The 55,024-nt window shown below is 62.1% G+C and carries 58 protein-coding genes and 1 pseudogene; 29 read left to right on the top strand and 30 right to left on the bottom strand.

The window, feature by feature from the left end; all coding sequences use genetic code 11:
* Positions 1–140: 140 nt before the first annotated feature.
* Entirely contained in the window at positions 141–704 is a 564-nt protein-coding gene (locus EFD55_RS22050) for a GNAT family N-acetyltransferase (RefSeq protein ID WP_125847365.1), read from the top strand.
* A gap of 9 nt (positions 705–713) precedes the next feature.
* Here EFD55_RS22050 and EFD55_RS22045 read toward each other — a convergent pair whose 3' ends face one another.
* Genes EFD55_RS22045 through EFD55_RS22025 form a run of 5 tightly spaced genes read right to left on the bottom strand, consistent with a single transcriptional unit; the run spans position 714 to position 7,961 of the window.
* Positions 714–1,130: a GNAT family N-acetyltransferase gene (locus tag EFD55_RS22045; RefSeq protein WP_125847363.1), complete on the bottom strand. Its 417-nt coding sequence runs from the start codon at positions 1,128–1,130 to the stop codon at positions 714–716.
* Positions 1,131–1,135: 5 nt separating this feature from the next.
* A complete protein-coding gene (locus EFD55_RS22040) occupies positions 1,136–3,205 on the bottom strand; it encodes a hypothetical protein (RefSeq protein WP_125847361.1) in 2,070 nt (689 codons plus the stop codon).
* A 1-nt stretch (position 3,206) separates the two neighbouring features.
* Positions 3,207–6,020, bottom strand: coding sequence for a DUF4159 domain-containing protein (locus tag EFD55_RS22035; protein WP_125847359.1), 2,814 nt, complete (start codon positions 6,018–6,020; stop codon positions 3,207–3,209).
* On the bottom strand, positions 6,017–6,937 hold the full coding sequence (locus EFD55_RS22030) for a DUF58 domain-containing protein (RefSeq protein WP_125847357.1): 921 nt from the start codon (positions 6,935–6,937) through the stop codon (positions 6,017–6,019). Before EFD55_RS22030 ends, EFD55_RS22035 begins: the two co-directional genes overlap by 4 nt.
* Positions 6,938–6,950: 13 nt before the next feature.
* Complete coding sequence (locus tag EFD55_RS22025) at positions 6,951–7,961, bottom strand: AAA family ATPase (protein ID WP_125847355.1); 1,011 nt, start codon at positions 7,959–7,961, stop codon at positions 6,951–6,953.
* 158 nt (positions 7,962–8,119) lie between these two features.
* On the opposite strand from EFD55_RS22025, the gene EFD55_RS22020 reads away from it, so the two are divergent.
* Genes EFD55_RS22020 through EFD55_RS22010 form a run of 3 tightly spaced genes read left to right on the top strand, consistent with a single transcriptional unit; the run spans position 8,120 to position 10,640 of the window.
* Positions 8,120–8,743, top strand: coding sequence for a DUF1285 domain-containing protein (locus EFD55_RS22020; protein WP_125847354.1), 624 nt, complete (start codon positions 8,120–8,122; stop codon positions 8,741–8,743).
* Positions 8,740–9,390 carry a CoA pyrophosphatase gene (locus tag EFD55_RS22015; RefSeq protein WP_125847352.1) on the top strand — a complete coding sequence of 217 codons (651 nt, stop codon included), beginning with the start codon at positions 8,740–8,742 and terminating at the stop codon, positions 9,388–9,390. The genes EFD55_RS22020 and EFD55_RS22015 overlap by 4 nt, the downstream gene beginning before the upstream one ends.
* Entirely contained in the window at positions 9,387–10,640 is a 1,254-nt protein-coding gene (locus EFD55_RS22010) for a CCA tRNA nucleotidyltransferase (RefSeq protein ID WP_125847350.1), read from the top strand. Before EFD55_RS22015 ends, EFD55_RS22010 begins: the two co-directional genes overlap by 4 nt.
* 73 nt (positions 10,641–10,713) lie before the next feature.
* On the opposite strand, the gene EFD55_RS22005 is transcribed toward EFD55_RS22010, so the two are convergent.
* The 3 genes from EFD55_RS22005 to hemF form a co-directional block, all read right to left on the bottom strand.
* Positions 10,714–10,899: a DUF1059 domain-containing protein gene (locus tag EFD55_RS22005; protein ID WP_010029983.1), complete on the bottom strand. Its 186-nt coding sequence runs from the start codon at positions 10,897–10,899 to the stop codon at positions 10,714–10,716.
* A 112-nt stretch (positions 10,900–11,011) separates the two neighbouring features.
* Complete coding sequence (locus EFD55_RS22000) at positions 11,012–11,275, bottom strand: hypothetical protein (protein ID WP_125847348.1); 264 nt, start codon at positions 11,273–11,275, stop codon at positions 11,012–11,014.
* A gap of 103 nt (positions 11,276–11,378) precedes the next feature.
* Positions 11,379–12,290, bottom strand: a complete 912-nt coding sequence (gene hemF, locus EFD55_RS21995; RefSeq protein ID WP_125847346.1) for an oxygen-dependent coproporphyrinogen oxidase — start codon at positions 12,288–12,290, stop codon at positions 11,379–11,381.
* A gap of 177 nt (positions 12,291–12,467) precedes the next feature.
* Here hemF and EFD55_RS21990 point away from each other — a divergent pair, with 177 nt between their 5' ends.
* Entirely contained in the window at positions 12,468–12,728 is a 261-nt protein-coding gene (locus EFD55_RS21990; RefSeq protein WP_125847344.1) for a hypothetical protein, read from the top strand.
* Between the two features lie 3 nt (positions 12,729–12,731).
* Here EFD55_RS21990 and EFD55_RS21985 read toward each other — a convergent pair whose 3' ends face one another.
* The gene (locus EFD55_RS21985; protein ID WP_125847342.1) at positions 12,732–14,378 is read right to left on the bottom strand and encodes a Na/Pi cotransporter family protein; all 1,647 of its coding nucleotides are present in this window, start codon (positions 14,376–14,378) and stop codon (positions 12,732–12,734) included.
* Positions 14,379–14,564: 186 nt separating this feature from the next.
* Entirely contained in the window at positions 14,565–15,026 is a 462-nt protein-coding gene (locus tag EFD55_RS21980) for a tRNA (cytidine(34)-2'-O)-methyltransferase (protein ID WP_125847340.1), read from the bottom strand.
* 386 nt (positions 15,027–15,412) lie between these two features.
* On the opposite strand from EFD55_RS21980, the gene EFD55_RS21975 reads away from it, so the two are divergent.
* Positions 15,413–17,269 (top strand): ABC transporter ATP-binding protein, encoded by a 1,857-nt coding sequence (locus EFD55_RS21975; RefSeq protein WP_125847338.1) that lies wholly within the window; start codon positions 15,413–15,415, stop codon positions 17,267–17,269.
* 103 nt (positions 17,270–17,372) lie between these two features.
* Here EFD55_RS21975 and EFD55_RS21970 read toward each other — a convergent pair whose 3' ends face one another.
* Entirely contained in the window at positions 17,373–17,603 is a 231-nt protein-coding gene (locus EFD55_RS21970; protein ID WP_125847336.1) for a CopG family ribbon-helix-helix protein, read from the bottom strand.
* A 163-nt stretch (positions 17,604–17,766) separates the two neighbouring features.
* Between EFD55_RS21970 and EFD55_RS21965 the strand changes: the two genes are divergently transcribed.
* Entirely contained in the window at positions 17,767–19,680 is a 1,914-nt protein-coding gene (locus tag EFD55_RS21965) for an ABC transporter ATP-binding protein (protein ID WP_125847334.1), read from the top strand.
* On the opposite strand, the gene EFD55_RS21960 is transcribed toward EFD55_RS21965, so the two are convergent.
* Positions 19,636–20,568: an endonuclease/exonuclease/phosphatase family protein gene (locus tag EFD55_RS21960; protein WP_125847332.1), complete on the bottom strand. Its 933-nt coding sequence runs from the start codon at positions 20,566–20,568 to the stop codon at positions 19,636–19,638. The two genes, EFD55_RS21965 and EFD55_RS21960, sit on opposite strands and share 45 nt — an antisense overlap.
* A gap of 287 nt (positions 20,569–20,855) precedes the next feature.
* Between EFD55_RS21960 and petA the strand changes: the two genes are divergently transcribed.
* The 4 genes from petA (at position 20,856) to EFD55_RS21940 (ending at position 24,389) form a co-directional block, all read left to right on the top strand.
* Entirely contained in the window at positions 20,856–21,434 is a 579-nt protein-coding gene (gene petA, locus EFD55_RS21955; RefSeq protein ID WP_125847330.1) for a ubiquinol-cytochrome c reductase iron-sulfur subunit, read from the top strand.
* Positions 21,435–21,448: 14 nt separating this feature from the next.
* Complete coding sequence (locus EFD55_RS21950; protein WP_125847328.1) at positions 21,449–22,717, top strand: cytochrome b; 1,269 nt, start codon at positions 21,449–21,451, stop codon at positions 22,715–22,717.
* Between the two features lie 25 nt (positions 22,718–22,742).
* A complete protein-coding gene (locus tag EFD55_RS21945; RefSeq protein ID WP_125847326.1) occupies positions 22,743–23,627 on the top strand; it encodes a cytochrome c1 in 885 nt (294 codons plus the stop codon).
* Between the two features lie 219 nt (positions 23,628–23,846).
* Positions 23,847–24,389: an adenine phosphoribosyltransferase gene (locus tag EFD55_RS21940; protein ID WP_125847324.1), complete on the top strand. Its 543-nt coding sequence runs from the start codon at positions 23,847–23,849 to the stop codon at positions 24,387–24,389.
* Between the two features lie 23 nt (positions 24,390–24,412).
* Here EFD55_RS21940 and EFD55_RS21935 read toward each other — a convergent pair whose 3' ends face one another.
* Positions 24,413–24,880 (bottom strand): MaoC family dehydratase, encoded by a 468-nt coding sequence (locus EFD55_RS21935; RefSeq protein WP_125847322.1) that lies wholly within the window; start codon positions 24,878–24,880, stop codon positions 24,413–24,415.
* Complete coding sequence (locus EFD55_RS21930; RefSeq protein ID WP_125847320.1) at positions 24,877–25,347, bottom strand: MaoC family dehydratase; 471 nt, start codon at positions 25,345–25,347, stop codon at positions 24,877–24,879. The genes EFD55_RS21935 and EFD55_RS21930 overlap by 4 nt, the downstream gene beginning before the upstream one ends.
* A gap of 80 nt (positions 25,348–25,427) precedes the next feature.
* On the opposite strand from EFD55_RS21930, the gene EFD55_RS21925 reads away from it, so the two are divergent.
* Positions 25,428–26,501: a hypothetical protein gene (locus EFD55_RS21925; protein WP_125847318.1), complete on the top strand. Its 1,074-nt coding sequence runs from the start codon at positions 25,428–25,430 to the stop codon at positions 26,499–26,501.
* A gap of 74 nt (positions 26,502–26,575) precedes the next feature.
* Here EFD55_RS21925 and ychF read toward each other — a convergent pair whose 3' ends face one another.
* Positions 26,576–27,679 carry a redox-regulated ATPase YchF gene (gene ychF / locus EFD55_RS21920; RefSeq protein ID WP_125847316.1) on the bottom strand — a complete coding sequence of 368 codons (1,104 nt, stop codon included), beginning with the start codon at positions 27,677–27,679 and terminating at the stop codon, positions 26,576–26,578.
* 153 nt (positions 27,680–27,832) lie between these two features.
* Between ychF and EFD55_RS21915 the strand changes: the two genes are divergently transcribed.
* From EFD55_RS21915 to clpS, 3 genes are all read left to right on the top strand, one after another.
* Positions 27,833–28,111, top strand: a complete 279-nt coding sequence (locus EFD55_RS21915) for an AbrB/MazE/SpoVT family DNA-binding domain-containing protein (protein ID WP_125847314.1) — start codon at positions 27,833–27,835, stop codon at positions 28,109–28,111.
* Positions 28,101–28,499 (top strand): type II toxin-antitoxin system VapC family toxin, encoded by a 399-nt coding sequence (locus EFD55_RS21910; RefSeq protein WP_125847312.1) that lies wholly within the window; start codon positions 28,101–28,103, stop codon positions 28,497–28,499. The genes EFD55_RS21915 and EFD55_RS21910 overlap by 11 nt, the downstream gene beginning before the upstream one ends.
* 93 nt (positions 28,500–28,592) lie before the next feature.
* Entirely contained in the window at positions 28,593–28,904 is a 312-nt protein-coding gene (gene clpS / locus EFD55_RS21905; RefSeq protein ID WP_125847310.1) for an ATP-dependent Clp protease adapter ClpS, read from the top strand.
* A gap of 11 nt (positions 28,905–28,915) precedes the next feature.
* Here the strand turns inward: clpS and EFD55_RS21900 are convergent, their stop codons facing one another.
* The 5 genes from EFD55_RS21900 to EFD55_RS21880 all read right to left on the bottom strand — a co-directional run bounded on the left by EFD55_RS21900 (position 28,916) and on the right by EFD55_RS21880 (position 34,200).
* Positions 28,916–29,368, bottom strand: a complete 453-nt coding sequence (locus tag EFD55_RS21900; protein WP_125847308.1) for a GNAT family N-acetyltransferase — start codon at positions 29,366–29,368, stop codon at positions 28,916–28,918.
* Positions 29,369–29,372: 4 nt separating this feature from the next.
* A complete protein-coding gene (pth, locus tag EFD55_RS21895) occupies positions 29,373–30,104 on the bottom strand; it encodes an aminoacyl-tRNA hydrolase (protein WP_125847306.1) in 732 nt (243 codons plus the stop codon).
* Positions 30,105–30,315: 211 nt separating this feature from the next.
* Positions 30,316–31,029, bottom strand: a complete 714-nt coding sequence (locus EFD55_RS21890; protein ID WP_125847531.1) for a substrate-binding periplasmic protein — start codon at positions 31,027–31,029, stop codon at positions 30,316–30,318.
* Positions 31,030–31,053: 24 nt separating this feature from the next.
* Complete coding sequence (locus EFD55_RS21885) at positions 31,054–33,405, bottom strand: EAL domain-containing protein (RefSeq protein WP_125847304.1); 2,352 nt, start codon at positions 33,403–33,405, stop codon at positions 31,054–31,056.
* A 186-nt stretch (positions 33,406–33,591) separates the two neighbouring features.
* Positions 33,592–34,200 (bottom strand): 50S ribosomal protein L25/general stress protein Ctc, encoded by a 609-nt coding sequence (locus tag EFD55_RS21880; RefSeq protein WP_125847302.1) that lies wholly within the window; start codon positions 34,198–34,200, stop codon positions 33,592–33,594.
* A gap of 300 nt (positions 34,201–34,500) precedes the next feature.
* On the opposite strand from EFD55_RS21880, the gene EFD55_RS21875 reads away from it, so the two are divergent.
* Positions 34,501–35,961, top strand: coding sequence for a hypothetical protein (locus EFD55_RS21875; protein ID WP_125847300.1), 1,461 nt, complete (start codon positions 34,501–34,503; stop codon positions 35,959–35,961).
* Positions 35,962–36,074: 113 nt separating this feature from the next.
* Entirely contained in the window at positions 36,075–37,535 is a 1,461-nt protein-coding gene (locus EFD55_RS21870; RefSeq protein WP_125847298.1) for a hypothetical protein, read from the top strand.
* 37 nt (positions 37,536–37,572) lie between these two features.
* Here the strand turns inward: EFD55_RS21870 and EFD55_RS21865 are convergent, their stop codons facing one another.
* Positions 37,573–38,478 (bottom strand): LysR family transcriptional regulator, encoded by a 906-nt coding sequence (locus EFD55_RS21865; protein WP_125847296.1) that lies wholly within the window; start codon positions 38,476–38,478, stop codon positions 37,573–37,575.
* A gap of 117 nt (positions 38,479–38,595) precedes the next feature.
* Between EFD55_RS21865 and EFD55_RS21860 the strand changes: the two genes are divergently transcribed.
* Positions 38,596–39,624 (top strand): aldo/keto reductase, encoded by a 1,029-nt coding sequence (locus tag EFD55_RS21860; RefSeq protein ID WP_125847294.1) that lies wholly within the window; start codon positions 38,596–38,598, stop codon positions 39,622–39,624.
* Between the two features lie 54 nt (positions 39,625–39,678).
* Here EFD55_RS21860 and EFD55_RS21855 read toward each other — a convergent pair whose 3' ends face one another.
* The 6 genes from EFD55_RS21855 to lgt all read right to left on the bottom strand — a co-directional run bounded on the left by EFD55_RS21855 (position 39,679) and on the right by lgt (position 45,660).
* Entirely contained in the window at positions 39,679–40,611 is a 933-nt protein-coding gene (locus tag EFD55_RS21855) for a ribose-phosphate pyrophosphokinase (protein ID WP_125847292.1), read from the bottom strand.
* A gap of 105 nt (positions 40,612–40,716) precedes the next feature.
* The gene (locus EFD55_RS21850; RefSeq protein WP_125847289.1) at positions 40,717–41,526 is read right to left on the bottom strand and encodes a hypothetical protein; all 810 of its coding nucleotides are present in this window, start codon (positions 41,524–41,526) and stop codon (positions 40,717–40,719) included.
* Between the two features lie 102 nt (positions 41,527–41,628).
* A complete protein-coding gene (locus EFD55_RS21845; RefSeq protein ID WP_125847287.1) occupies positions 41,629–42,780 on the bottom strand; it encodes a M24 family metallopeptidase in 1,152 nt (383 codons plus the stop codon).
* Positions 42,781–42,785: 5 nt separating this feature from the next.
* The gene (gene pgeF, locus EFD55_RS21840) at positions 42,786–43,580 is read right to left on the bottom strand and encodes a peptidoglycan editing factor PgeF (protein WP_125847284.1); all 795 of its coding nucleotides are present in this window, start codon (positions 43,578–43,580) and stop codon (positions 42,786–42,788) included.
* Positions 43,581–43,692: 112 nt separating this feature from the next.
* A complete protein-coding gene (locus tag EFD55_RS21835) occupies positions 43,693–44,793 on the bottom strand; it encodes a class I SAM-dependent methyltransferase (protein WP_125847283.1) in 1,101 nt (366 codons plus the stop codon).
* A gap of 18 nt (positions 44,794–44,811) precedes the next feature.
* Positions 44,812–45,660 carry a prolipoprotein diacylglyceryl transferase gene (gene lgt, locus EFD55_RS21830; RefSeq protein WP_125847281.1) on the bottom strand — a complete coding sequence of 283 codons (849 nt, stop codon included), beginning with the start codon at positions 45,658–45,660 and terminating at the stop codon, positions 44,812–44,814.
* 201 nt (positions 45,661–45,861) lie between these two features.
* Here lgt and EFD55_RS21825 point away from each other — a divergent pair, with 201 nt between their 5' ends.
* From EFD55_RS21825 to EFD55_RS21810, 4 genes are all read left to right on the top strand, one after another.
* Positions 45,862–46,122 carry an accessory factor UbiK family protein gene (locus tag EFD55_RS21825; RefSeq protein ID WP_097620283.1) on the top strand — a complete coding sequence of 87 codons (261 nt, stop codon included), beginning with the start codon at positions 45,862–45,864 and terminating at the stop codon, positions 46,120–46,122.
* A gap of 440 nt (positions 46,123–46,562) precedes the next feature.
* A complete protein-coding gene (locus EFD55_RS21820; protein ID WP_125847279.1) occupies positions 46,563–47,063 on the top strand; it encodes a type III secretion system chaperone family protein in 501 nt (166 codons plus the stop codon).
* 1 nt (position 47,064) lies between these two features.
* Positions 47,065–47,892 carry a pyrroline-5-carboxylate reductase gene (gene proC, locus EFD55_RS21815; RefSeq protein WP_125847277.1) on the top strand — a complete coding sequence of 276 codons (828 nt, stop codon included), beginning with the start codon at positions 47,065–47,067 and terminating at the stop codon, positions 47,890–47,892.
* A 53-nt stretch (positions 47,893–47,945) separates the two neighbouring features.
* Positions 47,946–48,287 (top strand): tRNA-binding protein, encoded by a 342-nt coding sequence (locus EFD55_RS21810; RefSeq protein WP_125847274.1) that lies wholly within the window; start codon positions 47,946–47,948, stop codon positions 48,285–48,287.
* Positions 48,288–48,343: 56 nt separating this feature from the next.
* On the opposite strand, the gene EFD55_RS21805 is transcribed toward EFD55_RS21810, so the two are convergent.
* Positions 48,344–48,997 carry an MBL fold metallo-hydrolase gene (locus tag EFD55_RS21805; RefSeq protein WP_125847272.1) on the bottom strand — a complete coding sequence of 218 codons (654 nt, stop codon included), beginning with the start codon at positions 48,995–48,997 and terminating at the stop codon, positions 48,344–48,346.
* On the opposite strand from EFD55_RS21805, the gene EFD55_RS21800 reads away from it, so the two are divergent.
* The 3 genes from EFD55_RS21800 to EFD55_RS21790 all read left to right on the top strand — a co-directional run bounded on the left by EFD55_RS21800 (position 48,972) and on the right by EFD55_RS21790 (position 50,357).
* A complete protein-coding gene (locus EFD55_RS21800) occupies positions 48,972–49,289 on the top strand; it encodes a hypothetical protein (protein WP_125847270.1) in 318 nt (105 codons plus the stop codon). The two genes, EFD55_RS21805 and EFD55_RS21800, sit on opposite strands and share 26 nt — an antisense overlap.
* Positions 49,286–49,903: a DUF1236 domain-containing protein gene (locus tag EFD55_RS21795; protein WP_125847268.1), complete on the top strand. Its 618-nt coding sequence runs from the start codon at positions 49,286–49,288 to the stop codon at positions 49,901–49,903. Before EFD55_RS21800 ends, EFD55_RS21795 begins: the two co-directional genes overlap by 4 nt.
* Positions 49,904–50,087: 184 nt before the next feature.
* Positions 50,088–50,357 (top strand): hypothetical protein, encoded by a 270-nt coding sequence (locus EFD55_RS21790; protein ID WP_125847266.1) that lies wholly within the window; start codon positions 50,088–50,090, stop codon positions 50,355–50,357.
* Between the two features lie 91 nt (positions 50,358–50,448).
* On the opposite strand, the pseudogene EFD55_RS33855 reads toward EFD55_RS21790, so the two are convergent.
* Positions 50,449–50,664, bottom strand: a pseudogene (locus EFD55_RS33855) (aminotransferase class IV); the annotation flags it as partial.
* A gap of 177 nt (positions 50,665–50,841) precedes the next feature.
* Between EFD55_RS33855 and EFD55_RS21780 the strand changes: the two are divergent.
* From EFD55_RS21780 to EFD55_RS21770, 3 genes are all read left to right on the top strand, one after another.
* On the top strand, positions 50,842–51,333 hold the full coding sequence (locus EFD55_RS21780) for a MarR family winged helix-turn-helix transcriptional regulator (RefSeq protein WP_125847262.1): 492 nt from the start codon (positions 50,842–50,844) through the stop codon (positions 51,331–51,333).
* Positions 51,334–52,035 carry a response regulator gene (locus tag EFD55_RS21775; protein ID WP_125847260.1) on the top strand — a complete coding sequence of 234 codons (702 nt, stop codon included), beginning with the start codon at positions 51,334–51,336 and terminating at the stop codon, positions 52,033–52,035.
* Positions 52,036–52,105: 70 nt separating this feature from the next.
* On the top strand, positions 52,106–53,482 hold the full coding sequence (locus tag EFD55_RS21770; protein ID WP_125847258.1) for an ATP-binding protein: 1,377 nt from the start codon (positions 52,106–52,108) through the stop codon (positions 53,480–53,482).
* On the opposite strand, the gene EFD55_RS21765 is transcribed toward EFD55_RS21770, so the two are convergent.
* On the bottom strand, positions 53,479–53,937 hold the full coding sequence (locus tag EFD55_RS21765; protein ID WP_125847256.1) for a winged helix-turn-helix transcriptional regulator: 459 nt from the start codon (positions 53,935–53,937) through the stop codon (positions 53,479–53,481). The genes EFD55_RS21770 and EFD55_RS21765 overlap by 4 nt on opposite strands.
* A 35-nt stretch (positions 53,938–53,972) precedes the next feature.
* Here EFD55_RS21765 and EFD55_RS21760 point away from each other — a divergent pair, with 35 nt between their 5' ends.
* On the top strand, positions 53,973–54,851 hold the full coding sequence (locus EFD55_RS21760) for an oxidoreductase (protein WP_125847253.1): 879 nt from the start codon (positions 53,973–53,975) through the stop codon (positions 54,849–54,851).
* Positions 54,852–55,024 lie beyond the last annotated feature (173 nt).

Genomic DNA, 55,024 nt, shown 5'->3' with positions numbered 1-55,024 from the left:
CGGTAAAGATTGAACAGTGCGTCACGCCTGGCAAAAATGTATTTTGCGTTGGACGGCAGAAATTTTTCCTGCTATCGGCGTTTTCACGATTTGAGAGACCCCGGCCTGATGTTCATTTCCAGAAACCCGCGACGACGCTGATGCTCCCGAACGCCCAAGGCGTGTTCGAGACCCATCAATCTGTCCATCCGGTTTCTGTCATCATGTACAAGCACGATCTCGTCTACCTCACAGAAGACGCGTCTCATGACGCCGCCATCGAACATATCAACGAAGAAGCTTTCGGTCCGGGCCGCTTCACGCGTGCCGCCGCACGCATCCGCGAGCAGGGGCCGCATGATCTTTCGCTCTCCTTCATCTGCACCGACAATGGCGAAACGATCGCGTCGGTGCGCATGACGCCGGTGCTGGCAGGCTCCGTGAAGGGGCATCTGCTTGGCCCGCTCGCCGTCCGCCCCTCGCACAAGAACATCGGCATCGGCCGGGAACTGGTGCGGATCGCGGTGGAGGCGGCAAGACGCAAGGGCTCAGAAGCCGTCATCCTCGTCGGCGATCCGCCCTATTACGGTCCGCTCGGCTTCGAGAAGGTCGCCTACAACGCGCTTTGCTTTCCAGGACCTGTCGATCCCGGCCGCGTGCTCGTCGTTCCGATCGCCGAGGGCGTGCACGAGCGGCTGAAGGGCACGATCGCCTGGCGGGAGTGATTCAGGCTCCTACAGGTTTTTTCTCAGGAAGCTGCGCGTGCGGCCTTCCGGGAAATCCTCGAGTTCGCCGAAGACCTCATAACCTTGGCGCAGATAGGCCCGCAGAGCCTGCGGATTGAACGTGTCGATCCAGGCGCCGCGGCACCCTCGGGCTCTCGCCTCTTCTTCCGCCTTAGCGAGGATATTGCCGGCGAGACCGCTGCCGCGCAGCGTATCGGGAATATAGAGCATCTGGGTGAAGAGCCAGCCCCAGGCGGTGAAGCCCGACAGGCCGCCGGTCACCTTGCCGTCGGTATCGCGGATGAGGACCGCAAGCGGCCGGCGCTCCGAGGGGCCGGCATCGCCGTTGTTGAAGGCCGAGAGCGCATCGGTGATCGCCGCGAGTTCCTCCTGCGAGGGCGAGGTGGTGAGCTCGAATTCCGACATGAAGATTACCTTCCCTCACGCCACCACATGGCGCCAAAGGCGAAGAGCAGGATGCCGACGCCGGCAAAACCGGCAAAGAGCGGCAGCGTGTTGATGCCCTTCAGAACCGTCTCGCTGGTCATGCGGATCATCATGCGATCGTTGTCGGAGACGCGGACCTGGCCGCGCACCGGCAGGATCGGCGGCACGCTGATTTCGCCGTCTGCATCGGCGACACGGGTAACGAGACCCTTGCTCCTGTCGGCGACCGGCTTCAGCACATCCGTCGTCGAGATCATCGCCTTGAATTCCGGCGCGTCGACGGCGCCGATGTGGACGAGGGTCGAGAGCTGGCCGTTGCGGATTTCGAAGAGGCCGATCTCGTCCATCCGCTTTTCGGCCTTGTAAAGGCCGGGTTCGGTCTGGGTGAGCGGCAGGGTTTCGGTCTTGCCGGAGGGATAACGTACGGTGGCGTTGCCTGGATTGTCGCCGATCGTCTGGCGCGTGACTTCAAGAGTGCGGCCGGAGGCGCGCGCCGTCAACGCTTCTTCCTCAAGCGCCGGTTCCTTCATCAGCCAATGGGCGATGCGGCGATAGAGCGAGACATTCGGACCGCCGCCTTCGAAGCCGCGCGCCCAAAGCCAGCCCTGATCGGACAGCAGCATGGCGACGCGGCCCTGGCCGGCGCGGTTCAGCACCAGCAGCGGATGGTTGTCGGCGCCGAGCATGATCGTCTCGCCTTCGGGCTTCTCGACGTCGACGCTGCGGAACCAGCGGCCCCAATGCGGCGGGTCTTCGCCCGAGCCGTCCAGGCCGCGGGTGACGGGATGCTTGCGGCCTTCCTCCGAGAGGCGGGGATAGAAGGCTCTCTCGATCATCTGGCCGGTGGGCATTGCCGGCAGAACCGAGGAAAGCGGCGTCATGGCGATGGAATCCGGACCGGCATGCTCGGGGCCGGCGGCGATCAGCAACGCACCGCCGTTTTCGACGTATTGGGCGATGTTGTCGTAGTAGAGCAGCGGCAGAACGCCACGATGCTGGTAGCGGTCGAAGATGATCAGGTCGAAATCCTTGATCTTGTCGACAAAGAGTTCGCGTGTCGGGAAGGCGATCAGCGACAACTCGTTGATCGGCGTACCGTCCTGCTTTTCCGGTGGACGCAGGATGGTGAAGTGGACGAGATCGACCGAGGCGTCGGATTTCAGGAGGTTGCGCCAGGCGCGCTCGCCGGCATGCGGCTCGCCGGAAACGAGCAGGACGCGCAAATTCTGGCGGATGCCGTCGATGACATGGACGGCGCGATTGTTGGCGGCCGTGACTTCGCCGGGAAGCTCGGCGACGGAGAATTCGAGCACATTGCTGCCGCCGCCGGGCACCTTGAAGGAGAAGGGCGTGTCCTGGCCGGGCGTCGCCCGCAGGGTGGCGATCTCATTGCCGTTCATCTTCACGACGACATCGGCAGTGCCGCCGGGGCTCGGGCCGTCGTCGAAAACGCGCAGGATGACCTGCTGCTCTTCGTTGACGATGCCGAAGCGCGGCCCTTTGATGACTTCGATACGGCGATCGAATTCCTTGGGCCTGCCGGTCACGAGGCCATGGATCGGCGCGTCGAAGCCGAGCGCCTGATTGGCGGCAGGGACATCATGGACTTCGCCGTCCGTCAGCATGATGGCGCCGCCGACGCGGGAAGGGGGGACATCGGCGATGTTGGCGGCCAGCGCGTCGAACAGGCGCGTGGAGGGCACGTCGGAATTGACGTCGCCTTCGACATCGATGAAGCGGGGCTCTATCTGGGGAAAGCGGGCGAGCTGTCCCTTCAGGGCGGCAAGCGCGTCGTCTGTCATCTTGACGCGATCGGGCGTCTGCTGGCTCTGGCTTCGGTCGACGATGACGGGGACTATCGTCGAAAGCTGATCCCGGTCCTCCTGCAGCAGCACGGGATTGGCCAGCGCGGCCAGCAGGGCGAGCGCGGCCAGCGTCCTGATCCAGGCGCCGCGCACGCCGCGCCAGATCGCGAAGGCGGCGATAACAGCGCTGACGGCGGCCAGCGTCGCCAGAACCGGCCAGGGCAGGAAGGGCGAAAAATCGAACGTCATATCATTGTCCTAACCGCTCGAGCAGGTCGGGAACATGAACCTGGTCTGTCTTGTAGTTGCCGGTCAGCATGTACATCATGATGTTGACGCCGGAACGGTAGGCATATTCGCGCTGCGTTTCATCCTGGGGCACGGTCGGCAGCATCGGCGTGCCGTTCTCGTCGATCGCCCAGGCTCCCGCGAAATCGTTGCCGGTGATCAGGATCGGTGAAACGCCGTCGGCCGTCGCCGCCGATTTTGCGCTTGGCTCGCGACCGCCCTGCCGCGCCTCGATCCAGAGAGGGCTGCCGGTATAACGGCCGGGAAAGCTCGACAGGAGATAGAAGGATTTCGTCAGCACGTGATCCGACGGCACCGGCTCCAGCGGCGGAATATCGAGGTTGGCGAGGATTTCCTGCAGTCTCTGGCCGTTGGCGCTGACATTGCCGCCATTATCCAATGCGCTGATCTGGTCGCGCGTGTCGAAAAGCACGGTGCCGCCATTGCGCATATAGGCGTCGATGCGGCTGATCGCGGCCGAGGACGGCATCGGTGCCGTCGCCGAGACCGGCCAGTAGATGATCGGATAGAAGGCGAGCTCGTCCTTGGTGAGGTCGAGGCCGACGGGCGGCGCCGGCTCCAGCGTCGTGCGGAAGGTCAGGAACTGGGTGAGGCCTTCCAGGCCACGCTCCGATATATCGTCCACCTCCTGTTCGCCGGTGACGACATAGGCGAGATGGGTATTGTCCAGCCTCTCCAGGATGACGTCGTCGCCGGGCCTGACGTCGTTGGCGTGAAGCGTGCCGGGCTGCATGAGGAAGCCCGCGCCGATTGCCACCGCGATCACGCCCATGGTGCGGGCGGCCGGGCGCAATCGCGAGAACGCGCCGTTCATGAAGAGGACGATCAGGCTATCGGCGAGCAGCAACAGAAAGGCTGCGAGGAACAGCGCCGGCTTTGCCGACCAGCTTTCGCCGCCGATCAGGCCTTCGCGAACGGCATTGGTTCCCGTTATGTCGAGCGGTTTCAGTTCCGCGTCCTCCGGCAGTACGTTCAGGGAGGTGAAACCGTCTTCCGAGCCGTAGAGCCCGGGCGGATTGTCGAAATTCGCCGTCGGTTCGGTTCCGGCCTTGGGAGTGAGCGGGCGCGCCGCGCCCGTCTCGGAGACGAGCATGCCCTTGGCCGTCAGCATCCGGAACGGCGGCAGGGTTTCGGCAACACGCGCATTGCCGCGCGCCTCCGACGTCACGCCGCCTGAGCGCGATATCTGCAGGAGGTGGCGCAGCATGTCGACGAAGGTGCCGGAGATCGGCAGATCGGACCAGGTCGCCTCCGCCGTGACGTGAAACAGGACGATCTGGCCGGATGCGAGTTGCTTCATCGTCACGAGCGGCGTGCCGTCGGCCAAGCTCGCCCAGGTGCGCTCGGCAAGATCGGGCGTCGGTTCGGCAAGCACCTGCCGCTTGACGACGACGTCCGCGGGACGCGCTATGCCGGCGAACGGCCCGAAATTCGGAAATTCGGCCAGCGATTGCGGTTCGCTCCAGGACAATGTACCGCCCAGCGCCCGTTCTCCCTGGCGCAGGATGACGGGGATCAGCGGATCGTCCGCAGGTGCTGCCGCCATGCGCGGGCCGGCAAAACGCAGGAGCATGCCGCCGTTCGATATCCAGCGTGTCAGGGGTTCGTAGGTCTCCTCCGGCAGCCGGCCGATATCGGCCATGATGATGATGGAGGGATTGTTGGCAAGAAGCTTCGGTATGGCGACGGCAAGATCGGAATCGGCGGGTTGGATCAGATCCGCATAAGGCTGCAGCGCCCGCTGGATATAATAGAGCGGCGAGAGCAGCGGCTGGAACTCGTCGCCTCCCGCACCCGACAGCAGAACGACGCGACGGCGCTTGAATGCGTCGTCGAGAAGGTGGACGGCGCCTGCCGTCGCGCCGTTGTCGACGCTGATGCGCGCGAAATCGTTGCGCATCTCGAAGGGAGCGGTGATCGAACTCGTCGCGACGCTCTGGCCGGGGCTGAAATCCACCCGGCCGTTGGCGATCGAGCGCCCCTGGGCATCGACGGCGTTCAGCGCCACGGATGCGGCATGCGCACTGTTGAGCCGCGTGACCTTGACGGTCATGGCATCAGCCGCATTGCTGGCTGCGGTGACCGCGACCGTCTTTGCGGCATCGCCCTCGATCAGGCGGAGATCGGTGGGCTGCAGTTCGGCCAGTTGTCGCACCGTAGCGTCGTCGGCCTTGGCGGCTGCGCCGTCTGTGAGGAAGGCGAGGGTGCCGGGCTTGACGCCGTTCAGGGCGGCGCGCAGCGCCTGGAAGGCACGTTCGCGCTCCGGCACCAGCGGTCGCGGCTCGGCGGCGCGCAGCTTGTCGCGGGCGCTGGCCGCGGTGCCGGGAACGGCGTCGTTGGTCGGATCGGCGGTGAAGGCGATCGACACCGGCGTGCCGGCGGATTCGGCGTCGTCTATCAGCGCGCCTGCGGTCTGGACCCGGCGCTCCCAGTCGGGTGCGGCCGCCCAGCTGTTGTCGACGAAGAGGACGAGCGGGCCGCCTGAGGCCAGCGAACTTGTGCGCGGGTTGAAGACCGGATCGGCGATCGCAAGGATGATGGTGGCGGCGAGCAGCATGCGCAGCAGCGTCAGCCACCAGGGGCTCTGCGCCGGCGTCTCCTCGCGCTTCAGCACGGATGCGAGGATCTTCAGCGGCGGGAAGACCTCGGTCTTCGGGCGCGGCGGCGTCAGACGCAGCAACCACCAGATGACGGGGAGCGCAACGAGGGCGCCGAGAATGGCGGGATAGGCGAAAGCGAAGGGAAGGGCGTTCATAACATCCCTCCATGCGTCGCCTTGGCCGGCATGCCCGAGAGATACATATGTATGGCGACCAGCGCTTCCGAAGCGAGGTGATCTGTGCGGTGGGTCGCAAAGGTCCAGCCGAGATGGCGAAGCGACTGGCCGAGGTTCTCCCGGCGCGCGAGGTAGGCGTTGCGATAGGCGTCGCGGACGTGTTCGGCGCGGCCGGCAATCAGCCTGGCGCCGGTTTCCGGATCGGTGAATTCGGTGCGGCCGCTATAGGGGAACAGCTCCTCGGCGGGATCTGATATCTCGATTACATGGCCGCGCAGGCCGCGGCGGGCAAGCGGGCCGAGGCGCTCCATGATTGCTGGCGCATCGTCGAGGAAATCGCCGATGAGCACGAGGTCGCTCCAGCCGCGGATCATCGCCGTATCAGGCAGGCCGCCGGTCAGCGGCGTATGCATGAGTGCCGCCGCCAGCCGTTCGGCTGCGGTGCGAGTGGAGACGGGATCCATGATGCCCGGGCAGCCGATGCGTTCGCCGGAGCGGGCAAGGATTTCGGCAAGCGCCAGCATGACGACCAGCGCCCGGCTTTCCTTCGAGACGCTGCCGTAGCTCGACTTGTACATCATCGAGGGCGACATGTCGCACCAGAGCCAGATGGTGTGTGCCGCCTCCCATTCGCGCTCGCGCACATAGGTATGGTCGTCGCGGGCAGAGCGGCGCCAATCGATGCGCGACAAGCTTTCGCCTTCGGCATAGGGGCGAAATTGCCAGAAATTCTCGCCGATGCCACGCTTGCGGCGGCCATGCCAGCCGGCGATCACCGTGTTGGCGATGCGCTTGGCTTCCACCAGGCAGTCCGGTATCAGGGCCGCCCGCTGCCTGGCGCGGGAAAGGGCATCGCTGCCTGACGTCGGGTTGACGATCTGTCCGATAGATGCCACGCGTCCGGCTTCCTTATCCCTTTGCCTGCCTGACCAGTCCGGCGATGACATCGCGCACCGACATGCCTTCGGCGCGGGCCGCGAAAGTCAGCGCCATGCGGTGCTGGAGAATGGGTTCGGCGAGCGCGAAGATATCGTCCAGGGACGGGGCGAGACGGCCTTCGTAGAGCGCGCGGGCACGCGCGCAGAGCATCATCGCCTGGCCGGCGCGCGGGCCAGGGCCCCAGGCGACGTTCTTGTCGGTCGAGGCATTGCCCTGTCCGGGACGGGCGGAGCGCACCAGCGAAAGAATGGCGTCGACCACCGTGTCGCTCACCGGCATCTGGCGCACCAGCGTCTGGATCTCGATCAGCCGCTGCGCATCGATGACGGCTTGCGGCCGGGTTTCGCTCAAGCCGGTCGTCTCGAGCAGGATCTGGCGCTCGGCGGCAAGCTCGGGATAGTTGACGTCGACCTGCAGCAGGAAGCGGTCGAGCTGGGCTTCGGGCAGGGGATAGGTGCCTTCCTGCTCCAGCGGGTTCTGGGTGGCAAGCACGTGGAAGGGCGCGGGCAGGTCGTAGCGCTGGCCGGCGATGGTGATGTGATATTCCTGCATGGATTGCAGCAGCGCCGACTGCGTGCGCGGCGAGGCGCGGTTGATTTCGTCGGCCATCAGAAGCTGGGCGAAGACCGGCCCCTTGACGAAGCGGAAGGAGCGGCGGCCGCTATCGTCCTGGTCCATCACCTCGGAGCCGAGAATATCCGAGGGCATCAGGTCGGGCGTGAACTGGATGCGGTTGGCGGCAAGACCGAGCACTTCGCCGAGCGTCGTCACCAGCCGGGTTTTGGCAAGGCCGGGAACGCCGACGAGCAGGGCGTGGCCGCCGGAGAGTACTGCGAGAATCGTGTTCTCGACCACGCCTTCCTGACCGAAGATCACCTTCGAGACTTCCACGCGGATGGCGGCGATATCGGAGAGCGCCCTTTCGGCGGCGGCGACGATCGCCTTTTCATCGAGGCTGGCTTCGGTCTTCATCATACCCACGGGCATCTCCAACGGCTGAAATCATTCGGCAGCGAATCGGCGGACTTATACATCTGCCTCATACTCGATAGAGTTATGGAGATGCGACGGGCTGACAAGTTCGTTGCGAATGACTATCTCGTGACTTTACTTCGTTAAGGACAAACCGGGACGGAAGAATGGCAGCCGAGGAAATCAGCGGACAGGCGGATGCGGCGGGGCTTGCCGCGCTGATTTCGCGCGCGTCCCAGGAAAACGGCGGCAAAAAACCAGGGTTACCGCCGGTGGAGCGGTGGAATCCGCCCTTCTGCGGCGATATCGACATGGAGATCAGGGCCGACGGCACCTGGTTCTACATGGGCACGCCGATCGGCCGGCCGGCGCTGGTGCGGCTGTTTTCGACGGTTTTGAGGAGGGACGAGGACGAGAAGACCTATCTCGTAACTCCTGTGGAAAAGGTTGGCATAAGGGTCGCCGACGCGCCGTTCGTCGCCGTGGAGATGAGCGTGACGGCGCGGGAGGGCTACCAGGTGCTGACATTCCGCACCAATGTCGGTGATGTCGTGGAGGCGGGAGGAGAGCATCGGCTGCGTTTTGCCATTGCCGGCGACAATGCCGAACTGAAACCCTACCTGCATGTGCGCGGGCGGCTGGAGGCGCTGGTGTCGCGTGCGGTGATGTATGAACTGGTCGCGCTCGGCGAGACACTCGATGTCGAGGGGCAGGCGATGTTTGCGGTCCGCTCCGCAGGCGAGGTCTTCCCTGTCATGCCGGCCGAAGAATTGGATGCGCTTTGCCGATGAACGATGCTATTGCCCAACGTTATCCGCTGTTTTCAGCGGCCGAATTCCGCCGTCGCGCGCTCAATCAGAGCGGCGGGCCGGTGGACCATGCCTGGCGCGATCACGGGGACCATATCCTCAACCCCGATATCGTGGCGGAGGTCGCGACCTTCAAGCTGCGCGATGCCGCCGTGCTCGTGCCCGTCGTCGACGACGGCGAGGAGGCGCATGTGATCTTCACCAAGCGCACGGCGACGCTGCGCAAGCATTCCGGGCAGATCGCCTTTCCCGGCGGCTCGATCGATCCCGCCGATGTCTCGCCTGAAATGGCGGCGATCCGCGAGACGGAGGAGGAGATCGGCCTTGCCGGCTCCTACGTCGAAACCGTCGGCCGGCTGCCGAACTATCTCGCCTCGACGGGCTTCCGCATCACGCCGGTGCTCGGCGTCGTCTCGCCGGGCTTCGCGCTGACGCCGAATCCGGCCGAGGTGGACGACGTGTTCGAGGTGCCGCTTTCCTTTTTGATGAACCCGGCCAATCACAGCCGCGACAAGCGCGTCATCGACGGCATCGACCGGCATTTCTACCGGATGCCCTATGAAACCAGGATGATCTGGGGCATTACCGCCGGCATCGTCCGCACGCTTTATGAAAGGCTTTATGCATGACCGGCCTTGCCGACCAAGCATGGTTCCGCGATCCGGCGCTCGGCCAGGTCTTGGCACTTCTCAACGCCGATGGCGGGGAAGGGCGCGTGGTGGGCGGCGCGGTGCGCAACAGCCTGATGGGGTTGCCGGTCAGCGATATCGACATCGCCACGACACTGACGCCCGAGATCGTCATGGAGCGGGCGGCTGCGGCTGGCGTCAAGGCGGTTCCAACGGGTATGCAGCACGGCACCGTGACGCTCGTCATCGATGGCAAGCCCTTTGAGGTGACGACGCTGCGCACCGACGTCGAGACCGACGGACGCCGTGCCAAGGTCGCCTTCAGCACCGACTGGAAGGCCGATGCCGAGCGGCGGGATCTGACGATCAATGCGCTCTATGCCGATGCCGAGGGCGAGGTGATGGATCTCGTCGGCGGGCTTGCCGACATCGAGACGCGCAACATCCGCTTCATAGGCGATCCGGCAACGCGCATCGCCGAGGATCATCTGCGCATCCTGCGTTTCTTCCGCTTCTTTGCTTATTACGGTTCCGGCCGGCCGGATGCCGAGGGGCTGAAGGCCTGTTCGGCGGCGCGCTCGAAACTGAAGGCGTTGTCGGCGGAGCGCGTCTGGTCGGAGCTTAGAAAGCTGCTCAGCGCCGACGATCCCGGCCGGGCGCTGCTCTGGATGCGACAGGTGGCGGTGCTGACGGAAATCCTGCCGGAAACGGAACGATGGGGGATCGATGCGATCCCGTCGCTGGTCGCCACCGAAAAGGCGCTCGGCTGGGCGCCCGATCCGCTGCTGCGCCTTGCGGCGATCGTGCCGCCCGATGCCGCACGGCTGGAGGCGCTTGCGGCCCGGCTGAGACTCTCGAATGCGGAAGCGGCCACCCTCAATGCCTGGGCAATGGCTGCACCGGTCAATGACGAAATCTCGTCGGCCGCCTTTGAGCGGCTGCTTTATCGCAACGGCACAGACGGCATCACGACACGGCTGAAGCTGGCGCTCGCCGTTGCGCGCGGCAAGGCCGAAGGCGATCTTTCCGAAATGGCGCGCACGGCGCGGCTCATCAAGCTGCTTCAACTGGCGGTGAACTGGAAGAAACCGGCATTTCCTGTGAATGGCGGCGACGTCATCTCGGCCGGCATCGCCTCTGGTCCGCGTGTCGGCGAACTGTTGGCGGCGTTGGAAAACCAGTGGGTGGAGGAAAACTTCGCTTCCGATCGGGCGGCATTGCTCGCCCGGTTGCAGGAGCGCGTGCAATAGGCAATGCGGCGTCGCATCCGGTGGATGCGGCGCGGCTCGAGCCTCTGATATCGCTGCTGTCTGCCATCGGCAATCAGGCTGCGGTCGCCTCGTCGCGGATGCGGGCCTTGATGTTGTCGACCATGTTTTCGCGGATGGTCGTTTCGCCGTGGGCGGTCTTCAGGTGCTCGACGGCGCGGCGGACGACTTCCGCGTCATTGTCTGCCCGGGTGTGCCAGGCGCAGCCTGGAACGAGCGTGCCGCATTCGAAAAGTCGCATGGTTTTCTCCTCTGTCTGAAACGCAACGGCCAATGCGTTTTCACGCGATTGATGAATGTACGTGGGAAGAGAAGGTTCCGGCCGGCATCAGGTGTCGACCGGAGAAGGTCTTTCAATCGGGCATTGCCCAGGCTTTGTAGGTATCCGAGAGATGGCGGGGCATGTTGCTGTTGGCTGCCTCTTTCTGCAGTTCTTCCGGCGACTTTCCGCCGGCCAGCTGCAGTTTGACCTGCTCGATGAAGCAGGAGAGAGGCAAATCCGAGCCGCTCTTGGCTCTCAGTTGCTCGGCGATGCGCGTCAGGAATTCCGGCGTGTCGATCACGCGGGGTGTTTCCTGAACATTCGTGGATACAGGCGAGCCGCTTTGTATCGTCATGACAATCCTCCTCCGATTGTTACGCACATGCATATAAAGTTAGGACGCACTGAATTTTTATGAAGGTACCTCACTTCGAATTTATCGACGAGATCTCACAGTTTCACGGCCAGCGGACGACGGGGGGCAGCGAGGAGAGAATGGATTCGACGTTGCCGCCGGTCTTCAGGCCAAAGATCGTGCCGCGATCATACAGCAGATTGAATTCGACGTATCGGCCCCGGCGGATCAATTGTTCGTCACGGTCGGCCTCCGTCCACATCTTATTGAAGTTGGAGCGGACGATCTTCGGGTAGACCATGGCGAAGGCCCGGCCGACATCGCGCGTGAAGGCGAAATCGGCATCCCAGCCGCCGGCTTCCTCGCTCGAATGCAGCCAGTCGTAGAAGATGCCGCCGATGCCGCGCGGCTCGTTGCGGTGCTTCAGGAAGAAATAGTCGTCGCACCAGGCCTTGTAGGCATCGTAATCGGCGATCGCATGGTTGCGGCAGGCGATTTCCATGGCCTTGTGGAAGAGCTGGCTGTCCTCATCCTCCTGCGTGCGGCGGCGCGACAGCACCGGCGTCAGATCGGCCCCGCCGCCGAACCAGCGGCTCGTGGTGACGACCATTCGGGTGTTCATATGCACCGCCGGAACGTTGGGATTGACGGGATGGGCGATCAGGGAGATGCCGGAGGCCCAGAAACGCGGATCCTCCTTGGCGCCGGGGATCTGCGCCCGGAAATCCGGGGAGAACTCGCCATGGACCGTCGAGGTGTGAACGCCGACCTTCTCGAAGACGCGGCCTTCCATCATCGACATCAGGCCGCCGCCGCCCGCGCCGTTTTCGCGCGACCAGTCCTTGGCGACGAAGCGGCCGGGTTCCTGGTCGGAGAGCGGGCCTTCCAACTCGTCTTCGAGGGCCTCGAAGGAGGCGCAGATCGTATCGCGCAGCCCTTCGAACCAGCTGCGGGCAGCCGCCTTCTTCTCTTCGATATCCTCAGGCAAGCCGATCGGCAGTTCCGGTCTTTCCATTTACGCCTCCAGCGGCCGGCATCCATTGCGGACGCGACTCGCTCATTCCTTGTTGTCGGCCACATCTAGCAGGTGGCGCCGCATCTCGCCAAGCCGAGGCGGGCGAGTGTCAGCCTTCGAGATTCGACTCGCAAAGCGAGGAATTCGATACTACTTTTTCCCCAAGAGGTAGGTTTGATGGCAAAAATTCCAGGACCCCCGTCCTTCGACGGCCTGAAGCGCAGAATGGCGAAACACCGGGCGGAAAATCCTGCCCGCAAGAAAGACCATTTCGTGCGTGAGACATATTGCCTCGGCCTGATCGACGCGCGCGCCAAGGCGCGCGAATGGTTCGACGAATATCCGAAAGCGGCTTATTGGACCGAGGTGGAAAGCTGGCGCCAGCTTGATGGCGACCGGATCGAATTCACCATGCGCCGCCTGCCTTCGGCGGACTGACCGTCACTCCGCCGCGCTCCGCACGCGGCTTTCGATCAGCAGGCCGCTTTCATCCATGATCGGATGCGCTACCGAGACGATATGGGCGTTGATCCGCTTCAGGTCGCGCAGCATATCGAGATGCAGGGAACTCGTCTGCAGACTGTCAGCACGGCCGTCACGCAGGCGTTCGAGATGATGCTCGGCCGACTGTTTTTCCATCCGTCGCACCTCGACCTTCACCTCCATCATCTGGCGTGCGAGATTGAAATCGCGGGTAACGAAGATCGTCTGACCGACGCGCAGATTATCGATCGTCAGATCGAACAGCTTTCGTAGTTCCTGGTGGCCGTCTTCGGAAAATTTGAGCCCGAGCGAGATTTTCTTCGACACCTGCTCCGAGAGGCCCTTCTCGATGATGTCGCCCATATGTTCGAGGTTGATCGCGTAATCGATGACGACGATCGAGCGGCGGGCGTTTTCGTCGCTGAGGCCTTCACGGCCGAGCTTGGAGAGATAGACCTTCACGGCCTGCTGCAGCCGGTCGACGCGCTCCTCGAGGGCTGCAATCTCGGAAAGTCTCGACGCGTCGCTATGTTCGAGAGCTTCGGAGACCCGCATCAGCATGCGCTCGATGAGGTCGCCGATGCCGAGCACTTCGCGGGTGGCGCTGGCAAGGGCAATGACGGGCGTCGAAAGTTCATTCGCATCCAGATATTTGGGCGCGTTGTCGGGCTCGGCCTGATCCGGCACAAGTCGGGCCATCAGGGCGGCGAGCGGCCGGGAGACGGGCCAGGCGAATGCGGCGAGCAGAAGGTTGAAGGCAAGATGGGCATCGACCGGCAGCTTGGCAGGCCCGAAGGGCAGCATCTGGATGAGTTCCGCGCCGTAACCTGCGAGCGGCAGCGCGATGATGCATCCGAGCGTGCGGATTGCGAGATTGCCGATGGTGACGCGTCGTGCCGAGGCCGGACCTGATAGTGTCGCGACAACAGGCGGTATGGCGCCGCCGAGATTGGCGCCCAGCACGAGCACGATGACGAGTTCGGCTGAAATGAGCCCGGCCGAGGCGAGCGACAGGATGAGCACCACCACCGCGAGGCTTGATGAAGACACGAAGGCAAGGGCTGCCGAAAAGAGCAGCGCCACGGGCAAGGCACCGTCCAGCAGGCCGATGAAGGCGGCAAGCGCCGGAGAAGCGCGCATCGGCTCCGTCGCAAGGTCAAGGAGATGCAGCGACAACAGCATCAGGCCGATGCCGATCAGCGCGCCGCCGCCGCCCTGACGGGTGCTGGAGCGGCCACGGCAAAGCACGATGCCGGCCAGGATCAGCAGCGGGGAGAGCCATTCGATGCCCGTCGCCACGATCCAGGCGGTGATCGCCGTGCCGACATTGGCGCCGAGCAGGACGATCTGCGCCATGCGCGGCTTGATCAGATCACGCTCGACGAAGGATGCGGTCATCAGCGCCGTTGCCGTCGAGCTTTGCAGGGCGACGGTCGCCACGAGCCCCGACAGGAAGGAACGAAAGCCGCTGCGCGTCCCGGTCGCAAGACCCGTTCTGAGCCGTGCGCCGAAGGCTCTGGACACCCCATCCTTCACCTGCGCAAGGCCGAACAGCAGCAGAGCCACGGCGCCGAACAGGTTGATCATGGTAACGGTGGAATCCATGTCTTGTTTTTATTCTTCTTTCATCTGTCGAAGGGACGCGAACCGACGGACAATCTTCTCAAGCCGTTGAAATTATAGGAGGCAATCGGCATTTTTGATTGCTCGGCTAATAAATATAACGCAGTTCCGCGGCTTGGCAACGTCATTTTGCGAGCTGGGCGGCAATTCCGCTGAAGCCGGTGCCGATCAGATCCAGACGGTCTGGCGCATCGCCTCGCCGACGATCATCGCTGCCGAGACTGCGACATTGATGGACCGCTGGCCCTCGACCATCGGGATCAGGATGCGGGCATCGGCCTTTTCATGCACATGGTCCGGCACGCCGGCGCTTTCGCGGCCGAAAAGCAGGATGTCGTCCGAACGGAAGGCAAAATCGGTATAGCGCTCCGCAGCCTTGGTCGAGGCAAGGATCAGGCGGCGACCGGTTGCGGCGCGCCATGCCTCGAAATGATCCCAGCTGACATGGCGGGTCAGCGCTGCGGCGGCGATATAATCCATGCCAGCGCGTTTCAGGTTGCGGTCGGAAACGTCGAAGCCGGCGGGCTCGATCAGGTCCACGGCGAAACCGAGGCAGGCGGCAAGACGCAGGATCGTGCCGGTATTGCCGGGGATATCCGGCTGGTAGAGTGCCAATCTGAGGTTCGTCATCTATGCGCCGTTTGTTTCGTTCCGACGCGAGAGGCCTAATGCAACTGTGATTTCGGCGCAACAGGGCGCGGTTTGGCCCAGAAACAGTCAATTTGCGCCATCACGGGGCTGGAAGTTTCCCGCTTTTCGCGTTATGGATGCACGTCTTCAATCGCCAGCAGGGAGGGCCACATGAATATTTTGCTCATTATGCGCCTTCCCGCCGTGATGCCGATCAAGGCGACATGGCGCCGCTAGAGCGGGCTTCTTTCTAAAAATCCCCCTTTTGATCCATTGCGCGGCTGTTTAAGCCTCGCCCTTAGAACGTCCGGTTCCCATATTTGCTTGCGTAGCGCTGGGATGGCGCGAAGCCGGGAGCCGGAACGCTGACGTTTCGGAGCAATTTCATGTTTGGCTGGTTCGAACAGAGACTCAATCCCTTTCCGAGCGAGGAGCCTGTCGCCCCTCCGAAGGGTCTCTTTGCCTTTTGCTGGCACTACAGCAAACCGGCAGCGCCTTGGCTCGGGCTGATGGCCGTGCTGACGGCGCTGATTGCCGTCGGTGAAGTGGCGCTCTTCCAGTTCCTCGGCGACATCGTCGACTGGCTGACCAATGCCGACCGCGCCACCTTCCTGCAGGCGCAAGGCCATAAGCTTTTCTGGATGGCGGCGCTGGTGCTCGTCGGCTTGCCGCTGGCGGCCGGTCTCGATTCGCTCATCATGCACCAGATGATGCTCGGCAATTATCCGATGATCGCACGCTGGCAGATGCACCGCTTTCTGCTGCGCCACAGCATGACGTTCTTCGCCAACGAGTTTGCCGGGCGTGTCGCCACCAAAGTGATGCAGACCTCGCTTGCCGTGCGCGAAACGGTGATGAAGATCCTCGACGTCTTCGTCTATGTGGTCACCTACTTCCTGACGATGATCATCGTGATTGCCGCGGCCGACTGGCGGCTGATGATCCCGATCCTCGTCTGGCTCGCCGTCTATATCGGCATCGTTTCCTATTTCGTGCCGCGGCTTCGCAAGATCGCGGCCGCGCAGGCCGATGCGCGCTCGATGATGACGGGGCGCGTGGTCGACAGCTATACCAACATCGCGACCGTCAAGCTGTTCTCGCATGCGGGGCGCGAGGAGGTCTATGCCAAGGAGGGCATGGACGAGTTCCTGCAGACCGTGCACAAGCAGATGCGCAAGGTGACGCTTTTCCACATCAGCGTCTACCTGAACAACTGCGTTGCGCTCTTCGTCGTATCGGGCCTGTCGATCTGGTTCTGGCTGAACGGGGCAATCTCGGTCGGCGCGATTGCCATCGCCATCGGTCTTGCCATGCGCGTCAACGGCATGTCGCAATGGATCATGTGGGAAGTCTCGGCGCTGTTCGAGAATATCGGCACGGTCTATGACGGCATGGAGATGATGAGCAAACAGCACGACATCGTCGACAAGCCGGGCGCACCCACCCTGACGGCTAAGAAGGGTGCGATCCACTACGACCGCATCCGCTTCCACTACGGCAAGAGCAAGGGCGTCATCGACAATCTGTCGCTCGACATCAAGGCGGGCGAGAAGGTGGGGCTGGTCGGCCGCTCCGGCGCCGGCAAGACGACGCTGATGAACCTGCTGCTGCGTTTCTACGACCTGGAAGCCGGCCACATCACCATCGACGGGCAGGATATATCAGGCGTCTCGCAGGAGAGCCTGCGTTCGCTGATCGGCGTGGTGACGCAGGATACCTCGCTGCTGCACCGTTCGATCCGCGACAACATCGCCTACGGCCGGCCGGAGGCGACCGACGCCGAGGTGATCGAGGCGGCCAAGCGCGCCAATGCCTGGGAGTTCATCGAAGGGCTCGTCGACATGCAGGGGCGTGCAGGCCTTGACGCCCAGGTCGGCGAACGCGGCGTCAAACTGTCAGGCGGCCAGCGGCAGCGCATCGCGATCGCCCGCGTCTTCCTGAAGGACGCGCCGATCCTGGTGCTCGACGAGGCGACCTCGGCGCTCGATTCGGAAGTCGAGGCGGCGATCCAGGAGAACCTATTCGCCCTGATGGAGGGCAAGACGGTGATCGCGATCGCCCACCGGCTTTCGACGCTGACGGAGATGGACCGGCTGATCGTGCTCGACAAGGGGCGGATCATCGAGGCCGGTTCGCACAGCGAACTGATCGAGAGCGGCGGCATCTATGCCGACCTCTGGAACCGCCAGTCCGGCGGCTTCCTCTCCGATCACGCCGAGGAGGCGGAAGAGGCGGCGGAATAACGATAGGCCCTCCCCGGGGAAGCGGGGAGGGCCTATCGAATTCTTAGGCTTTGAGCTTACAGGGCGGTTGCTGAAGACCTGAACCGCGCCTGCCTCTTTTCATTCAAAGGCTGTCGGCCCAGTCGATCACCCGGTGATGCTCGACAAGAACGATGGTGTTGGCGGCGGCGATCGTGCGCAGCGCTGTAATGCGGCGGCGCTCCTCGCGGTCGAGCCAGGTGGTGATGGCTTCGGTCACGATCTCGTCGCGCGGCTGCGCCAGGTCGATCGCCATGGCATCGAGCCTTTCTGCAAGCGGAATCGGAATATGCGCATCAAGCATTTTCGTTTCCATCGACCTTCTCTCCGGTGAAGCGCGATCGTATCGTCAGATTGTGACGGGTTCGGGAGCAATCAATGGCGATGCCGCCGATGTTACCGATAATTACGAAAATATAAGGTTGCGTCCGCTTTTCATTCCCTTTGCCGCTCCCCTCAATCCGCCTATATCGTTTTCCATGTTCTTGAGCCCCATCCTTCGCCTGTTCGAAACCTGGATCGATCCTTTCCGTCCGCGCGCCAATCTCCAGCCGCCGCGCTCGACGCTCGGATTCATCCGGTTCTATATCGGCCAGGCGAAGATGCCTTTCATCGCCATGCTCATTCTCGGCGGCGCATCGGCGGCCATCGAGGCCGCGCTCTTCTGGTTCGTCGGCCGGCTGGTCGACATTCTCGCCAGCATCACGCCCGGCGCCGGTTGGAGCGGCCTGCTCGCAGCTCATGGCAGTGAGCTGTTCGGCATGCTCGCCTTGATCGGGATCGTGCGTTTCGTCATTGCCTTCCTGATCGCGCTGGTCGATCAGCAGGTGATCACGCCCGGCTTCTACAATCTAGCACGTTGGCAATCCTATCTCCATGTCTCAAGACAGTCATTGTCGTTCTTTCAGAGCGATTTCTCCGGGCGCATCGTCACCAAGGTCTGGTCGGCCGGGCAGGCAACCGGCGATCTCGTCACGTCGCTGATGGAAAGCGTGTGGTTCGTCGGCATTTATGCGGTAACGACATTGGTGCTCGTCGCCCGGCTGGACCTTTCCCTTGCCGCCGTCGTTCTGTTCTGGCTCGGCGCTTTCAGCCTGCTTGCCCGGCATTTCGTTCCGAGGATCCGCCGTCATTCCCGCGAAACGGCGGAAGCCGGATCGATGCTGAACGGGCGGATGGTCGATTCCTACAGCAACATGCAGACGCTGAAGCTCTTTGCGCGCGACGAAGAGAGCGACCGCTATATGCGGCAGGGCTTCGACATCTATCAGGACACGGTGCTGCGTTTCACACGCTTCATCACCGGTGTCAGGGCCTCCATGGCGCTGCTCTCCGGCCTGATGATCGTGACGATGGCGGGCTTGAGCGTCGATCTCTGGCTGCGCGGCCTGGTCAGCTCCGGCGCGGTGGCATTCTCGCTGGCGCTGGTGCTGCGGCTGAATTTCCTGCTCGGGCGGCTGATGACGCAGTTCAACGGCATCATGCGCAATCTCGGCACCATCCAGAACTCCGCCGAACTGATCTCCCAGCCGCTGGGCCTCGTCGATCGGCCCGGTGCCAAGAGCCTGGTGATCCGGCAGCCCGGCATCCGCTTCGACAATGTTTCCTTCCATTACGGCAAGGATCACCAGCCCGTCGTCGAGAATTTCTCCCTGACCATACGCCCGGGCGAGAAGGTCGGCATCGTCGGCCGGTCGGGCGCGGGAAAATCGACGCTGATGAACCTGCTGCTGCGCCTATATGATATCCAGGGCGGCCGCATCCTCGTCGACGGCCAGGATATATCGGCCGTGACGCAGGAATCGCTCAGGACGCAGATCGGCGTCGTCAGCCAGGACACCTCGCTGCTGCATCGCTCGGTGCGCGACAACATCCTGTTCGGGCGGCCGGATGCCGGCGAGGAGCGGCTGGTCGAGGCGGCCCGGCGCGCCGAGGCGATCGATTTCATTTCCCGCCTGCAGGACCAGCAGGGCCGCAAAGGCTTCGATGCGCATGTCGGCGAGCGCGGTGTCAAACTGTCGGGAGGGCAGCGGCAGCGTATCGCCATTGCCCGCGTCATGCTGAAGGACGCGCCGATCCTCGTGCTCGACGAGGCGACCTCGGCGCTCGATTCGGAAGTGGAAGAGGCGATCCAGTCCAATCTCCATCGGATCATGGAGGGCAAGACGGTGCTGGCGATCGCACACCGCCTGTCGACGATCGCTGCGCTCGACCGGCTGATCGTCGTCGATCTCGGCCGCATCATCGAAGAGGGAAGCCACGACGAATTGCTTTCCCGCGGCGGGCTCTATGCCGAACTCTGGGCGCGCCAGTCCGGCGGCTTCCTCGCGGCGGACGAGGATCAGGGCTCAGGGGTCGACGACGAATTCCGCCAAGAGGCCAAAATGATTTGATCCGAAGCTGTTTTCGATGCGGTGGACCGATTTCAGCCGGAGAGGCGCTTTGCTGAAGACGTGATCGATCGGAATGCCGAAGGGACCGGCGCGGATCGGCCATGTCGCGGGCTCCAGCGATGCCGTGCCAAGGCCCTGGCGGCGCATGAGATACTGCACGTCGGGCGCTAGAATCGACGTGTTGAAATCGCCGGCAAGAACGAGTGGTCCGGGCAGGGAAGGGATGATCTCGTCGAGATCTTCGATCTCAAGGCCGTGGAATTCGTCATAATAGGGTTTGGTCAGGTGCGCGGCGAGGAAATTGACCTTCCGGCCGTCGAAATCGATCGTCGAGACCGTTAGCCGGTTGCGCCAGAGCAGGCCGAGGTTGCGGATGCGGGGTTCGATCAGCGGGCGCTTCGACAGAACGAGCGTATCGCATTGCTCCATGCCGACGCCGCAGCCGATGTAATAGGGATAGGTCTTCAAGAGCCGCGGCAGTTCCGACAGCAGCGGTTCTGCCTCCAGGATGTTGACGACGTCGGCGCCCGAGGCGATGACCATGTCGGCGATGCCAGGGCCGTTTGCGAAATTATCGTTTTCGATATTGAAGGACAGCAGCCGGAAGAGAGCGGGACGGTTCTCGTCGACCGCGGGCTGGACGAATTCGCGCGTCATCACGACGCCGTGGGCGGCAAGGACCAGCGAGACGCCGAGTGTCAGAAAGCCATACCAGTGCCGCTTGACGACAACAGCCGCGATGGACGCGGCCGCCGCAGCTACCGCCAGGTGGAGCTGGAAGCTGTAAAAGAAGGAAAGCAGATAGAAATCTTTGACATAGCGCAGCGAGACGACGGCGAGGACGAGGGTCGTGAGGACGCTGAATACGCAATAAATCGTGTCTCTCATCCGCTCCGGTCCGGCTTGCTGGCGTGATTGCGACAGCGCCTATCACGGCGGCCTTTTTGTTGCAACGCAACATAATAACAAGCGGGTGTTTGCCTTAAAAATTTCATCGGAAATTTCCCGCGACATTGTGCCCTCATCCCCTTGTCAAGGCTGGACATAATTTGCGATCAAGCATAGAACGCGCCGGATTGCCGGGGAATCTATGGCCGAATTGTGTCCAGAGAGATTCGCCGGTAAAGGGGGCGGGGCGGAATTCCGCGACAATTTGCGCAGAGGATGGATAAGCCGTGAGCGAACACGTAACGACAAGCGAGGCTTCAGCAGAGCCCACTCGCCGTGATTTCCTTTATCTCACCACTGGTATGGCGGGTGCTGTCGGCGCCGTTTCGCTCGCATGGCCGTTCATCGACCAGATGCGTCCGGATGCGTCGACCTTGGCGCTCGCTTCCATCGAAGTCGATGTCGCGAGCCTTACGCCCGGCATGTCCCTGACGGTCAAGTGGCGCGGCAAGCCGATCTTCATCCGCAACCGCACGCCGGAAGAAGTCAAAGCCGCAGCCGACGTTGCGCTGTCGGACCTCAAGGATCCGATCGCCCGCAATGCGAACCTTCCGCCCGACGCTCAGGCAACGGGTGTTGACCGTTCGGGCGGCAAGGACAAGGAAAACTGGATCGTCATGGTCGGCACCTGCACCCATCTCGGCTGCGTTCCGCTCGGCCAGGCCGGCGAGTACAATGGTTGGTTCTGTCCCTGCCATGGCTCGGTCTACGATACGGCCGGCCGCATCCGGAAGGGTCCTGCGCCGCAGAACCTGGCGATTCCGACCTTTTCATTTGTGTCCGATACAAAAATCAAGATCGGTTGAGGGGAGACTGATTCATGAGTGGCCATTCCAGCTACGAGCCATCAACCGGCTTGGAAAAATGGGTCGATGCGCGCCTTCCGCTGCCGCGCATGGTCTATGACAGCTTCATTGCGTACCCGGTTCCGCGGAACCTGAACTACGCCTACACCTTCGGCGCCATGCTTGCCGTCATGCTGATCGTGCAGATCCTGACGGGCGTCGTGCTCGCCATGCATTACGCCGCCGACACGTCGATTGCGTTCAACTCCGTTGAAAAGATCATGCGCGACGTCAATCACGGCTGGCTGCTGCGCTATCTGCATGCCAACGGCGCATCCTTCTTCTTCGTCGCCGTCTACCTCCACATCGCCCGTGGTCTCTACTACGGTTCCTACAAGGCGCCGCGCGAAATCCTCTGGATCCTCGGCGTGGTCATCTACCTCCTGATGATGGCGACCGGCTTCATGGGCTACGTTCTGCCCTGGGGTCAGATGTCCTTCTGGGGCGCGACCGTCATCACCGGCTTCTTCTCGGCCTTCCCGATGGTAGGCCAGTGGATCCAGCAGTTCCTGCTCGGCGGCTTTGCCGTGGACCAGCCGACGCTGAACCGCTTCTTCTCGCTGCACTACCTGTTGCCCTTCATGATCGCCGGCGTCGTCGTCCTGCACATCTGGGCGCTGCACGTCACCGGCCAGACGAACCCGACGGGCGTCGAGGTCAAGACGAAGACCGATACGGTGCGCTTCACGCCCTATGCGACGATGAAGGATGCGCTTGGTGTTTCCGTCTTCCTGCTGGTCTACGCCTATTTCGTCTTCTACCTGCCGAACTTCCTCGGCCATGCCGACAACTACATCCCGGCCGACCCGTTGAAGACGCCGGCCCACATCGTTCCGGAATGGTACTTCCTGCCGTTCTACGCGATGCTGCGTTCGATCACCTTCAACATCGGCCCGATCGACTCCAAGCTCGGCGGCGTGCTCGTGATGTTCGGTGCGATCATCGTACTGTTCTTCCTGCCCTGGCTCGATACTTCGAAGGTGCGTTCGGCGGTCTATCGCCCCTGGTACAAGCTGTTCTTCTGGCTGTTCGTGCTCAACGCGATCATCCTCGGCTGGCTGGGTTCGCAGCCTGCGGAAGGCCTGTTCACCACGATCTCGCAGATCTGCACGCTCCTCTACTTCGCCTTCTTCCTGGTCGCGATGCCGGTTCTCGGTCTGGTGGAAACACCGCGCCGCATTCCGAATTCGATCACCGAAGCGGTCCTCGAAAAGCGCAACAAGGTTGCTGCGGCCACGGCCTGAGCGAGCGACGGGAAGGAATAGAAATATGAAAAAGCTTGTTGCAAGCATTCTCTCGCTCGCTGTTGCTGCCGCTCTCGGCAGCGCAGCCCTGGCCGAGGAGGCGACGCCCGCCAAGGGTGCCGCTCCGGCCCATCACGAGGAAGGTGCTACGCCGCACTATCCGCTGAAGGAGCCGAGGGAGCAGGAATGGACTTTTGCCGGTCCGTTCGGCCATTACGACAAGGGCCAGCTCCAGCGCGGCCTCAAGGTCTACACTGAAGTCTGTTCCGCCTGCCATTCGATGAACCTCGTGCCCTTCCGCACGCTCGACGAGCTCGGCTATTCCGAGGCGCAGGTGAAGGCTTTCGCGGCGAATTACGAAGTTCAGGACGGCCCGAACGCCAGCGGCGAGATGTTTACCCGCAAGGCGGTCCCTTCCGATCACTTCCCGTCGCCGTTCCCGAATGCAGAGGCGGCAGCCGCTTCCAACAACGGCGCGGCTCCGCCTGACTTTTCGCTGATCGCCAAGGCTCGCGAAGTCGAGCGCGGCTTCCCGCGGTTCGTCTTTGACATCTTCACGCAGTATCAGGAAAACGGCCCTGATTACATCTACTCGCTGCTGACGGGCTATGAAGAGCCGCCGGCCGGTTTCCAGGTGCCGCAGGGCGCACATTACAATCCGTATTTCCATGCGGCTGCCGCCTTTGCCATGCCGAAGCCGCTTTCCGACGGCCAGGTGACCTATGACGACGGCGCGCCGCAGACCGTCGACCAGTATGCCAAGGACGTCTCCTCCTTCCTGATGTGGGCCGCCGAGCCGCATCTCGAGGAGCGCAAGCGCACCGGCTTCATGGTCATGATCTTCCTGGCGATCTTCACGGTGCTGATCTACCTGACGAAACGCTCGGTCTACGCCAACAAGGACCACTAAGCGTTCTTGACGGAATTCGAAAGGCGGCTTGCGGGCCGCCTTTTTTGTTGGTTCTGCCCTTGGCAATTGATAGGGTGCAGCCAGTTTCATGCCCTAGAGCGCGTGGCGATCTTTCAGATTGGCTTGCCACGCTTTAGGATTTTGGTTTTGCGACATGTCGTGAGCGCAAAACCGCTGCACACATTTGCGCGACATGCTTTAGCAGAATATGGACTTTCCATGGACAATACGACGTCGGAGCTCGCAGCCAGCATTCGCTCCATTCCCGACTACCCCAAGCCCGGGATTATTTTCCGTGACATCACCACGTTGCTCGGCAACCCTCGCGCATTCCGCCGGGCGGTCGACGAACTCGTGCAGCCCTATGCCGGTACGAAGATCGACAAGATCGCCGGCATGGAGGCGCGGGGCTTCATCCTCGGCGGCGCGGTGGCGCACCAGCTTTCCTCGGGCTTCGTGCCGATCCGCAAGAAGGGCAAGCTGCCGCACGACACCGTGCGCATCGCCTACAGCCTGGAATACGGTGTCGACGAGATGGAGATGCACCGCGACGCGGTTCAGCCGGGCGAAAAGGTGATCCTGGTCGACGACCTGATCGCCACCGGCGGCACGGCCGTTGGTGCGACGAAGCTGCTGCGCCAGATGGGCGCCGAGGTGGTCGGCGCCTGCTTCGTCATCGATCTGCCGGATCTCGGCGGCCGCAAGAAGCTGGAAGAACTCGGCGTCGTCGTGCACACGCTGGTCGAATTTTCCGGGCACTGAGCTCCGATCCGATACGGGCGGCGTCAGTCGAATTCGAGGACGCCGCTTTCGAAGCGCATGACGGGATCACCGTTCTGATTGACGCCTTCGCAGAGAATGGTGTTGAGATGCCAACCCGGCCGCGATGCGAGCGGCCGGCTGGAGAGGAAGGCGACGGAATAGGTGATGACGTCGCCCGCGAAGACCGGCCGCAGCCATTGCAGTTTCTGAAAACCGGGCGAGGGGCCGAGATTCGGCGCCGTCAGGCCCTGTTCCGCAAGTGCGACGCGCTGCCTTTCCCAAAAGGCGAGGAAGGTCTGCATCCACGCGGCCGTGGTGTGCCAGCCCGAGGCGCAAAGGCCGCCGAAGAGGGTGTCTTTCGCGGCTTCCTTGTCGACATGAAAACGCTGCGGGTCGTAGCGTTTAGCGAAGCGGATGATATTTTCCTCGGTAAAGGCATAGCTGCCGATCTCGCCCTTCTCGCCGACGGCGTAAAGTTCCGACATCCTCATGCTGACAGCTCCGAGCCGGGACGCATCCGGATCATCACCGAATTCTCCGAGACGCAGACGAGTTCGCCGCGCTGGTTTTCCAGCTCGTGGCGGAACTTGACGATGCCCATGCCGGGGCGAGAGCGCATCGGCCGGGCTTCGAGCACGAGAGACTGACCCTGCAGCCTGTCGCCTGCAAGCACCGGCTTTCGCCATTCCATCACGTCGATGCCCGGCGCGCCTTCACAAAGCGCGTTCACGATATAGCTGTCGGCCATCATGCGCATGAGCATCGCGGAGGTATGCCAGCCCGAGGCGGCAAGTCCGCCAAGGATGCTGGCGCGGCCGGCGGCTTCGTCGATATGCATCGGCTGCGGGTCGAATTCGCTGGCAAACTCGATGATTTCCTCGGCGAGCACCAGCTTGGGGCCGAGGGGAAAGCGGCGGCCGGGTTCGAAATCCTCCAGGGACAGCTTTTCTGCCGACATTCGCTCCTCCGCCATATCAAGCGCACAATGCTTACAATAGCATCCACGCGGGCTCAATGATTCCGGGGAGATAAACCGGCATGACGGAACTGAGGTCGATACTCGACGAGGCGGCGCGCGAAGGGCTGATTTCGCCGGAGGCGGGCGGGCGGCTTCTGCCGTTCCTGATTGCGCGCGGCGTGGCCGTCGCCGGGGTGCAGCCGGCAATGGCGGCCGAGGGGCAAGCCTGGTCGGATACGGAGACGCCGCGTTTCGTGCGCGGGTTCCACGACGTGCTGATTACCATCGGTGTCGTCGTCGCGCTCGCCGGCCTCTGGGGCCTTGCGCCGCTTTACGCCGTGCCGCCGGCTATCCTCGTGCTTTCGGAAATCCTGGTGCGCCGCCAGCGGCTCGCCTTGCCGGCCGTCAGCCTGACGATCGCGCTGCTTTGCTGGACATTTTTACTGATGTCCCGCGTCTTCACGCCGTGGACTTCCGAAATCGGGGCTGATCTGACGCAGTTCGTTGCCGGCTTCCCGATCCTTCTCGGTGTCTACTATGCCCGCTATCGCGTGCCCTTGTCGCTGGCGCTCGCCATCATGTCGACGCTTGCCTTGGTGCTCACCCTGCTTTTGCGCCTGGTGCAATGGCTAAGCGGCAATCCCGCATTTTTCGTCGATCACCTTGCATTGCTAGCATTGATCGCGCTCATCTGCGCGCTCGGTCTCTTCGCGATGGCGCTCTATTTCGATCTCGGCGACCGGCTGCGCCGGACGACGCGCTCGGATATCGCTTTCTGGCTGCATCTCGGCGCGGCACCCGCGCTGCTCTACAGCACCGTTTCCCTGCTGTCTTTCGGAGAAGGCGGTCGTATCTTCGACTTGGCGAACATGTCCGCCCGGACGCCCGTGGTCGTCGCGACCGTGGCAGCGCTGATGCTGATCGGTCTCATCATTGACCGCCGCGCCTTCGTTACCTCGGGGCTGCTGTCGCTCGGCGTTGCGATCTTCAGTGTCTTCCGGCACGGAAGCGCGACTGTTGACACTTACATCTTCACGACGCTGATCGTCGTTGGGGCTATCGTGCTCGTCATCGGAACAGGATGGATGCCGCTTCGGCGGCTGGTGCTCAGGGCACTGCCGCCGGCAATCGCAAACAGGCTGCCGCCCGGTTGAGGCGGCAGCCTGTTCTAGAAAATGGTCAGAGCATGATGTGCCCGAAAACCTCTCACAGTTTTCGGCGTCATGCTCTAGGTGTTGAAGCGGAAGTGAATGACGTCGCCGTCCTGGACGACATATTCCTTGCCTTCGTCGCGCGCCTTGCCGGCATCTTTCGCGCCGACTTCGCCGTTGTATTTGATGTAATCGTCATAGGCGATGGTGTTGGCGCGGATGAAGCCGCGCTCGAAATCCGAATGGATGACGCCGGCTGCCTGCGGTGCCTTGGTGCCGCGCTCGATCGTCCATGCGCGCGTTTCTTTCGGGCCGACGGTGAAGTAGGTGATGAGGTGGAGCAGCTTGTAGCCGGCCCGGATCAGCCGGTCGAGGCCTGCCTCGTCAAGGTCGAGGGCGGAGAGGAATTCCTTGGCTTCCTCTTCGGCAAGCTGGGCGACCTCAGCTTCGATCGCCGCCGAAATGATGACGGTTTCGGCACCCTGTTCCCTCGCCATGACGGCGACGGATTCGGTGAATTCATTGCCGGTCGACGCATCGCCTTCGGCGACGTTGCAGACGTAGAGCACCGGATGCGAGGTCAGCAGGTTGAGGCCCTTGAGGATGGCGATCTCCTCGGCGTCGAGCGTTGACAGCAGCGTGCGCACCGGCTTGCCTTCGTTCAAGAGCTTCAGCGAGGCTTCCATGATCGGAAGCATCGCCATCGAATCCTTGTCCTTGCTGGTGGCGCGCTTGCGCGTCTGCTCGGTGCGCCGCTCCAGGCTTTCGAGGTCGGCAAGCATCAGCTCGGTCTCGATCGTCTCGGCGTCGGCCACAGGATTGATGCGGCCCTCAACATGGGTGATGTCGCTGTCTTCGAAGCAGCGCAGCACATGCACGATGGCATCGACTTCGCGGATATTGGCGAGGAACTGGTTGCCAAGGCCTTCACCCTTCGAGGCGCCGCGCACGAGGCCGGCGATATCGACGAAGGAGATGCGCGTCGGGATCAATTCCTTAGACTTGGCGATGTCGGCAAGTTTGCGCATGCGCGGATCGGGCACGGCAACTTCGCCGGTGTTCGGTTCGATCGTGCAGAAGGGATAGTTCGCCGCCTGCGCGGCCGCCGTCTTGGTGAGCGCGTTGAAGAGGGTCGATTTGCCGACGTTCGGCAGACCGACGATGCCGCATTTGAAGCCCATGGCTTGATCCATATCTATTGGTAACTTTGCCCTGCCTATGCGGGAATGACCGTCCCGGGTCAAGGGTTCGCAACATGAATTGAAAATCCAGCAACGCTTGGCTTGAAAGTAAGGCGATATAACCTTACTTTCAGAGCAAAGGATATCTGGAACATGTCAACTCTCACGGTGACGGCAAAGGGGCAGGTTACCCTGAAAAAGGAGGTGCTTCAGCACCTCGGGGTCAGGCCCGGCGACAAGATCGATGTCGATCTCCTGCCTGGCGGCAAACTCGAGGTCGTCGCCGTGGAAAGGCGGCCGGTCGCAGGTTCGGTGGAAAGCTTCTTCGGAAGTCTGGACAACAAAGAGAATATCCATGCGACTCTCGAGGAGATCGACGAGGCCATAAAGGCGGGTTGGGCGGGCGAGATCGGCATCGGCGATGATCGTTGACACGAATGTGCTCGTGCGCGCGGCCGTGCACGACGATCCTAAACAAACTGAGCGCGCAAGGGTATTCATGCGCGAGGCCGAACGGCTATTCGTTTCCAATCTAACGTTTTGCGAATTCGTCTGGGTCGTAGGCCGGATCTATCGCAAGAGCGCTTCCGAGATATCAGCGGCCATCCGACTGCTGATATCAGATAGGAAGGTTGTCTACGACAGAGTTGCCGTCGAAGCCGGACTATCTTTTCTCGATGCCGGCGGGGACTTCGCCGATGGCATCATCGTCTTCGAAGGTCGCAGGCTCGGCGGCGAAATATTCGCGACCTTCGACAGGAAGGCTGTCGCGATCCTCGAAAAAGCTGGGCGAGATTGCCTCCTGTTGTCCGCAGAGTGAGATCAACGTCATTGAACTGCCGTGCTGACGGTGCAATATAGTCCGGCGGATGTTTCTTCCGCCTTTTCATGTCATCAACGGGTGGATTTTCCGATGAGTGACAATGACGTTGTCCTGAAACCGAAGACCAAGGTGAAGCCGAAGCTGGATAAGCCGAAGCTCTACAAGGTCATCCTCGTCAACGACGATTATACGCCGCGCGAATTCGTCATCGTGATCCTGAAGGTCGTCTTCCGCATGAGCGAGGAGACCGGCTATCGGGTGATGATGACAGCGCACAAGCTCGGTTCCTGCGTGGTCGTGGTCTGCGCCAGGGATATTGCCGAGACCAAGGCCAAGGAGGGCATCGACCTTGCCAAGGAGATGGGCTTCCCGCTGATGTTCACCACCGAGCCCGAGGAATAGAGCCCATGGGCTCAGAGCCGGCGGATCTGGTAGCCGGTCTTGTCCTGGGCAAAGCCGCAATTCTCATAGAAGCGTAGCGTCGCCGGGTTCTTGGAGCCGGTGAGCAGCATCACCTTGTAGCAACCGTTGTTCCAGGCCTCGGTGGCCGCATGGTCGATGACGGCGCGGGCATAACCGCGCTGGCGATGATCGGCATGGGTGACGACGTTTTCGATGAGCGCATAGGGAGCGCCGCCCCGCGTCAGGTTCGGCACGACGACGAGCGTGACGGTGGCCACGGCAAGATCGCCTACAAAGCCGATAAATACGGCCATGCCGGGCTGGGCGAGGATGGCGGAGAAACGTTCCTCGGCCACAGTCCCGTCGAGAATGGGGTCGGTCGGGTTCAGATGATGGTAGAGGACAGTCAGCCCGGGAAGATCGCCGGCAGTGGCGGGGCGGATGGTGAAATCCTGGTCCGGCACCGGCTCAGTCTCCCTTGCCGCCGAACATCTTCTTCAACATGTCGGCCATCGGCCCGGTGGCCGGCAGCTTCGGCTGGTTGTTGTTGCGGGCCTGGCGGATATGCGACTGGCCGGCTGGCTTCTTGTCGCTGTCCTTGCCTTCCTTCCGCGGCTTCTCCTCCTCGGCCTTGCCGCCGAGCGCCAGCGCGATCTTGTTCATCAGCTGCGAATCCTCGTTTCGCACCAGCATGTCGGCATTGTCGGCAAGCGCGTCGAGAAGCGGCTCCAGCCAGACCTTGTCAGCCTTGGCGAAATCGCCGAGCACATGGTTCTGCACCATTTCCTTGACGCCGGGATGGCCGATGCCGAGGCGCAGCCGCCGGTATTCCTTGCCACAATGGGCGTCCAGCGACTTGATGCCGTTATGGCCGCCATGACCGCCGCCGGTCTTCAGCCGCGCCTTGCCCGGGAGCAGGTCGAGTTCGTCGTAGATTGCGACAAGGTCAGCGGGCTGGAGCTTGTAGAAGCGCATGGCCTCGCCAACGGACTCGCCGGAGAGGTTCATGAAGGTCTGCGGCTTGATCAGCAGCACTTTCTCGCCGGCAATCTCGCCTTCGGCAATCTCGGCCCGGAACTTCTTCGACCAGGGCGAGAAGCTGTGACGCCGATGGATGGCATCGACGGCCATGAAGCCGATATTGTGGCGGTTGCCGGCGTATTTGCCGCCGGGATTGCCGAGACCCGCGATGATCAGCATGGCCTGTCTTTCCTCGCTTGAGCATGTCGCGCAAAAGTGTGCAGCGGTTTTGCGATCACGACATGCAAGAAATCAGAGACCTAAAGCGCGGCAAGCGAATCTGAAAGATCGCGGCGCGCCTTGGATCTTTCCTGAGTTCACCACCCGGAAACGAAAGCAAAGTCAAGCGGAAAGGGCAGAGGTCTGCCGGCCAAGGTCACCCAGACAGGGGTCAGTCCGCGAGGTTCATGCCGTATTTCAGGTAGATCTGTTTCTGGTCGCCATCGGCAATGAGCTTGTCGAGGGCGGCCTGCATCTTGGCGCGCAGATCGTCCGGAAAGCTCTTCTCACAGGCGATGCCCATCGGCTGGGCGGACAGCACAGTCACCATCTCCACCGGCTGGTCGGCTTTCAGCTTGTCGAAATAGAGTTCGGAGATCGGCATCATGTCGATGCGGCCGTTCAGCAGCTTGCGCAGCGTGGCGTTGAAGTCGCTGGCGACGTCGAGCTTGGTGAAGCCCTTATCCTTCAGGATCGTCTCGGTGTAATCCTCGCGCTGGGTGCCGATCGTATATTTCTTCGCCTCGTCCAGATTGGCGGCGGTGACCCCCGAGCCCTTGCGAGTGATCAGGATGTTGCGGTCGATGAGCAGCGGCTCGATCCATTTGAACAACGGGTCGCGCGCGCTGTTGTGGGCGGTCGCAAAGACGCAGGTCATCGGCGCCGTACGGGCAAGGCCATAGGCGCGCGCCCAGGGCATGACCTCGAGCGTGTAGTCGACACCGATCGCTGCCATCACCTTTTCGACCTGCTCGACGGTCGCGCCCTTGATTTCCTTGCCTTCCCGATAGTTGAAGGGAGCATAATCCTCGGTGGTGAAAGCCACCGTTTGCGCATGGGCGGCGCATGGCAGCGCCAGGCAGGCGAGAAGCAGGAGTCTTTTCATCATATCATCTCCTTGGGTCTTCGTTCACGAGGCGCGCGCGACGTTGGATTGCGGAGCCACCAATTCCTCGATGAGCTTTGCCGCATGCTGCGGACGATGGAAGAGGTAGCCCTGGCCGTAGTCAAGCCCCATCTGGTGGAGCGTGCGGCATTCCTCTTCGGTCTCGATGCCCTCGGCGATAACGGTGCAATTCATCTTGTGGGAAAGCGTGGTGATGCCTTCGATCAGCATGCGGCTCTTCTGGCGCACGTCGTCGTCGCCGTCGTTGATCGCGCGGGTGAAGGACTGGTCGATCTTGATGATGTCGACGGGGAAACGGTTGAGGTAGCTCAAAGACGAATAGCCGGTGCCGAAGTCGTCGAGAGCAATCCGGCAGCCGAAACGGCGAAGCTCGGTGACGAGCATGCGGATCTGCGGGTTGTCGTGCATCAGCACGGCTTCGGTGATCTCGACGACGATCCGTTCGGGGCGGATGCCATGACGACCGACGATGGCGGCAAGGCGGGCCGGCAGGGTCGCTTCGAACTGCAGCGGTGAGAAGTTGATGGCGAGATAGGTATCCTGCATGCCCGATATGCGGGAAATCTTCGCGAGGTGGCCGACCGCCTTTTCCATGATGACATTGCCGACGCGAACGATCTTTGCCGTCTCCTCGGCGACGCTGATGATTTCGGCCGGCGGCATCAGGCCCTTTTGCGGATGGTTGAGGCGCATCAGCGCCTCGAAGCCGGCAATGCTGCGGCCGTTCAGGTTGACGATCGGCTGCAGGAAGGCCTCGAACCAGTTGTCGACGAGACCGGCTTCGATATTGGCCTCGATCTCGGCGCGGCTGCGGGCGCGGTCGAGCATGACGTTGTCGAAGAGCTGCGCGCCGTTCTTGCCGTCGCGTTTCTTGGCATACATCGCCATGTCGGATTTCTGCAGCAGTTCGGCCGCGGTCGTGGCATGTCTGGGATAGACGGCGATGCCGACAGAAGCGCTGAGATGCATGTCGGGACCGAAGGGCGTTTCGAAGATCGAGGCGATCTGCTCGCACATCATCCTGGCGCGCTTCTCGGCATCCTTGGCCGGCAGCAGGATGGCGAATTCGTCGCCGCCGAGGCGGGCCGCTTCGTCGGAGGGGGCAAGATGCCTCTTCAGGCGCTCGACGAGTTCGATGAGGGCCATGTCGCCGGCGGCGTGGCCCATATTGTCGTTGATCCACTTGAAGCGGTCGAGATCGACGAAGAGGCAGGCAAGTTCCTGGCCTGCGGCATCGGCGGCAGCGATCTTGGTGTCGAGGACGGCTTCGAAGCCCTGGCGATTGAGAAGCCCGGTCAGGTGGTCGGTAATCGCCTGGCGGTGGTTGCGGTCCTCGGAGGCCTTGAGCTCGGTCACATCGGTCATAACAGACAGCGAGAGGCGGTCCTGGGCATCGGCTCCCGCTTCCGATTCCATGATGAGGACGTCCATGATGCGGCCGTCCATGCAGACGAATTTGACGGTGACGGCCATGCCATTCTCCGCCTCGCGGCGCCTGACGAACCTGTCGCGGGTGCTTGATGTGACGAGGTGGGCGAAGTTGCGGCCGATGACGGCGGCGCGATGATAACCCGTGGCCAACAGCCAGTAGTCGCTGACGGCGGTGATGCGGTCTTCCTCGTCGAGCGAGAAGAGCATGGCGGGGGTCAGGTTGTAGATATCGGTGGCGCGGCGATGGGCGACCTTCAGCTCTTTCTCCTCGCTTTCGAGCTTGGTCTGCATCTCGTTGAAGCTGCGGGCAAGCCGGCCCATCTCGTCGTTCGACTGCCAGTCGACATGATGGCGGGAGCCCAACTGGCGGGTCGCCTCGATCGCTGCCGTCAGCCGCATCAGCGGCTGGATGACGAAGATGCGGTTGCCGATCAGCGCCGTGCCGAAAACCGTCAGCACCGCGAAGATGAAGATCGAGATGAAGACAACCTCTTCCTGCTTCAGGCCCGAAAACAGGCCGAGTGCCGGGTAATAGACGCTGATGCTGCCGAGGTTCTTCGGGCCGTCGACGGTGTTGTAGATGATGGCGCGCGACACCTGCACGAGCTTGCCGTCGAAGGAGCGCGGAATGGTGGACTGGCTGACGTCGAGCTGGCCCGACTGGTCGCGTACCTCGACCTTGACGATCGCACCCTGGGAAACGACCGTGGCGCTGATCTGGGTGACGCTGTCCTCGTCGAGGTCCCAGAGAGGTTTGGCCAGCGCCTGGGCATTGGCGACAAGAAGAACGGAAATATGGTCGCGTATTTCCTTGTCGGCCCGTTCGGAAGAGAGAAAGAGGAAGAGAACAAACAGAGGAGCTACAAAGACGAGCAGCGCTCCACATACTATCGCAAAAAATCTGTTCTCAACGGAATTGTTCATGGTTCCGTCTACTCCCCCGGCCGGCCTTATCTGCTGTCATGCGTTGGGCGGGCTTCTTCGCAGCTGACGGAGCATGCTTCCATAAATTTGTTAAATGTTGCTGAAACCGCAACCCTTCCGGGCAGCAAAAAAAGCCCGCTTTCCAGGGGAAAGCGGGCCATATGCTTTACAAATTGGTCGAAGCGATCAGGCTTCGGCTCCGCCTTCTGCAGCGGCCTCATCGATGCCGCCAGCCGGGGCAATGATGGTCGCGATCGTGAAGTCGCGGTCGATGACCGGGGTGACGCCCTTCGGCAGGGTGACTTCCGAAATATGGATGCTGTCGCCGATCTTCTTGCCGTTGAGGTCAACGTTGAAGAATTCCGGAATCGCATCGGCCGGGCAGTGAACTTCGACTTCGTGGCGAACGATGTTCAGAACACCGCCGACCTTGATGCCCGGGGACTTCTCTTCGTTGATGAAGTGAACCGGGATTTCGACGGTCACCTGGGTGTTGCCAGAGACGCGCAGGAAATCGACATGCAGCGTGAAGTCACGGACCGGATCGAGCTGGTAGTCCTTCGGCAGAACCTTGTGCTTCTTGCCGTCGACTTCGATCGTCGCCACGGTGGTCATGAAACCACCGGCATGAATGCGCTTCGTCACCTCATTGGTGTTGAGAGCGATAGAAATTGGGGCCTGCTTGTCACCATAGATGACAGCGGGAATCAAACCGTTGCGGCGAAGTTCACGGGCGGACCCCTTACCAACCCGTTCGCGCGCCTCGGCCTTGAGCTCGTAAGTTTCGTGGCTCATGGCTATTCCTTTCGAGGTTATTTGGAGAGTTCGGCGGCGGCCGGAAAGCCTTGTGCCATCGAACCGGAGGCGGGTTTCCCCATCCTCATCCGCGTTGCCTCCAAGGGTGTCTACGCGGACCGGTGGCCTATATTATAAGTCGCTCGAAAACGCAAGTTGCGGATTCGCGGCGCGCACTTGCCGGGAAACCAGCCGCCGCATGAGCGGCGAGATTGTCATTTCCGCAAAAGCGCAAATTGACACGGAGGCGCTTCCCATCTTTGGATGGCCGCTGTCAACCGGCTGGGGAACATGCGGAATATGCGTTTCAAACTTATCACGGCAACGTGCTTGCTGGCACTTGGTCTTTTCACCACGGCTGACGCCGTCGAGATCAACCAGGACGGCGCCAATGCGGTCAGGGACAATCTGGCGAAGCTGCTTTCGAAGGAACTGGCAAAGAGCGGCCTGGTCACAGTCAATCCGGCCGGCACGCGTTATGAGATCATCTACGATCTGGCGAAGCTGTTTGCCAGGGCCGATCCCGCGACAACTGCGATCAACGGATCGACGTCATTCTCGACGTTTGCGACACCGCTCGAAAACGGACTCTGGGACATCAAGGGTGATGACAGCCTCGACATGTCCGTCCGTTTCATAGGCCCCGACCGGAAGCAGGGGGAGTTCTCCCTTTCCCTCGAGTCGTTCGCTTATGGCGGCGTCTTCGATCCGGCGATCAATTTTCTACGCTCGAGCACATACGCGGCCAAGAAGATCAGCCTTTCCAGCAAGTTCGCCGCCAAGGAAACCAGCTTCAGCTTTGCTGACGCCAATTACAGCTCAAATTTCGCCGACAGCGCCGGCGGCAACGGCCGTGTCGATCTCGTCGGCAACGGTTCGACGTCCGGCTTCTTCGAGCGGATATCAGATCCTGGAATGCCGCCGGTCGAAATTCGCGCCGATTCCATCGATGTCGGCCTTAAGGCGAACGCAGTGCCTTTGGCAAAGCTCATCGACACATACGTCTTCGTCATGGAACATGACGACGAAGAAGAGTACAGCCGCGAAACCCATCACAGGGTGAAAGAACTACTCACGCAAATCATGCCGCTTTTCAGCTCGTTCAATGAAACGGTCGGCCTCGACAACCCGACCGTGACAAGCCAGGCGGGATTGGTCAGAGCCAAGACGTTCGGCTACGATTTGGCCGTCGACGGGTCAGCCGACGCTGTGCGTTTCGGTTTTGGCGTCAATGCGCAGGAGATCAGCCTCGACAGCTCACTCGTGCCGGCAAGCTACTCGGCTCTGCTGCCGACCAGCCTCAATGCGAAGCTTGCCGTTCCCAACATGAATTTTGCGGCTTTCGGCGACCTGTACGTGACACTGGATTTCGACAAGCCCACACCTGAAGGGTTTGGCGAAAAGGGGATGCAGAAGCTTTTTCCCGACGGTGAGGTCACCATCGACGTTCCGAAGGTCAACGTGAGGTCGGACATTTATGACTTCGACATCAGCGGCGAGATCAAAGGACGGGTCGACGGCGCGGAGCAATATTCGATGGAGGCGACGATCCTCGCACGCGATCTCGACAAGACCATTACGGCCTTACAAGGTCTCGCCAAGACGGATCCGGACCTCAGCCAGGTCTCCTTCGGCTTGATGATGGCGAAGGGTTTCGCCAAGACCGATCCGGATGGCCGCTCGCGCTGGGACATCAGCATTGGCCGCGGCGGTTCGGTCGTGGTCAACGGCCAGGTGATCAAGGCGGCGGATCAGCCGTAATCCTTGCTCGCCCGCGCGGCGAAATCGCCATTGCCTGTCGCCACTTGGCTTGACATCGCCGCGCTTCACATCTTTGGATGGCCGCACAAAAGCGGCTGAGGAGAAATCGGACTATGCGCCTTAAACTTGTCACGGCAACGAGCTTGCTGGCACTTTGCCTTGTCACCACGGCGCAAAGCGTCGAGATCAACCAGGACGGCGCCAATGCGGTCAAGGACACCCTGACGAAGCTGCTTCCGGAGGATCTGGCGAAGAGCGGCCTGATCACCGTCAATCCGGCCGGTACGCGCTACGAGATCATTTACGATTTGGTGAAGCTGCTTGGCAAATCCGATCCCGCATCATTCGCGATCAGCGGGCTGACGCCGTTCTCGATGTTCGCCACACCTCTCGACAGCGGGCTCTGGAATATCGAGGGAGACGACAAGTTCAATGTCTCCGGCCATTTCAAAGGCCCGGACCAGAAGCCGACGGATTTCGCCTATTCCATCGCTTCGCTTGTGTATACCGGGGTCTTCGACCCAGCGATCAGCTATCTGCGCTCCGGCACGTTCAATGCCAAGGACATCAAGGTCAGCAGCAAATCCGACACCGAGGAAGTCCATGCCAGCATCGCCGGCATAGACCAGAAGCTGAGCTCGACCGACAGCGCCGGCGGCAATGGGCGCATCGATTTTGCCGGCACCGGCTCGATGACGAACTTCTTTGAACAGGTTTCCAGCCAGCAGACGCCGCCGGTCGAAATCCGCGCCGACTCGATCGATGTCGCGGGCGAGGTGAAGGGCCTGCCGGCCAAGCAGATCCGCGACATGATCTTCTTCGTTCTCGACCACGTCGACGAGAAGGAATTGAGCCCTGAAAACAGCGACAAGATAAAGGGAATACTCAAGCAGGCCTTCCCGGTTCTTGCCTCGTTCAGCGAGACGATCGGGGTTAACAACCTGACCGTCAGCACCGAAGTGGGCAAGGGCGGCGCCAAGGCATTCGGCTATAACGTCGTCATGGACGGGCCGACCGATGCCATGCGTTTCGGCTTCGGCATGAATGCGCAGGACATCAGCGTCGACACGCCGCTGATGCCGGCAAGCTATTCGACCTTCATGCCGACCAGCTTCGATCTGCAGGTTGCTGTTCCGAATCTGGATTTCGCAGGCTTCGGCGACGCCTTCATGGCAATGGATTTCAACGACAAAACGTCCGAAAAGAGCGGCGAGGAGATGGCGAAAAAGCTCTTCCGCGACGGCCGCATCGCCGTCGAGTTTCCGAAGATTAGCGCCAAGTCCGATGTCTACGACATCGACATGACGGGCAAGATCGAGGGGAGGGTCGACGCCGAGAAGGACTATTCGATGGAGGCGACAATCCTTGCCCGCGATCTCGACAAGACGATCGCCGCGGTTCAGGAGCTTGCCAAGACGGATCCCGATCTCAACCAGGTTTCCTTCGGCATCATGATGGTGAAGGGCTTTGCCAAGACCGATGCGGACGGCCGCTCGCGCTGGGACATCAGCATCAGCCGCGACGGTTCGATCTCCGTCAACGGGCAGGTTGTCAAGGAAGCGGATCAGCCGTAATCCGGGCGGACGATCGAGCGCATGCGCCGCCGAGGTGTCACCCTTCGCGGCGCAAGAGCGTCGAGGCCATGTCGAGAAAGGCGCGCAGCTTGGGCTGCGCCTGCGAGCGGGCGGGGAAATAGGCAAACAGGCCGGGCGAGGTCGGAAGAAAAGCCTGTAGCACGCATTCGAGCCGCCCTGCCGCCACCACCTCGCCGACTGATATATCCGGCAGATAGGCAAGGCCGAGCCCGGCTTCGGCGAGTTCGAGCAGCAGCAGGAAATCGTTCACCATCAGGCCGCCAGGCGCATCGACGGAGAAGTCGCGTCCGGCACGCTCGAATTCCCAGCGATAGATGACGCCCGATGTCGGATAGCGGTAGCGGATCGCCTGATGCCGGGTGAGATCCTCCGGCGTCGCTGGTCGGCCATGCCGTGCGAAATAGCCGGGCGAGCCGACAACCGTCCAGGTGATATCCGATGTCAGCCGCATGGCGATCATGTCTTTTTCGATCGCCTCGCCGATGCGGATGCCGGCATCGAAGCCTTGTTCGGTAATGTCGATCGCCGCATCGTCGACCGAAACCTCGACCGATATGTCGGGATAGGCCTGGCGAAATCGCGGCAGCAGCGGTGTTACGATCACGGGTACGGCCATGCGCGGCACGGTGAGGCGCAGATGCCCGAGCGGACGGTCGCGGAAGCCCTCCAGAATGTCAAAGGCATCGGCGATGTCGGCTGCGGCGGGGCGAACCCGCTGGAAAAGGGCTGCACCCGCTTCGGTGAGCGCGACGCGCCGCGTGGTGCGGACGAAGAGCGGCACGCCGAGCCTTTTCTCGAGCGCGCGGATCGCCTGGCTGACTGCCGTCGGCGTGACGCCGAGCGACGCGGCGGCAGCGGTAAAGCTCCTGGCGTCGGCGACGGCCAGGAATTCGGTCAGTCCGGTAAAGGGATCGGGCGCCATGGGTCGATTATGAAGTTGAACTTCATAAGGCTTATCGCCCTAGTGGGTTTTTCGCAATAATGCTTTCAGGCATTGTCCCTCCATCCGATCACAACAATCCAACGGATGGAGACTGACATGCAGTATACCACTCTCGGCAGAACCGGCCTTGCCGTTTCCAGGCTTGCCTTCGGCGCGATGACCTTCACATCGGGCGACCGCAGCATGGGCTCGATCTACAAGACCGAGGCCGATGTCGCCGACGCGCTCGTCGGGCAGGCGCTCGACGCCGGCGTCAACTTCTTCGATACGGCGGATGCCTATGCCTCAGGCCAGTCGGAAGCGATCCTCGGGCAAGTGCTGAAGGCGCGGCGCAGCGAAGTGGTGATCGCCACGAAGGTCGGCTTCCGCACCGGCACGCCGCTCGGCCAGGCCGGGCTCTCCCGCCGCCATATCCTCTGGTCGGTCGAAGAAAGCCTGAAACGGCTCGGAACGGATTGGATCGACGTCTATATCGTTCACAAGGAAGACCCGTTCACGCCGCTGGAGGAGACGCTGTCGGCACTCGACGCCGTCGTGCGCTCGGGCAAGGTCCGTTATATCGGCTTTTCCAACTGGTCGGCCTGGAAGGTCGCGGCAGCGCTGGAAATCCAGAAGGCGAACGGGCTGGCGCCCTTCACACACGGGCAGATGCATTATTCGCTGCTCGGCCGCGATGTCGAGCGCGACATTCTTCCGATGATGCAGCGCTATGGCCTTGGACTCACGGTCTGGAGCCCTCTTGCCTCCGGCTTTCTCTCCGGCAAATACACGCGCGAAACGCTTGGCGATCCCGAAAACCGCTATTCCGGCTTCGATATTCTGCCCTTCGACAAGGAACGGGGTTTCGCGCTGGTCGAGCGCATGCGGGTGATCGCTGCCGCGCACGGGGCGAGCGTCGCCCAGGTGGCGATCGCCTGGCTGCTTGCAAAAAAAGCGGTCTCCAGCGTGCTCCTCGGCGCCTCGAAGCCGCATCAACTGGCCGATAATCTCGGCGCGGCGGGGTTGATGCTGGATGAAGGCGAACTTGCAGCGCTCGATGCGGCGACCGAGCCCGCGCCGGTCTATCCGAACTGGTTTATCGACAATCTCGTCGATCGGCAGCAGAAGACGGCTCTCGATCGCTGAGCGGCGAGCCAAGTGTTTCTCCGCCGTGGCAATTCACGCGGCGGAGCCTGCCTCTCAATCAAAAAGGCTGGAGACGGATTCTTCCTGGGCCGTGCGGCTGATGGCTTCGCCGATCAGCGGTGCGGTCGTCACGATGCGGATATTATGTGCCGAGAGCACGGCCGTGGTCGGCTGGATGGAATCCGTGATGACGAGTTCGCGCAGCTTCGAGGAGGTGACGCGGGTGACCGCGCCGCCGGAGAGAACGCCGTGCGTGATATAGGCGGTGACGCTGGCGGCGCCCTTGGCGAGCATCGCGTCGGCAGCGTTGCAAAGCGTGCCGCCGGAATCGACGATGTCGTCGATCAGCAGGCAGTCCTTGCCGGCGATGTCGCCGATAATGTTCATGACTTCGGATTCACCTGGCCGATCGCGACGCTTGTCGACGATGGCCAAAAGACAGTCCAGCCGTTTGGCAAGCGCGCGGGCGCGAACCACACCGCCGACGTCAGGCGAGACGACCACGACGTTGCTGAGGTCATAGTGGCTCTTGATGTCGCGCGTCAGCACGGGCAGGGCGAAGAGGTTGTCGGTGGGTATATCGAAGAAGCCCTGGATCTGACCGGCGTGGAGATCGAGCGTCATGACGCGGTCGGCGCCGGCTTCGGTAATGAGGTTTGCGACCAGCTTGGCGGAGATCGGCGTGCGGCCGGAGGCACGGCGGTCCTGACGGGCATAACCGAAATAGGGAAGGACGGCCGTGATGCGGCGGGCTGATGAACGACGCATCGCGTCGATCATGATCAGCAATTCCATCAGATGGTCGTTGGCCGGAAAGGCGGTCGGCTGTACGAGGAAAACGTCCTCACCGCGCACATTTTCCTGGATTTCCACGAAGATTTCCTGATCGGCAAACCTTCGGACACTGGCTCTCCCCAAGGGAACATTGAGATAGTTGCAGATCGCTTCGGCAAGTTGCCGGTTCGAATTGCCTGCGAAAACCTTCATTTTGGTCCGCCTGTTATGCGCTGATAGCCGCGCTTATTAGTCAGCTTCCCCGTGAATGCAAGGGCAAACGCGCCACAGAGTTCCATATTTGCAAAAAGTTTGTGACTAACCGCCTTGAGTCTGCCGCCAGGAGGAGAATTCCGCGATGGTCTTCGAGCCGATCTGCTGCATCACCGAAGCCGGAACGCCGGCCCAAGGATCGGCCGCGGCTGCCGGTACGCTTTCCTGCCCCTGGATGCGATGCAGGCGGCCACCGCCGCTGTCGAGAATGTCCCAGACATAGACGACGGTCACCTTGCCGTCGTCGCTGAAGGCGGAGAGATAGCCCTTGAGGATGTAGTCGCTGCTCGCATCGTTCGAGCTCTTGATGGAGAGGCCGTGTGCGCGCGCCTCGGCGCCGAGCTGGCGCGAGAGCGGCGTTACCGCCTGCACCGGCGCGCCGATGATCGGCAGGAAGCGCACGGTATTGCCGCGGGCAGAGGAGGGGCCGGCATTGAGGGCAGCGGTCTGTTGCGGTTGCTGCACTTCGGCCTGCTGCGCAGCCTCGCCGCCAGTGGCCGGCGGCGGCAGCGACTGTCCCTCGATCGGGGCGGAGGCGGCAGGCGAGGAGCCATTCCTCGACAGGACGTCGGCCTGTGCCTGCATCGTCGTCGGAGGCGCGCCGGAACCTTGCCGATAGGCCCGTTGCGACTGATCATAGGCTGGGTGGTAACCGCCCTGCTGCGGGCTTCCGGCGAAGACCTGCTGGCGTGTGCCGGCCAGACGCTCGGCTTCGCTCTGTGTCACCGGGCTCGACGGCGTAGCGTCGGAGGAATCGCCGATATCGACCTGCGGCGTCAGCGCATCGGTGGTATTGCAGGCGGTCAGCAGAGCCGTGACGACCAGGAGCGTGGGCACAATCGCAGCTCGCGTCATCCCTTGTCCGTCCTTCCCACAATCGCGTCAGCCCCGCCCGAATTTATGCGGGCGGGGATGGTCTTCTGTCAATTCCGGATTCTCACCGGTCAATTCCGGCCATTAGAGGCCGATGAAATCGAGAGAGTGGCGCGAAAGAGTCCGCGGCGCATCCGGTGTCGTCAGATAGGTCTGGCCGAGCGTCATCGCCGTGCCCGTATCGGAGTCGGCGATGATCATGTGCACGAAGAGCGACATATTCGGCTCGATCGGCTGCGGGTTGCCGACATGGAACATCTGGTGCTCCATCCAGGAGGGAGAGAAGCGGGCGCCGAGCGAGTAGCCGCAGGCATTCAGCCGGTGGCGGGCAAGGCCGCGGTCGTCCATGATCCGGGCGTGCATGTCGAAGACATCGCCGAAGGTATGGCCAGGCTTCAGCACGGTCTCGATCGCCTCGATCGTCTCGCGGCAGGCGTTGTAGAGCTCGCGGTGGCGCTGCATCGGTTCGCCGATGACGATCGTGCGCATCATGGCGGCATGATAATGCGCGTAAGTGCCGGCCCATTCGAGCGTCAGCTGGTCGTTGGCGTCGAGCTTGCGGCGGCCGGCCTTGTAGCGGCAGAGCAGGGCGTCGGCGCTGGAGCCGATGATCATCTCGTTGGCGGGATAGTCGCCGCCGCCGGAAAAGATCGCGCCCTGCATGGCGGCGAGGATATCGGCCTCGTCGGCGCCGGGCTTGGTCAGCCGGATCGCGGCATCGAGCGCATCGTCGGCGAGAACGGCGGCGCGCTCGACATAGGCGACCTCCGTCGGGCTTTTGACGAGGCGCAGGCGGCTGACGAGATAGGACGCGTCGACGATCTGGCCGAAGGTGGCCAGCTGCGCGTCAAGCAGGCGGGCGACACGGCCGGTCATGCCGTGCGTATCATATTCGACGCCGATGCGGGCGCCGAGCAGGTCCATCTCGACCAGCAGGTTCTTCAGGTCGAGCGTCGGATCGGCATTGACCCTGTCGACCCAGACGTGAATGTCCTCGAGGATCGAGGTGTGCTTGGCCTGGCGAAGATCGGCCGAGCGGGTGAGCAACGCCATGGTGCCGTCGCTCTTGACGATCAGCGTCTGGAAGAAGCAGTAGCCGAAGGTGTCGTAGCCTGTCAGCCAATACATGCTTTCCTGAGCGAAGAGCAGCAGGGCGTCGAGTTTTTCTTCCTTCATCTTTTCGGTGAGGCGCGCAAGCCGGCTTGCGAACTCGGCCTTTTCGAAGTGCAGTGCCATTCTGCTCAATTCTCCCTGATTGATATTGCTGAAATCTGGCGGCCGTAGTCCGCCTCCTTGAGATGTGTCGTCCTGCGATAGGAAAAGAAACGCTCGCTATCCGGATAGGTGCAGAGGCCGAGGCTCTCGGCGCGCACGCCGGCCCGGGTCAGCCGCTCGACGGTCAGCGCCGGCAGATCGAACATGGCGTGGCGGGGCGTTGCGGAAGGCAGGAAGAAGCGCTCGTAATCCGGGTTTTCGGTGATGAAACGATCGACGAATTCCGGGCCGACCTCATAGCTTGCCTGGCTGATCGAGGGGCCGAGGCAAGCGACGATGTTGTCGCGGTCGGCACCCAGGGCTTCCATGGCGGCGACGGTGTTTTCGATGATGCCGGTCAGCGCGCCCTTCCAGCCCGCATGGGCAGCGCCGATGACGCGGTTGTCCGGATCGGCAAAAAGGATCGGCCCGCAATCGGCGGCGAGCACGCCGAGCGCAATGCCGGGCACCGCCGTCACCATTGCATCCGCATCCGGGCGGGCGCCGTCGTAATCGGCGCCGACGGTCACGACATCGGGCGAGTGGACCTGATGTACGGTTGCCAGCCGCTCGAGCGGCAGGCCGAACCAGGCGGCGACGCGGCGGCGGTTTTCGATGATATTTTCACGCTCGTCGCTGGAACTGAGGCCGACATTGAGGCCACGATAGATGCCTTTGGAAACGCCGCCGGCCCGGGTGAAATAACCGTGGCGGATGGCGTTGTCCGTCACTTCGTTCAGCAGCGCGCTTTCGATCGGTGCTGGAGAGGCCGCGTGCTGCATCTGGGATTCCGGAGTTTTCGAAGGGGTTATCATGTTCCCAAGCGCATCGCCCATGCGGCGCGCTTCAAGTTCCTGTTTCGCGCGGGATGTTGGCCCAGCCGCGTGCGCCCTGTCAATCCACCGGACGAAAGGGCATGAGATCGACGGCGGGGTGGGAGACGGCCATGACCTTGAAGAGCTCGCCCATCCGGCCTTCGCCGGCGCCGGCGAGCCTGTCGACCGCGGTCTGGATGACCTGCTGGGTCTGCGGCTCGCGGTCGCGGCCGAGGGCGGCTGCGCGTTCGAGGATGCCAAGGCCGGTCAGGAAGTCGCCCTGATGCAGGGCGCCATTCAGGTGAAGGCCGGCTGCGAGCGCCGTTTCGGCAAGCTGCTGGAAGTCAACATGGCTCGTCAGGTCGGCTTCGCCTGGATGGGCGAGCGGCGGGTCGAATTCATGCATGCGCACGGCCTGCAGCGTATCGCCGAAACCGGTAACGAGATGGCCGTAGTCGATGGCGAGCGCTGTGCCGCCGAAGGCGCGCAGCCGCTCGCAGATCGCGATCATCACCGCCTGGCGGGCGGGCGAGATCTCAAAGAGCGTGCCGAGCGGCAGGTTCTGCACCGGTTCCGGGAGAAGCACGGGATCGAGGCCGGCGACGCCGGCGGCAAAGGTCAGCTCGCCATCGGCATCGAGCCCGACCATGCGCTCGCGAAAGCCCGTCTGCGTGCGGACGAACTGGCGGATCGGGATCGCGTCGAACAGCTCGTTGGCGGCAATCAGCGTGAAGCCTGATGGTATTTCATCGAAACCATTGTGCCAGGCGATCTTGTCGCCGAAAGCCTCAAGCGTCTGGTTCTGGACATCGCGCAGGCGTTCGCTGGTTTCGACGAGATGCACGGTCATGGCGTCGAAAAGCGGCGGGGCGATGCGGGAGATGACGCGCAGCATGTCAGCCATCATGGTCCCGCGGCCCGGACCGATCTCGACGAGGCGCACGCCGTCAGGCGTGCCGTGCCGCTGCCAGGCATGGACGATGAAGACGCCGATCATCTCGCCGAAAATCTGGCTGACCTCCGGCGCGGTGACGAAATCGCCGGCGCGGCCGAAGGGCTCACGGGTGCGGTAATAGCCGTGTTCGGGATCGGCGAGGCAGAGCGAGAAATAATCGGTGACGCTGATCGGGCCGTTGGCCTGGATGATCGCCTTGATCTTTTCGCCTAAAGCAGTGGTCATGTCGCGCGTCCTGCCGTTTCAGAGCTGCAGCGCAGCCTGGCGGCGGGCTCGCAGCATCGCCCAGAGGCCGAGCAGGATCATCGGGGAGGAGAGCACCATGCCCATGGTCAGCCAGTTCGTGCCGAGGAGATAGCCGAGCTGGGCGTCGGGTTCGCGGAAGAATTCGACGAAGATGCGCGACAGCGCATAGCCGCAGACGAAGACGCCGGTGACGAAGCCCGGGCTTTTCAGCGCGCGCATGCCATAGACGAGAGCAGCCAGCACCAGCAGCAGAACGATGCCTTCGAGGCCGGCCTCGTAAAGCTGGCTTGGATGACGGGCGAAGGGCCCGCCGGTCGGGAAGACCACGGCCCAGGACACGTCGGTCAGACGGCCCCAGAGCTCGCCATTGATGAAATTGGCGATGCGGCCGAAGAAGAGGCCGAAGGGAACGACGGCGGCGACGATGTCGAACAGGCTCCAGATCGGAATGGCATTGCGGCGGGCAAAGATGATCATGGCGATCGTCGTGCCGGTCAGGCCGCCATGGAAGGACATACCGCCGTTCCAGATCTCGACCGCGCGGATGGGGTTGTGCAGAACAGCGGAGAGGTCATAGAAGAAAATATAGCCGAGACGGCCGCCGAGGACGACGCCGAGGGCTGCCCAGACGATGAAATCGTCGAGCTGCGTCCTCGATATCGGCGAGGCATTGCCGGGCCAGAGACTGTCATTGGCGGCAATGCGGCGCGCATAGGCCCAGCCGAGCAGGATGCCGGCGACATAAGCCAGACCGTACCAGTGAATCGCCAGCGGACCGATCGAAAAGGCGATCGGATCGATATCCGGAAAAGGCATGATGGCAAGGAGATTGGCTGCTGTCGGCAAGGTTTTCCCACCTGTTTTGTTGCGCGGAACATGCCGCCGCGATCCCGGACGGTCAAGTCCATTGTTCGTGATCGCTCTTTCGCGCCGGTCCCGAAGGCCGATCCAGCGCAAAGCGCTTGCATCCGCAACAGCGAAGCCCTACCTCAACTCTTAAGGCCCCAAAGGGCTTGAATTCACCTCATGCCAAGGGAGAAAAACGCCATGACGACCGGAACGAACCGCATCATGGACGAATTCGCCAAGCTGATGACCGATGCGGCCGGTGCCGCCCAGGGCGTCCGCAAGGAGATTGAGACCGCGTTCAACGCCCAGGCCGAGCGTTGGCTGAATAGCATGGACATCGTCAAGCGCGAGGAGTTCGAAGCCGTGCGCGAGATGGCGATCAAGGCGCGCGACGAAAACGAGGCGCTTGCCGCCCGCATCGCGGCGCTCGAGGCAAAGCTTGCCGGCGAAGGCCACTAAACACGTCGCGTTCGTCAAGCGGCTGCTGATTTTTGCGGGACATGCCTTGAGTCCCGATACGACGCAAGATGCGGCATGGCCTTATTGCCACATGCCGCATCATTCATAAAAAATTCAGGTGAGTTTTTCCACCTGTGGACACTGCCAAAAAAGCCAATTCGCAGAGTCGCTTATTCTCCCTTCTGAATTGAGTTTCGAAGTGCTTTCCACAGAGGGTGGGCCCTATTTTCCGTTCTGGGGGCTGGCAGGTGGGCAGGGGCATTATACACTGATTTTAAATGATGATTCGAAGCGACTTGGTAAGCTCCGGGCAGGTTATCTGCGTTAAAGTCTGGCAGCGGTTCAACGATCATCCGAGTGGTGGTTCCGGTATTTGCGTGTGTCTTTCTTGTGTTTGTATCCCAAGTTAGGTCGCATTCGTCCGGTCAAGAAGGTGCTGCATGAACCTGATGGAATTGGAATTCGAGCGTCAGTCGAACCCGGTCGATATGATCGAGTACGTTGCCTCCAACAACGACTGGTCGTTCGAACGATCCGGCGAGGACGAGATCGCGATGACGGTCGAGGGCCGCTGGGCGGACTATCACGTCTCCTTCTCCTGGATGGAGGAATTCGAGGCGCTGCATCTCGGCTGCGCCTTCGACATCAAGGTTCCCGACATCAGGGTCAACGAGGTGGTCAGGCTGCTTTCGGCGATCAACGGGCAGGTGCTGATGGGGCATTTCGACCTCTGGCGCCAGGAAAATGTCGTCATCTTCCGCCAGTCGCTGCTGCTTGCCGGCGGCGCTGAGCCCACGAACCGCCAGGTGGAGGTGCTGCTTTCCAGCGCGCTTGACACTTGCGAGGCCTATTTCCAGGCATTCCAGTTCGTCGTCTGGTCCGGCATGGACGCGACGAAGGCAATGGAAGCCGTGCTCTTCGAAACGGTCGGCGAGGCATAAGATGCCGGCAAAGGCTTTTTCCTCGGAACATCCCGTCGTCCTGATCGGCGCCGGAAACATGGGCGGGGCTATGCTCTCCGGCTGGCTGAAAAGCGGCGTTCCGGGTTCGTCCGTCATCGTCGTCGATCCCGGCCCGTCGCCGGCGATGCTGGCGACGATCGGCGAGGCGGGCGCGACCCATCTCACCGTCCTTCCCTCGGAATTGAAGGCGAGCGTGCTGTTCCTCGCGGTCAAGCCGCAGGTGATGGAGACGGTGTTGCCGGCGGTTAAAAGCGCCGTCGGGCCGAAAACCGTCGTCGTCTCCGTCGCAGCCGGCAAGACCCTCGGCTTCCTCGAAAAACATCTCGGCAAAGCCGCCATGGTGCGCGCTATGCCGAATACGCCTGCCATGGTCGGACGCGGCGTCACCGGCGCCTTTGCCAATGCCGGCGTGAACGATCAGCAGCGCGAGCGCGTCCATTCCCTTCTGCGCGTCTCAGGCCCCGTGGAATGGGTGCCTGCAGAGGCCGATATCGATGCCGTGACGGCGCTTTCGGGCAGCGGTCCGGCCTATGTGTTTTATCTCGTCGAATGTATGGCAGAAGCAGGCCGTAAACTCGGTCTGCAGGCGGACCTCGCCATGCGTCTTGCGCGGGAAACCGTCGCGGGGGCTGGTGAACTGTTGCACCAGTCCCCCGACGAAGCTTCGCGGCTGCGACAGAATGTGACTTCTCCCGGAGGCACGACGGCGGCAGCGCTCGCCGTGTTGATGGCCGAGGACGGCATGCAGCCTCTGTTCGACGCGGCACTTGCGGCCGCGCGCAAGCGGGCCGAGGAACTGGCCGGCTAGAGCGCCGCGCGTCTACCAAGGACGCCCCAACACTTTAAATTTGCGGAGATCTTATGAGCGAAGAGATCACCTACGCCGATTTCGAGCGCGTCGACATTCGTGTCGGCACGATCATCGAGGCGAGCCCCTTTCCAGAAGCGCGCAAGCCGGCCTTCAAGCTGGTCATCGATTTCGGCCCCGAGATCGGCATGAAGAAATCCTCGGCGCAGATCACCGTGCACTATACGCCGGAAAGCCTGATTGGCCGGCAGGTGCTCGCCGTCGTCAACTTCCCGCCGCGCCAGATCGGGCCGGTCCGCTCGGAAGTGCTGACGCTGGGATTCGAAGACGAGAACGGCGCGATCGTGCTTGCGGCGGTCGAACAGCCGGTGCCGAACGGCAGGAAGATGATGTGAGCGAAAGCTCACATCGTTTTGTCGGGCGGTTCGTTTGATGCGTCCGTGCCGGATGCTTATCGAGGCTTGATTTCCTGCAGAAACGGATTGCTCCGCCGCTCATCGCCGATGCGGCTGCCGGGGCCGTGGCCGCAGATGAAGCCGACGTCGTCGCCGAGCGGCAGCACCTTGTCACGGATCGAATCGAGCAGTTGCTGATGATTGCCGCCGGGCAGGTCGGTGCGGCCGATCGAGCCGTTGAAGAGCACGTCGCCGAGATGGGCGAAATTCTGCGCCCGATTGAAATAGATGACGTGGCCGGGCGCATGGCCGGGCGCGTGATAGACCTCGAATTCGTGGGCGCCGAAGGAGACCTTGTCGCCATCCTTCAGCCAGCGGTCGGGCAGAACGTTGCGCAATCCCGATATTCCGTATTTCTCGGCTTGGGTCTCGATCCGCTGGAGCAGCGGCAGGTCGTCCTGATGTGGACCGACCACGTCGACGCCGAGTGCTTCCTTCAATTCCCTGGCGCCGCCGGCATGGTCGAGATGGCCATGCGTCAGCCAGATTTCCTTGATGGTGAGGCCACTTTTCTCAATCGCCTGAAGGATGAGCGGCACGTCGCCGCCCGGATCGACGACGACACCTTCACTCGTGTCGGGATCGAAGAAGACCGTGCAGTTCTGCTGGAAGGGGGTGACCGGAATGATGCCGGCCTGGAGCATGCCCATAGGTGCCTCGCTTGGTATCTCTGATGCTCAGGATATAGTCCGAAACGGCGGCGAGGGCAGCCGGAATCTTCTGCTTCTCAAGCGTGTTTCACGGCAAAAAGACGGGCTGCAACAAGAATTTATGAAGCCTTCCGCCATCGCCACGGGTCGGAAAATTCAGGTTTTATCTAGCTTCTTCAAACGTTTGCGCAACGCATTCTCGGAGTGCCGTTTCCCCTCGGGCAAGGCAAGGGGAACATCGTGGAACGCCGCGCGTTGTCAGCCCATCGAAACCAAGGAGACGCTCATATGACCTTGAAGAGAAACATCCTGTTGGCTGGAGCCGTGCTCCTGGCGAGCAGCGGTCTGGCGCAGGCGGAGATGATGGCGACAACCGTCAATGATCTCAACGTCCGCTCCGGCCCGGGCCCGCAATATCCGGCCGTCGGTCTTGCCACGCGTGGCTCGACCGCAGTGCTCGACGGCTGCATCGAAGGTAGCCGCTGGTGCCGCGTCGACGTCAACGGCATGCGCGGCTGGGTCTATGCCGATTATCTGCAGGTCGACCGCGGCGGCAGCCCAGTCATCGTCGAACAGCATCGCGCCGAGATCGGCGTTCCCGTCGTGACCTACGAGACGACCGCAAGCGTCGTTCCGGCCGAGCCTCAACCGGCGCCGGGCGACGAATTGCTCGGCCCCGTCGGGTCGGTCGAAACCATCACGCCGCCGGAGACGGTCCGCACCTATATCGAGACCAACCCGGCCGACACGGTGCGGCTTGGCGGCGATGTCGTCGTCGGCGCCGAGGTGCCTGCCGACGTCACCTTCCAGACGATTCCCGACTACGAGTACCGCTACACGAGGATCAACGACCGGCCGGTGCTGGTCGATCCCGGTACGCGCCGGATCGTCTACGTCTATCAATGACGTGATCGGCCGAAACTGAGAGCGAGGCGGACGTCGAGCCGCCTCGTTCCGAGCCAATTCTACCTGCCTTAATCCCGCATCGGTTGATTTTTCTTAACGCTTTCCTCCGAAATATGATAAAATACTAATATGCCGAAGGTTCGGCATGGATCGGCGATCGGGGAGATCGCCACAGGAGGAAATCATGGAAGCGCTACTTCCGCTCGTCATCCAATTGATAGCAGGCGCCATCGGCGGCAACGCCGCAAGCGCCGCCTTGAAGCAGCAGGCGCTAAATATCGTCGCCCGCACGATCGCAGGCGCGATCGGCGGCATCGGTGGCGGCATGCTGCTCAGCATGGTCGGCGGCGAAGCGGCTATGACCGGCCTGATCGCCGACGGCATCGGCGGTCTCATCGGCGGCGGCATTCTCTCGACGCTCGCCGGCCTGGTCATGGCGCGGGCGCACAGGTAAAAGGTCCGACAGGCTTTACCCACAGCGGACCGATTGCGTGAGGGTCTTATCCGGCGGCGACCGCCGCCGGATAGCTTCCTTCAAGTCGTCGTTGGCGGGTGATGCGATTCGGGAAGTAATCCGGGATCGGCGTGTGAATGACGCCATCCCTAACGAAGAAGATGTTGGCGCCTGTGGCTTCAGCGACCAGGTCGCGATCATCTAGCATCATCGCATCCGCGTAGCCCTTGGCTTCGGCGGTATTCGGGAATGTCGAGCCGGATGCCCTTCCGTTGATGCGGTTGGCCTGTGCCAAAATTGAAGCCATTCCCAAACTCCTCCGGCGCCCGCGCGCCATGCCTGTTGATTGTTGTCCCCATTACGTTTTATCCACAGACGCAGGGGGAAATCGCGTATTGCGTCGGAGTTCCGGGCGGGCCTTGGTTTCCAGGCATATCTTCGCGAAGCTTTCCCGCAATGCGCGGAAAGAGAAAGGAAATGCCGAGTGTCACGACAGACCGGAGCGAAAGCAGGTAAGCCAGAGCCGCTGGCCACGCCGATGGAAGATACCGACATCATCGATTTCGAGATCATCGAGCTGTTCTTCTTCGCCTATCGCGACTTCGTTTCCGATCCTGACGCCATCCTCGAAAAGAGCGGCTTCGGCCGGGCGCATCACCGCGTCGTGCATTTCGTCAACCGCAATCCCGGCATGACGGTGGCCGATCTTCTCGATACGCTGAAGATCACCAAGCAGAGCCTTGCAAGGGTGCTGAAACAACTGATCGATTCAGGCTATATTCGCCAGGTGGCCGGCCCCGAGGACCGGCGGCAGCGCAAGCTCTATCCAACGAAATCGGGGCGCGAGCTGGCGCTTGCGCTTGCAGAGCCGCAATCGCGCCGCATTGAACGGGCATTCGATGGTGCTTCTGCGGAGGCGCGAGAGGGCGTAAAGGCTTTCCTCAGGGGCATGCGGGACAGACAGAGGGCGGATTGAATGGCGGTCAAGACAGGTATTTCCGACGATGCGGCGCATCTGCTGGTGGTCGATGACGACTCTCGCATCCGGGCGCTGCTCAATCGTTATCTCGCCGAGAACGGCTTCCGCGTCACCGTCGCCGCCGACGGCGCCGAGGCGCAGCGCAAGCTCACCGGTCTCGATTTCGACCTGATCATCATGGACGTGATGATGCCCGGCGAATCCGGCATCGAAGTCACCCGCGGGCTTCGCGCCATCAAGAACGTGCCGATCATCATGCTGACGGCGCTGGCGGAATCGGGCAACCGCATCGAAGGCCTGGAGGCGGGCGCCGACGATTATCTCTCCAAGCCCTTCGACCCGCGCGAACTGGTGCTGCGCATCAACAATATCCTGAGGCGCAATGCCGGCGGCGAGGGGCCGAAGATCGAGCAGGTCATGTTCGGGCCTTATACCTTCTCGCTCACCCGCAAGGAGCTGAAGCGGGCGAGCGAGGTGATCCGCCTTACCGACCGTGAGCAGGAGATCATGCTGCTCTTTGCGCGGCGCGCCGGCGATACGATCCCCCGCCACGAACTGATCGGCAACGACACCGAAGTCGGCGAGCGGACGATCGACGTGCAGATCAACCGGCTGAGGCGCAAGATCGAGGACGATCCGGCCAACCCCGTCTGGCTGCAGACCGTGCGCGGCATCGGATACAGGCTGAGCATCGACTAGAGCAATTCCGGCGAAGCGGCTTGCCCGGGAATTGCGTGGAACAAAGACGTAGAAATCAGGACCGGCGCTGATGGTGACAATGGACAGCTTGCGGCGGGAAGACCGCACTCCTGCGCAGGGCTGGCGCTGGATCGTCCGCTGGCTGCGTCGCCGGCTGCCCACCGGGCTCTATGCACGTTCGCTGCTGATCATCATCATTCCGATGGTGCTCCTGCAATCGGTCGTCGCCGCGGTCTTCATGGAGCGCCACTGGCAGATGGTGACGGAGCGGCTGTCGCTTGCCGTCACCCGCGATATCGCCGCGATCATCGAGATCGTCGAGACCTATCCGCAGAATTCGGACTACAACGAGATCACCCGCATCGCGCGCGATCAGCTCAACTTGCAGATCTCGATCGAGCCGGATGGCGATCTGCCGCCGCCGCGCGTCAAACCGTTCTTCTCAATCCTCGACGGCATCCTCAGCGACGAGATCACCAACGAGATTCATCGGCCTTTCTGGATCGATACGGTCGGCAATTCGAACCTTGTCGAAATTCGTATCAAGCTCGAGAACAAGATCCTCAGGGTGCTGGCCAAGCGCAGTCAGACCTACGCCTCGAACACCCATATCTTCATCGTCTGGATGGTCGGCACCTCGCTGGTGCTGATCGGCATCTCCATCCTCTTCCTGCGCGGACAGATCCGGCCGATCCTGACGCTGGCGCGTGCGGCCGAAAGCTTCGGCAAGGGGCAGAAGGCCGACAATTTCTATCCGCGCGGCGCCGATGAGATCAGGCGCGCTGGCCTCGCCTTCATCCAGATGCGCGAGCGAATCGAGCGGCAGATCGAGCAGCGCACGGCCATGCTTTCCGGCGTCAGCCACGATCTGCGCACCATTCTCACCCGCTTCAAGCTGCAATTGGCGCTCGCCGGCGACAATCCAGACCTGCACGGATTAAACGACGACGTCAACGATATGCAGACGATGCTGGAGGCCTACATGGCCTTTGCGCGCGGCGAGGTCGAAGAGGATGTCGGCGAGCTGAAACTCAGCGAGATCTTCCAGAAGCTGGAATCCGATTTCGCCCTGCACGGCAAGACGTTCAACTATTCGATCGAAGGCGACGACGACATATCGGTCCGGCCGAACGCCTTCATGCGTCTCGTCACCAACCTGGCCTCGAATGCGCGGCGTTATGCCGACAGGCTCGATATCGAGGCCAAGCACAATGCCAAATGGCTGACCGTTATCTTCGACGACGACGGGCCGGGCATTCCGGAAAAGAACCGCGAAGACGTGTTCAAGCCGTTTTTCCGGCTGGATTCGGCGCGCAATCTCGATGCGTCGGGCACCGGGCTCGGCCTTGCGATCGCCCGCGACATCGCCCGCAGCCACGGCGGCAACGTCATGCTCGGCGACAGCCCGCTCGGCGGATTGAGGGCGACGATCCGAATTCCGGCCTAAACAGCTGCAGCCGTCAACTTGACGGCTTTCCGCGCATCGAAATTCTCCAGGCGCTCGACGATCCAGCGCCAGAGGGCTGCGACCTGCATGAGGAGGTCGCGGCCGAGCGGGGTCAATTCATATTCGACGCGCGGCGGCACCTGCGGGTAGAGCGTGCGGATGACGAGACCGTCATTTTCGAGGGTGCGCAACGTCTGCGTCAGCACTTTCTGGCTGATGCCCTCGACGCGTTCCAGCAGGCGCGAGAAGCGCAAGGGGGCGCCGGCGTCCGAGAGCACGTGCAGGATGCGCAGCGGCCACTTCGCCGCCGCCCGCTCGATCAAGGCGCGCGCCCGAGCATCCTGTTCTTCCGTCATGTTGGAGCAGAATTCGAACATGTCGCTGGCCACGTCAGTTACCTCAAAGTGTGTATGGAAGGTCCGGGTACCTTCTTTCGATTGGAAACAATAGAACATACATGAGCCGGGAACCAAAGAAGGAGAGGTTTCCGATGTCCAAGGTCTGGTTGATTACGGGGAGTTCGCGCGGTCTCGGCCGGGCGCTGGCGGAGGCGGTCCTCGCTTCCGGCGACAATCTGGTGGCGACGGCGCGCGATCCTGCCCAGCTTGCCGACCTTTCCGAGCGATATGGCGGCCAGGTGCTGGCGCTGGCGCTCGATGTGACGGACGCGGCGGCGGCGGCTGCGGCGGTCGCGGCTGGTGTGAAGAGGTTCGGACGTATCGACGTGCTCGTCAACAATGCCGGCTACGGCAATGTCGGCTCGATCGAGGATACCAGCCTTGTCGATTTCCGTGCCCAGATCGAAACCAACCTGTTCGGCACTGTTATCATGACCAAGGCGGTCATCGCGCTGATGCGCGGGCAGGGGGCGGGGCACATCATCCAGTTCTCCTCTGTCGGCGGGCGCATCGGGCCTGCCGGACGTGGCGCCTATTCGGCGGCGAAATTCGGCGTCGAAGGTTTTTCCGAGGTGCTGTCGAAAGAGGTAGCACCTTTCGGAATCAAGGTGACGGTGATCGAACCCGGCGGCTTCAGGACGGATTTCGCCGGCGCCTCGACGGTGCTTGCGGAGGGGCGGGCTGAGTATGCGGAGACGGTCGGGGCGACGGTGCGCTTCCAGCGTGAATATGACGGCCGCCAGCCCGGCGATCCCGCCAAAGCGGCTGCGGTCGTCATCCATATTGCCGGTCTCGACGAGCCGCCGTTCCGGCTGCTGCTCGGCAGCGACGCGGTGCGCAATGTCGAGAAAGCCGATGCGGCGCGTATCCAGGCCGATCGGGAATGGCGCGCCGTCAGCGTCTCGACCGATTTCGAGCCGGATGGCGAAGCGGACCGGCTGCACAATTCCTCAAATCGAAGATCGATTTAGGCCGGTTGACGAGGCCAAAACAAAAAGCGCCGCTCGGAAGCGGCGCTCAGACTGCTGACAAACCCGTCGATTTTTTCGGCGGGTTTTGCTTTTTTGGCGATTGGATTCTTTGCCGGTCGTGTTGGCAGAGGGCGAAGAAGGAGGTTTCGGCTTACGCCGTGGCCGGTTTTGGT

It is taken from the genome of Rhizobium pisi, assembly GCF_003938655.1.
In the GTDB taxonomy this organism is placed as follows: Bacteria; Pseudomonadota; Alphaproteobacteria; order Rhizobiales; family Rhizobiaceae; genus Rhizobium; species Rhizobium pisi.
Note: the sequence above shows the minus strand (reverse complement) of the source record. Positions and strands in the feature narration are given on the sequence as shown.

Coding starts and splice junctions, on each gene's coding strand:
- EFD55_RS22050 (WP_125847365.1), top strand. CDS start 141: ATGCTCCCGAACGCCCAAGGCGTGTTCGAGACCCATCAATCTGTCCAT.
- EFD55_RS22045 (WP_125847363.1), bottom strand. CDS start 1,130: ATGTCGGAATTCGAGCTCACCACCTCGCCCTCGCAGGAGGAACTCGCG.
- EFD55_RS22040 (WP_125847361.1), bottom strand. CDS start 3,205: ATGACGTTCGATTTTTCGCCCTTCCTGCCCTGGCCGGTTCTGGCGACG.
- EFD55_RS22035 (WP_125847359.1), bottom strand. CDS start 6,020: ATGAACGCCCTTCCCTTCGCTTTCGCCTATCCCGCCATTCTCGGCGCC.
- EFD55_RS22020 (WP_125847354.1), top strand. CDS start 8,120: ATGGCAGCCGAGGAAATCAGCGGACAGGCGGATGCGGCGGGGCTTGCC.
- EFD55_RS22015 (WP_125847352.1), top strand. CDS start 8,740: ATGAACGATGCTATTGCCCAACGTTATCCGCTGTTTTCAGCGGCCGAA.
- EFD55_RS22010 (WP_125847350.1), top strand. CDS start 9,387: ATGACCGGCCTTGCCGACCAAGCATGGTTCCGCGATCCGGCGCTCGGC.
- EFD55_RS22005 (WP_010029983.1), bottom strand. CDS start 10,899: ATGCGACTTTTCGAATGCGGCACGCTCGTTCCAGGCTGCGCCTGGCAC.
- EFD55_RS22000 (WP_125847348.1), bottom strand. CDS start 11,275: ATGACGATACAAAGCGGCTCGCCTGTATCCACGAATGTTCAGGAAACA.
- hemF (WP_125847346.1), bottom strand. CDS start 12,290: ATGGAAAGACCGGAACTGCCGATCGGCTTGCCTGAGGATATCGAAGAG.
- EFD55_RS21990 (WP_125847344.1), top strand. CDS start 12,468: ATGGCAAAAATTCCAGGACCCCCGTCCTTCGACGGCCTGAAGCGCAGA.
- EFD55_RS21985 (WP_125847342.1), bottom strand. CDS start 14,378: ATGGATTCCACCGTTACCATGATCAACCTGTTCGGCGCCGTGGCTCTG.
- EFD55_RS21980 (WP_125847340.1), bottom strand. CDS start 15,026: ATGACGAACCTCAGATTGGCACTCTACCAGCCGGATATCCCCGGCAAT.
- EFD55_RS21975 (WP_125847338.1), top strand. CDS start 15,413: ATGTTTGGCTGGTTCGAACAGAGACTCAATCCCTTTCCGAGCGAGGAG.
- EFD55_RS21970 (WP_125847336.1), bottom strand. CDS start 17,603: ATGGAAACGAAAATGCTTGATGCGCATATTCCGATTCCGCTTGCAGAA.
- EFD55_RS21965 (WP_125847334.1), top strand. CDS start 17,767: ATGTTCTTGAGCCCCATCCTTCGCCTGTTCGAAACCTGGATCGATCCT.
- EFD55_RS21960 (WP_125847332.1), bottom strand. CDS start 20,568: ATGAGAGACACGATTTATTGCGTATTCAGCGTCCTCACGACCCTCGTC.
- EFD55_RS21950 (WP_125847328.1), top strand. CDS start 21,449: ATGAGTGGCCATTCCAGCTACGAGCCATCAACCGGCTTGGAAAAATGG.
- EFD55_RS21945 (WP_125847326.1), top strand. CDS start 22,743: ATGAAAAAGCTTGTTGCAAGCATTCTCTCGCTCGCTGTTGCTGCCGCT.
- EFD55_RS21940 (WP_125847324.1), top strand. CDS start 23,847: ATGGACAATACGACGTCGGAGCTCGCAGCCAGCATTCGCTCCATTCCC.
- EFD55_RS21935 (WP_125847322.1), bottom strand. CDS start 24,880: ATGAGGATGTCGGAACTTTACGCCGTCGGCGAGAAGGGCGAGATCGGC.
- EFD55_RS21930 (WP_125847320.1), bottom strand. CDS start 25,347: ATGTCGGCAGAAAAGCTGTCCCTGGAGGATTTCGAACCCGGCCGCCGC.
- EFD55_RS21925 (WP_125847318.1), top strand. CDS start 25,428: ATGACGGAACTGAGGTCGATACTCGACGAGGCGGCGCGCGAAGGGCTG.
- ychF (WP_125847316.1), bottom strand. CDS start 27,679: ATGGGCTTCAAATGCGGCATCGTCGGTCTGCCGAACGTCGGCAAATCG.
- EFD55_RS21915 (WP_125847314.1), top strand. CDS start 27,833: ATGTCAACTCTCACGGTGACGGCAAAGGGGCAGGTTACCCTGAAAAAG.
- EFD55_RS21910 (WP_125847312.1), top strand. CDS start 28,101: ATGATCGTTGACACGAATGTGCTCGTGCGCGCGGCCGTGCACGACGAT.
- clpS (WP_125847310.1), top strand. CDS start 28,593: ATGAGTGACAATGACGTTGTCCTGAAACCGAAGACCAAGGTGAAGCCG.
- pth (WP_125847306.1), bottom strand. CDS start 30,104: ATGCTGATCATCGCGGGTCTCGGCAATCCCGGCGGCAAATACGCCGGC.
- EFD55_RS21890 (WP_125847531.1), bottom strand. CDS start 31,029: ATGAAAAGACTCCTGCTTCTCGCCTGCCTGGCGCTGCCATGCGCCGCC.
- EFD55_RS21885 (WP_125847304.1), bottom strand. CDS start 33,405: ATGAACAATTCCGTTGAGAACAGATTTTTTGCGATAGTATGTGGAGCG.
- EFD55_RS21880 (WP_125847302.1), bottom strand. CDS start 34,200: ATGAGCCACGAAACTTACGAGCTCAAGGCCGAGGCGCGCGAACGGGTT.
- EFD55_RS21875 (WP_125847300.1), top strand. CDS start 34,501: ATGCGTTTCAAACTTATCACGGCAACGTGCTTGCTGGCACTTGGTCTT.
- EFD55_RS21870 (WP_125847298.1), top strand. CDS start 36,075: ATGCGCCTTAAACTTGTCACGGCAACGAGCTTGCTGGCACTTTGCCTT.
- EFD55_RS21865 (WP_125847296.1), bottom strand. CDS start 38,478: ATGGCGCCCGATCCCTTTACCGGACTGACCGAATTCCTGGCCGTCGCC.
- EFD55_RS21860 (WP_125847294.1), top strand. CDS start 38,596: ATGCAGTATACCACTCTCGGCAGAACCGGCCTTGCCGTTTCCAGGCTT.
- EFD55_RS21855 (WP_125847292.1), bottom strand. CDS start 40,611: ATGAAGGTTTTCGCAGGCAATTCGAACCGGCAACTTGCCGAAGCGATC.
- EFD55_RS21850 (WP_125847289.1), bottom strand. CDS start 41,526: ATGACGCGAGCTGCGATTGTGCCCACGCTCCTGGTCGTCACGGCTCTG.
- EFD55_RS21845 (WP_125847287.1), bottom strand. CDS start 42,780: ATGGCACTGCACTTCGAAAAGGCCGAGTTCGCAAGCCGGCTTGCGCGC.
- pgeF (WP_125847284.1), bottom strand. CDS start 43,580: ATGCAGCACGCGGCCTCTCCAGCACCGATCGAAAGCGCGCTGCTGAAC.
- EFD55_RS21835 (WP_125847283.1), bottom strand. CDS start 44,793: ATGACCACTGCTTTAGGCGAAAAGATCAAGGCGATCATCCAGGCCAAC.
- EFD55_RS21825 (WP_097620283.1), top strand. CDS start 45,862: ATGACGACCGGAACGAACCGCATCATGGACGAATTCGCCAAGCTGATG.
- EFD55_RS21820 (WP_125847279.1), top strand. CDS start 46,563: ATGAACCTGATGGAATTGGAATTCGAGCGTCAGTCGAACCCGGTCGAT.
- proC (WP_125847277.1), top strand. CDS start 47,065: ATGCCGGCAAAGGCTTTTTCCTCGGAACATCCCGTCGTCCTGATCGGC.
- EFD55_RS21810 (WP_125847274.1), top strand. CDS start 47,946: ATGAGCGAAGAGATCACCTACGCCGATTTCGAGCGCGTCGACATTCGT.
- EFD55_RS21800 (WP_125847270.1), top strand. CDS start 48,972: ATGATGCCGGCCTGGAGCATGCCCATAGGTGCCTCGCTTGGTATCTCT.
- EFD55_RS21805 (WP_125847272.1), bottom strand. CDS start 48,997: ATGGGCATGCTCCAGGCCGGCATCATTCCGGTCACCCCCTTCCAGCAG.
- EFD55_RS21795 (WP_125847268.1), top strand. CDS start 49,286: ATGACCTTGAAGAGAAACATCCTGTTGGCTGGAGCCGTGCTCCTGGCG.
- EFD55_RS21790 (WP_125847266.1), top strand. CDS start 50,088: ATGGAAGCGCTACTTCCGCTCGTCATCCAATTGATAGCAGGCGCCATC.
- EFD55_RS21775 (WP_125847260.1), top strand. CDS start 51,334: ATGGCGGTCAAGACAGGTATTTCCGACGATGCGGCGCATCTGCTGGTG.
- EFD55_RS21770 (WP_125847258.1), top strand. CDS start 52,106: ATGGTGACAATGGACAGCTTGCGGCGGGAAGACCGCACTCCTGCGCAG.
- EFD55_RS21765 (WP_125847256.1), bottom strand. CDS start 53,937: ATGTTCTATTGTTTCCAATCGAAAGAAGGTACCCGGACCTTCCATACA.
- EFD55_RS21760 (WP_125847253.1), top strand. CDS start 53,973: ATGTCCAAGGTCTGGTTGATTACGGGGAGTTCGCGCGGTCTCGGCCGG.